Genomic DNA, 57671 nt, shown 5'->3' on the forward strand with positions numbered 1-57671 from the left:
CCCAATCGGAAATTACGTCAGACCAATCACCTTCATCATAAAGAAAGAGCAGAGACTATGAAAGCCTCTACTCATATATTAAGAATCGGAATTTGTAAGGAGGAACTTTTCAATGAAAATGGTACATGTAACAATTTATACAGGATGTTTAGAAGATTCTATTAAGTTTTACAAAGATGTTGTAGGATTAAATGTTCAAAATGATTTTCGTGAGTTCGGCGGAAACATAGTATTTCTGGCAAAAGATAAGGGAGACACGCAGGTTGAACTAATTGATGATCCTCAAAAGGCATATAAGGGTAGTGGTATATCAATGGGATTTCATGTAGATGATGTTGAAGCGAAGCGTGAAGAACTTATTGCAAAAGGATTACATGTAACACCGATTATTGCACCGAATCCACATGCGAAATTCTTTTTTGTTGAAGACCCAAATGGAGTGACAGTGCAGTTTATTTAGAATTCGATAAATCCCAGTTTGTCGAGAAGTTAAGCCGGAGCAAATCCCTTTAGGAACTAAAGGGCGCACTTCTATACTCTCCTGGCGGAAGTATCGTGCGTCCTGCGGAGCTTCATTCCCGGTCAGCAGAAAAAACTGCCCGACCGAGATGTTTCGTCACTTCGTTCCGTCAAGGTGGCTACCCCCCTTGCACCGCTAAAGCGGTTATCCCCTGTGGACTTGCCGTCCGCAGACGGTTTTGAGAACCGTCCGCCGCCAGCAAGTTGCAAAAAAAGTATGATGGAGGTACTCAATTTGAAAAGAGCTGCAAAAATAGTTTTGATAGGAGTCTGCTTCGGCTTGATTTTGTTATTCCTTAAAATTATTTTTAGGATTGATGATGCAGCTTTTATGCATGGTTATTGGATTGCAGCGGTTGCCATTGTATTAGGCGCTGTGTTAATCAATGTATGTTACAATCTAATTTATTTTAACAAAGTCAAGAAAATTGCAAAGTTGCTGAGTGAAGAAAAGCCACAGGAATACATTGACGGTATAGAAAATTTGCTAAAAACCGCAAAAGGGAAAACATTAAGAAATATCTTAGAATTAAATTTGGCTGCTGGATACATCGAGGTAAAACAATTTGATATAGCAATTCCTATGCTGGAAAAATTGTCCCATGAGCGGCTGAGCGGTTCTTCTGTTAATGTAGTTCATAAAATCAACCTTTGCTTGAGCTATTTTGAAACTACCCAGTATGAAAAAGCAATTACAGTATACAACGAAAACCAAGGCCTTTTTCAACAATATAGACATCACAAAATCTACGGCGGAAACATAGCCATACTTGATATAATAGCAGCAATTATAAATGAGCAATATAATCAGGCAGAAGAATTGCTGGATACGGCAAAGAAAATGTATGATGATCTTCGATTGCAAAAATCGTTTCGAGAAATTCTTGATATATTAAATAAAGAAAAGGCGGAAAATCCCTAACATCTTTAACTCAATACGGAAAATTAGAAGTCAAGTCCAAATTTGTGTGTAAAGTGATTTTCTCTTGGGTGCCTGTAACACCGGGGGATGCCTTGCATCCCCTGGCTGTCCACAAGCTCTCTCCGGAGCAACTCGCGGAACGCCTGATCATGATCTTTTGAAAGAAGCTGTAGAATTTCCTCCTGATTCAATGTACTATTGAGTTGAGCCATTTGTTCATCCTCCTCGGTATTATGTTGATTGTGGAGATTTTCATGATACCTAAGAGATGAGCTCTTGGCTCTTTTATTTTTTCAATTTACACCATGATAAGGGCATTACCCTCTTTTCTTTCCCCTTCCAAGCATTTTTCACATTAGAGTATCCTGCTGAATGTCTATCCAGTTCTCACCTTGGTAATTCTCGATCTTGTCGATGGTTTTCTTCAAGAACTCATCGAGCAGCTTGTTTTCTCTTCTGCCATCAGCAAACCAGACATTTGACTGTCCAAAGCCATAAGACGCCCCCGTCTGCCGCCTTGGAACATTCCACTTTGTAATACGCCGTTCATTCTTCGGAAGCAGGACGCAATCTTCCTTTAGCGCTTTCGCATTGTAATACTGATAATCATACGTTCCATCTGACAGTGGCACTTCTGCAATCTGGTATTTGCGGTAGACAATTGCATGTTTATACCAGCCTACAACAGAAGTAAAACCCTGGTGCGGCCTCGCGGCACAATAGATAACCGTTACATCTTCTACGAACTCTTCCTTAGTACAGTGCTCGCATCCCTCTATTTTTTCGATATGAAGATCCTGTATTTTCCCGCTTTTTGAGGTCTTTGTCTCAGTAAATCCATAACAGATGTCCTGCTCTCGTCCGTCGTCCCATTTTGTATGGATCGGCCAAAAGTTACATGCTTCACCAGCAACATTGTTTTCAACGACGTAGGAACCGCCTCCGACGGGCACATCTTTGCCTTGAAGAATTCCTTTATACTGCATAGACCCGATTTTATCTAGACCGTACCGATCTCCCATAGTGGAACCTCCTCCCACAATCGTTATAACTCATTATATTCCCTGGAGGCGCCGTGGAAAATACCAGTAATCGGAGGTCTTCTGGGTAATGCTCTTATCATGGTGTAAATTGAAAAAATAAAAGAGCCAAGAGGGGGTGTGGAGAAAAGGCATCAAATTCGACTACCCCCTCATCGTGGCCGCAGGCTCTGCCGGAGAGATGTGCTGGCACGGCGGTCTCTCCGCCTCCATCGGCCTAACCATTGCCCAGCCCAGTCACTTTCTAGAGGCGGAGATGGGTGTCATTCCCTTCCCAAAGTACTTAATCAATCCCTTGAACGTCACTATGTTGATTGCCTTCGCTATTATTCCGCCCATTATCTGCTACTTCCTTCATCCCAAGCCTGAAAAGTGTGCGGAATTACGGCCTGAGACCATCGCCATCATGCTTTTGAGCGGTCCAATATTCATACTTGCTGTCACGTTCTTGCCGGTATAAAATAAGTACAAAAAATATTCGGCACATTTCTCCCGTAGCGATCTTAGAAAGGTAGGCGAGTTCCCTATGAAAAATCTGTTTGACCTGACCGGCAAAGTTGCGATCGTCGTAGGCGGCAGCCGTGGGCTGGGTCGTGGCATGGCAGTGGGTTTGGCCAATGCCGGCGCCTCTGTCGTCATTGCCAGCCGCGGGCTGGAGACCCTGGAGGTGGCTGCCAAAGAGATCAGCGAGGAGACCGGCGGAATTTGTATCCCTATGCAGCTGGATGTGACCTCGCTTTCCGCCATCCATGAGTTTGTGGCACAGGTTGACCAGAAATTTGGCCACATCGACATTCTGATCAACAGCGCCGGTATCAATATCCGCAAGTCCGCCTTGGACTTCCAGGAGGAAGACTGGGACCGGGTGACTAACGTCCAGTTGAAGTACGTCTTTTTCATGAACCAGGCAGTGGGTAATTACATGATAAAACATAGCATTAAGGGCCGCATCATTAACATCGGTTCCTTGTCCAGCATGATCGGGCTAAAAAATATGGTTGCCTACTGTGCCTCCAAAGGCGGTATCGTACAGATGACCAAGGCCTTAGCTAACGAGTGGGCTTCCTATGGTATCTGCGTCAACGCCATAGGCCCCGGTTACTACTTCACCGAGATGACCAAACCCCTGTTGTCCGATCCGGAGGTTATGCGCAAATATCAGGAGAAAATTCCAATGGGACGGCTGGGACGGCCTGAGGACCTTGCCTCTACTGCAGTATATCTGTCCTGCGACGCCTCCGCCTATGTGACAGGACAAATTGTCTATGTAGACGGCGGCTGGTTAATTAATTGAATCTGTATTACTTACCGGATCAGCCCTGGCAGGTGCGCTTGAATACGCACCCGCCAGGGCTGATTCATTCCAAATAGAAAGGGAAATTTTAATGGAACTGATCCAACGGTCACGCCTTCTACGGCCCCTTCCGGTCGGCGGCGGGCTCTGCCACAGGGAATTTCCTTTTCGTGAGCGCATCCATCATTTTCCAGTTCCGGCGAGCGTATGGTTGAACTTTTTTAGCAGCAGCGGAACCTCGGCAATAAGCATTGCGACCCATCCGGCCAGATACGCCCACGGGAAGGCCTCAATCTCCATGCCAAATTGGTAAACGAGGATAAAGCCGGCTGCCACACGTACCGCCATGTTGACGGTGCTTGAGATGAGCGTCACCTTCATGTCGCCGATACCCCGGAAAAATCCCTGTACGCCGTTCGTCATGGCAGGAAGAAGATACATAAACGCGATGAGCCCAAGATATCGCACACCCGTGCGGATGACGGCATCATCATCGATGAACAGCCTCATCAGAGGATCGGCGAAAAAGAAGCAGGCCAGCGCGATGGCGATGCTGTAGACGGCCTCGATCCGCATTCCCGCGAGGAATCCCTTTCTTACGCGCTCCTCTTTGCCGGCGCCCTTATTCTGTGCCATAAAGCTTGACATCGCATGGCCGATATTTTGCTGCGGCGTATAGGCAAAATCGTCGATCCGGTTGACCGCGGCAAATGTCGCCATGACCGTGACGCTCATTGTGTTGGCTAGCGCCTGCATGGCAATCTTCCCGAGCTGGACCGTAGCCTGCTGCATCGCGCTGGTGAGACCGAAGGCCACCGTTTTTCCGAACAGTTTCCGGTCAAAAACCAGCCATTCCCTCCCCAGCTCCAGAATCGGTATCCGTTTTGAGACATAGACGACGCAGAACAGGGCTGACAATGCCTCCGAGACAACGGTTGCGATGGCGCAGCCGACGCTTCCGAGATGAACTACAATGACAAAGAGGAGATCACCCGCAACGTTAAGTGATGACGAGATCACCAGAAAAAGTAGCGGCGTATTTGCATCGCCCAGAGCCCGCATTGTATTGGCGAAGAAATTGTAGACAAACGTGAAGATAAGCCCGACGAGGACAATCCGCAGATACACAACTGCCTCATCGATAACCGACTCCTGTGTGCGGATCAGACGAAGAAGCTGCGGCGCGAAGAGGATACATAACGCCGCAAAGCAGAAGGAAAATACGAGCCCTCCGATCATCGACGAGGAAATCTGGCGTTTCAGAGTGGCGATATCCTTGCGCCCATAGTACATCCCCATCAGAATGCCCGCGCCGATGCACATTCCCGTGATGAACAGAATAGCCAGCGTCATGATCGGATTGCTGGTTCCCACTGCCGCCAGAGCTTCCTCACCGACAAATTTGCCAACGATCATGCTGTCTGTCGCGTTGTAAAGGAGCTGAAGCACATTGCCCAGTACCAGCGGGATCGTAAACCGGATCAGCATCGGCGTGATCCGCCCTTCCGTCATATCGTGCACCATAATGATCCCCTCCCTATCCGGCTGTGTATACACATCTTACAGCCATCGCGGTGCATTGACAAGATGAACGATAAGCAAGACACGGTGTAAAACATTTCATCTTACGATTTGCCCCAAAATGTGGTATGATGAGCCGGTTGCTGTGTCCGGGTGGAACTTTCCGCGTCATCTGCTATGGGCGGATCGGATACAGGATAATTGCATAACACGGTAGAATTGGAAACGCACACCTCCCTCGGTGATAACGAACAACACGTCATTGATGAAGGGAGTATTTTATGCCGGAAACAAAATTTGAGAGTGTGATTTTTACGGTCATTATGACTTTTCTCATGGTATATGCCATGATCTGCTACAATATAGCCCTCAGCATTGGGGGAATGGAGGATTCGGTGTTTCTTATGGCCTTCGGAGAACTTCGGATCATGTGGCCGGCAGCGATTATCCTGGAAATGCTTGTTGTGGAGCGCCCGGTTATGGCGCTTACCCGCCGCGTTGTCACGAGGGAAATGCCGTTCCTGTTCATTTTGCTTATCCGGAGTGCTCTGACCGTCTGCTTGATGTGCCCGACAATGAGTTTTATTGCGGCACTCCTGTTTAAGGAATATCACGGAGCGGGTCTGGTCAGCACCTGGCTGCAGACGGTGGCACTCAATTTCCTTATGGCAATGTCCTGGCAGATTTTCTTTGCCGGACCGTCTGGAAGATGGGCGTTCAGAACGATATTCAGAAAGAAAAATTTCAATTGATCAGTTTTGACCCTCTGATGGTAAGTCAGAGGGTCTTTTCCGGTGAAGACCTTTTCCACTAACGTGCTTGGTGCTTTTGTGATCGGCCTTGTTGCGGTTGCCGCAGCTTATGCGATGCTCAGCATTATCGCCGGGGTTCTCGCCGTATTCGCGGCGGATGTTCTGGTCCGCCCAGGCCGCGCCGCGGTTATAATCCGGCGCTCATCTCGTCCAGCAGCTCGCCGAGCGCTTTCTTCGCGCCAAGCTCGTATACGCCATTTCCGGAGTCGTCGCGGATATAACCGAGCCATGCGCCGGCATGAGAGATCATCATCGTTTTTTTCAGCGGGGAGCAGTCCTTGAGACGGCGTCCGATCTGGTTGAAGATTTCTCCGTTGGTAATGATGATTGCGGCATCGCCGATTCTCATGAGTCCGATGCGGATGGTCACGGGGCGTTCCGGGCCTGGCATATCAATCTCTGTGCTCTTGATAGAAAAAGTTCTGACGCCTGCCCAGAGACGTGCCGTGGCATTTTTTGCCTCAAGCTTTCTGTTCAGTGTAACTACATCCCGGGCCAGGCGGTTGCTCATAAATTCCAGGATGGTATTGCCCGCCGCGCCGAGATCTTTGGTTGTGATCGAGCCATCCGGTTCAACAATGTTCACCCGGGACATCATGATGGGGTTCAGGTCCCCGGCACATCCGCTTGTGAACATGCAGACAACTTTTTCTCCATAGGATTTTTCGATAATCCGGCAGGCGCCGCCGACGAAGTCACCGGAGATCTCTGTGCCGAGGCCTTCAGGATTGTTGTGAATCATCATACAGGCGTGCACGGCAAAGTTATACATCATGGCGATCGGATTGCCCTCTTCGTCATCGAAGCGGATCAGATAGAGGTCGCGGTCAGTGGGACCGCCGACACGAAAACCATAGGTTCCGGCCTTGGGGCCCAGTTCCTTTTCATTGCGGTTGACGTTCAGGTAGCATTCGCCGCGCTCGATGCCAACCTTTGCAGGCTTCATGGACGCCTCCGCCTCTTTTACCAGAACCGGCAGGATCTGCCGGAGGTAAGCCCGGTACCGGTGCACCTTTGATGCAAAAGGTTCGCCATACCATTTTTCAAAAATCGGGTTGTCAGCGTAGATCATGCTGTGGTTGTGGGTGCAGGTATAGAAGACCTGGGATTCCGGGACATTTGCCGTATCCGCGATCAGCCGGCGGACTTCATCCGCCTCCGGCACGCCGGGCATATCCAGAACAACCCACACCAGGCGTGTCTCACCGCTCTGCAGAATGATGCAGCGGGCATATACGTCCTCGTGGATCTTCCCGCTGAAGATCGACGGTTTTCCGGTCATGTGATTCTTGAAGTGCTCAATCGGAAAGTATTCCGGGCCAGGGGTGATGCATGTCTTTGCCGCGCCGGCAAATAATCTGTTTTCCATGTGAAATTCCTCCGAAGTACCGCCCGTCTCCCTGCAGCGCTGGCTGCGAGGGGAGACGGGATGTATTATTTATGCAGTTGTTTGATTTCTTCCTCCATTTTTGATTCGAGGAAATCTCTCGCAAAGATGTTCAGCTTTTTTGCGGCCGTCTCGTCTGGCAGGCATCTGGTTTCGGCGTCGATATACAGGACACATCGGTTGTCCGGGGTATAGGGCGTCCAGGCAGGAAGGCCATCACCGTTGGGATTGCCAGTCCGGATGAAATTGCACCAGTACTCCTGGAGCAGGTTTGCGATGGCATCGTCAGTCTCGTCGGTGCCTTTCAGTGTAGTGCGCTGATGCCCGAAGAGATACTGGGTTTCGAGGCTGTGGGTCGCAGCTCCCGTCGAGGGATTTTTGCGGCAGAAATCAAAGAGATATACGGGCTGCCGGTGATGCGCCGCACTTACCGCGGCAAATGCCTTTGCTCCGGCAAGCGCGAGATGTGTCTCCCCGGCAATGCGTTTGACAGAAGCCTTGTCGGTAACGGGAGCCAGGGCGAAGTATTGTGCGGATTTATCGCCGAATACGGCTTCCGAACTTCGAATGAAATATTCAGGATCAAAAAACATCATGTGCCCGTGACCCTCATCATTTGCATTTCCTGCCAGACGCGGAATATCTGCTGTCTGCAGGGTCTCGTTTGCAAGGGAATGGAGAACCGGGATAAGATAGCCGTCCTCATTTGTCCCCATGGTTGTTCCGTAATGATACTTTTTTCGGAAAGAGGATTCAGGAAGGGCTGCCAGCTTTTCGTAGGGCATCGCCCGCATTTCGCTGATATTTTTGCAACCGGCAAGCTTCATGAATTCAGTCCCCCTCTGTTCCATTTCCCGAAGGGTGTGAAGGATATCCCTTTCCGGATATTTTGCAGACGCAAGGCTGAGGCCACATTCGTTGATGATTCTGCGGATCATGCCCTTTGCCAACGGAGAGGCTGCCAGTACCTGGGTGCTGCCGGAACCTGCCGAGCAGCCGCCAACGGTGATGTTGTCAGGGTCTCCGCCGAATGCGGAGATATTGTCACGCACCCATCGGAGCAGGGCAAATTGATCATAGTGGCCGTAATTGCCGGATACATGATGCTCATTTTCCTCGGAAAGCTCAGGATGGGCAAAGAAACCGAGGATTCCGACGCGGTAGTTAAAGCTCACGTAAACGATATCCCGACGGAGAAATGTTGTCGGGTCGCCGGCTTTTCCCGCACCGGAGCCGCAGCAGTATGCGCCGCCGTGAATCCAGATGAATACCGGGCGCTTTTTGCTGTCACAGCCGGGAGTCCAGACATTGGCGTAGAGACAGTCTTCACTCTGATTGCTCAAGGTTCCTCGATCCGCGGGATCACCGCCGGGGATACATTGATTTGCGGCCTGCAGGCAGCAGGGGCCGAAGGCCAGGCAGTCGCGGATTCCCGTCCACGGCACGGGCGGCTGGGGGAGCTTCCAGCGGAGTTCACCTACCGGGGGAGCTGCGTAGGGAATTCCCAGGAAGGCATATCCATTCTCGATGGCTTTGCCGCGAATTTTACCGGCGGAAGTTTTTACTATGCACATAAGAGGCTCCTTTCAGAAAGTATACAATATTCCAGCTGTCACAGAAACTGTGCCAGCAGAAATGTCACGGTGACAGCACCGGCCATGATGAAGGGGAGAATGATCGCCTGGTAGAACAGGTTATTTCTGGCTTCTTCCCCGCGGCATCCGACCAGGACCATGGATCCTGTCGTGGACAGGGGGGAGATGCCGGTCATCGTTGCGCCGACGAAGATCGCGCTGTACATCAGCGGGGCAGAAAGCCCGGTATCCGCGGCAATCCCGGGAACCAGAGGATACAGGGTGGGAAGAACAACACTGATGGCGCTGGAAAATATGCTCATCAGCCCGCCGGCAAGTCCCAGGGCCGGGATGACGGCATATCTGGGGAGTGCCCCGGCAATCAGGGGAGACAGCATCTCCGCGAGGCCGGCTTCCCGCCCGACGGCGATCAGCAGGGAGACCCCGCCCAGCATGAGGATCGTCCCCCAGGGAATGCGTTTCCGGATGACGGTTTTTTCGTCAGCGAGGTTGAACAGCGAGGCGAGGGCCGCGCCGGTCAGCATGACCAGGCTGGCATCCATCTGCCTGGCGGCAGCCCTGAGCAGGGACGAGGGAAAGAGTTCTGACGCTATCTTGGGCACGATGACCACGAGGGCGACGGCCAGGATCAGCCCCAGGGTAAGTTTCTGCCTGACGTTTAAGCGCTCGGGCAATTCCCGCATTTGAACGGTGCACCGCCAGGATTTGGTCGCAAGATAGACAGCCAGGAAGAACAGTGTGCAGAGGAGGCTCGAGAGGCGGAAGGAGAGCACAGAGATCCGGAATGCCTGATCCGCGTATTCCGCCGTCCCCTCAATCATCCCGAGGATGACGATGCCTCCAGAGGAGAACATGAAGTTCGATCCGGCGACCGTCCCACACGCAACTGCGGTGTAAGCCAGCAGCGGCGAAAGTGAGAGCTGCGCCGCAAGGGAGAAGGCGATGGGGGCAAGGAATGCGGAAGCGGCAATCCCGGCGCCCGAGAGGGCTACCAGATAGCAGATCAGAAACAGCGCGATTGCCATCAGGTGTGGATGCTTCCTCATGGAGTAGAGAAACCAGTGGGTGATGGCCGTCATGGTGCCATTTTCGATGGCGAAGCCAAAGAAAAATGTCACGGCGAGGATATTGACCATCACCTGCATGGGGAGGGCATCGATAAGTTCCCGGGGATTCATCCCGAGAATTCCGCAGCCAATCAGAAAGGCAAATGACGCTGCTGCCGGACCGATATTTTTTTGTGTTTTGTAACCGTATACGATCGGTAAATTGCAATAACAAGTTGGACACCCTCCGCTAGGCAGTAGCCTGGTAGATTCGGTCGATTTCCTCCTCGAAGATTTCATCCGGGGTTCTGTAACCCAGGATCTTCCGTGGGAGGCAGTTACACCAGGTCTCCACATCGGAGATCTGCTGACCGGTAAAGTCATCAATCCGCTTACCCTTTGGTATGAACCTTCTGATCAGGCCGTTATGCCGCTCTACGGTTCCCTTATCGCAGGATGTGTAGGGATGGGCATAGTAGACAAGCGTATCAGCCATCTTCTCAAGTTCTGAAAGGTCGGCGAATTCCGAACCGTTATCGGTCGTAATCGTTTTGAACACTTCACCGAAGTGTTCGCTGTAAGTCTCCTGAAGCTGTTTAATTGCCTTCATGACACACGCTGATGTCTTGTTTGCAATAGGAAGCATCAGGAACTCACGGCTTTTGCGTTCAGCAAGAGTGAGCAGGACCTGATCATCCCGGGTTTTGGCACCCAATACGAGGTCACATTCCCAGTGCCCGAATTCCTCACGGGACTCGATCTCTCTGGGACGTTCCTCAATGCTGCGACCCAGCTTTTTCTTGTTGATCCGAACTCTATGTTTCTTGGACTTACGCTTCAGCTTTTCAGGAAGGTTATGGTTCCTGATGCCAAAGAGGCCAAGATCAACATAGCGGTAAAGCGTTTTTGTGCAGACGATCTGCTCTCTGGTAAATTCACCATCGAGAACAGCGCGTCCAGTGCAGGCGTCCAATGACCAGCCATCTTCTGTAAAGTGTTTCAGCACATACTCCAGAAACGCTGATCTGCTCAGGAAGTCATAATGCCGGCAACTGTGCTTTCGGTTGTCCTCATAGGCTTTCTGACCGGCAGACGCCTTATAACGGGTCACATGGCCGTTATACAAGGCAACGGAGCCACGTGCTATTTCGTTCGAGACAGTGTTCGGTGAGCAGCCGATCTCACGGGCAATTGCCCGGATGGAGTAGTGGTCTTTAAGACGAATCTGAATAAGAACCCGTTCCTCATACGAAAGATGTTTGCCTTTTATATGGGAAGATATGGTAGAATGAGAGTAGTCCATGGTGGCGATTCTCCTGTAGAAAGTTTGTTGTGGTGACTTACATTCTACCAAAGATCCTGCCATGGATCTTTATTTTATTCAGATGTCCAACTTCATTTTACAATCGGCGAACCGTATACGATCGAGAGAATCACCGTCAAAACGACCAGGCTGGCTGCCATCTGCGTGAATGTCCTTTCCCAGATTGCTACGCCGCTCCCGGCAAAGCCTGCGGGGGGAAAATGCCCGCACAGGGAGATTGCCGGGAGCTGGCTGTGTACAGGTTAATCTTTCTTTGCTGCTTTTGCGGCGGCAAGCTCAGCCTCCCTGGCTTCCATTTTCCCGAAGGTGGACTTGTAGGTTGCCAGAAGGATGATGAGTCCCGCAAGCGGGAACATAGCGATCACGATATACATTCCGGTGTAGCCGAACCGCGCATAGCAGAATGCGGCGAGGTATCCGGCAAATACACCGGCGAGATCCATGATGAAGTAATTGGTGGAAATCGCGGCACCGCGCTTTTCCGGGGGAGCAAGCAGAGCGCAGGCCTTGGTGATGACCGGGGCGGATCCCTTCTGGCCGAGGCAGTACAGGACGGCGGCAATGATGATGAGCGGCAGGTTTGTGGTCACTCCGATCAGCAGGGATGCGATGATACTGAATATACAGCTGACCACCAGAACCTTTTTCACGCCCAGGGTATCAGAGCCGATGCCGCCGGCGAAGGAGGCAATGAACTTGATTGCGGCCTGGATGGAGAAGAAGAGCTCAGCGCCCACGATCCCTCTCTCCGTTGCCATCAGCAGCAGATAGGTATCATTGACCGTCAGCAGCAGGGCAAGGAAGAAGGTCAGAAGGCAGACGGGGACAACCGGCGCATAGAAGACATCGGAGAGACGGAATTTCTTCTGCAGCGGATTTCTTGCCCCGCTGACGGTCCGCTTGAAATCGAGAAACTGAATCAGGGCGATGGCGGCGGCGATCAGGGCAGTGCCGATAATGAATACTGGCCGGGCGCCCATCGTATTGTAGATGAACATGGAGATGCTCGGCATGATCATGGTCACCAGGGACGGAAAGGCGGAGTAAACCGCGATGCCGGTGCCCATTGCCTTTTTATCAATGAGCGTCGTGGTTACCGCGAGGAAGCAGGTCGTGCACAGGCAGAAGGATACGGCGTCAATATAGCGGGCCGCGGTGAACATGCCCGGGGTTCCGGCGAATGCAAACAGCATATAGGACAGAACTCTGACCAGAAGGCAGAAGGACAGGACGGCTTTTTTATTGAATTTATCAATCAGCGGCCCTGTGGTCGGCCGGAAAATCAGGCAGATCAGGTAGTAGGTGCCGGTGATCGCCCCGAGAACCGGTGGTGTCATGCCGAGGCTCTTGCCGAACAGGTTGGTCGGGGTCTTGACAAATACCTGCCCTCCGGTGTTTAACGCGGAAATCAGCATCATCAGGATGAAGTTCTTGTTTTTAAATAGGTTGAGGATGGCCTGTCCTAAAGTCTCTTTTTTCTCAGCAGCCTCCATAGAAAATTTCTCCTTTCTTTTTCGGAAGAATGTGTGTTTTCGGGGCTTCATAAATCAAATCCGTGCGCCTTTATGGATCAAATCCGTGAGCAATGCGCCGGGGCTTTTCATGGCTCAAATCAGTGTGCACTGCCTCGCGTCTTCAAGAATCTTGTCGGCATCCCGCTGAACCAGGATGCGCTCAGCCACGCAGCGCTCACAGCTGGCTTTGACTTTGGCGACATAGTCCGCGTGATCCTTGTAGAGCGAATGCAGGATCTCTTCCTCCAGAGGCTCGGAAGTGGCGTCTGTATACAGATGGTAGGCCGGAACCTCCAGGTAGGGGAGCCTCAGGCCGCCGAGGACGTTCTGATGCTCATCCTTGGCCAGGACGGCATCCGGATATACGCCCTTGATCTCAAAGGGTTTCGTGCTCGGCGGATTGATGCCGTCGCGCGCCCATTTGATCAGATTGTCATAGGCGGCATCCAGGACGTATCTGGTGGGAAATTCAAATCGCTCCAGATCTTCCTTGGTCCAGGCTTTTCCTGTACGGCCGTTCTTGATGGACAGGCCCATTTTTTCCACATCCTCGTGCCGTGGCTCGGAGTAATACGTATATTTTAACATCAGCCCCGTGCCCGCGACCTCATAGCTCCGATAATAGCAGCCTTTTTCATCGGAATCTGTGCGTCGCTGCATCAGCGCCCAGTCGGGATGCCATCCCTCGCCGGTCATATCGCCGCAGGTATAGACGCGCATCAGCGGGACTTTCCCATAGAATTTGCAGCGGGGATCCATCCAGTGCAGCTTCTGCTCATAGTTATTGACGTTGCCCGGCGCGCCGGTCATGAAGATCAGGAAGCCGTCATAGATGGGGGCGCCGTCCGGCTGGCAGGAAATGGGATCGATCGCCGCGCAGTAGGTTGCGAGATCTCCCGCGGTGGCACCGGTGGCGATGATGGTTTTTACCGGATAGCCGGCCATGGGCATGCCCGGAGCCTGGTCGCGGAGCGCGATCCCGACCTGGCTGAAATAATCCCAGAGGAGCCCGTTCTCGCTGTCCGGATCGGTGCTGGTGCTGTGATAGGTATTGGACTGCGGGCGGTCGAGGCGGTGTTCCCTGGGGATCGGATTTTCCAGGGACAGCCCTTCATACCGTACCGGATCGAAGGTTTTCAGGTTGGCCAGAACATCGGCGCGGAAGGTGCAGCCTACCCAGGCGTCCCCGCGCTCGACAATGTATTTCCAGCAGTTCCCCCACAGCGCGATCGGGCGGTCATAGCCTCTTGCCCAGTTGCACATTTCCACAATGACATTGCCGGAAAATTTCGCGGGGTCGGCGGGCTTGCGGACAAGGATCCGGTTGCCGTAAGGCGCGTTTTCGATCTCCGGTGACGCGAAGGGTTCATTTTCCTTCCAGGTATATACTTTTGCCCTGCCCTCGATCAGATATTCTTCCTCCACATAGCCAAACTGTGCCGGATCCTTGGGCTTGACCTGCCATTTCCATCCGCCAAAGGGATGGCTGGTTTCCGTCACAGGAAGCAGCCTGACGGCATCTGCCGGCTGCACAGGAATCGGTCTGTTCTTGCCGCTCATTTGCGTCCTCCTCTGTTTATTTTGTGATTTCTGGTGATTGGGTTTTCTTTACCAGAATTAAAAAGCAAATGCCGTTCCAATCTGTTGACATTTCCACAAAACTTTCTGGAAACTGTGCAAAAAGCCTGTTTTTCAGCCGCAATTGCGCGGATAATCATGATTTGTCTGGAGAAAATCCTTCGCGGGGAAAAGAAATTTGCGAAATATCAAGGGATATTATGTAAGGTTTATTTCGCAAAGAATTACATTTTTGCGCAATGACATGTAATATGTAATACTTTGTGATAAAATGAAACTGTTTGGCACATGCCGGTGGGAAGCACCGCAGCCGGCCGCTTGCAGACAGCTTGCGAGGTCTTCCAACCCGGCATGTGCTAAGGCGCCGCAGGCGCATTTCATCGACGAAGGTGGGAAAAAATGCAGGAAAATATCAATATTCTCTACCTCGGCACAGCGGATCTGGTCGACCGCTATGAGGATGTTTTTGAGGCCAATGGGCTGCATGTCGTGCAGCTTGACCGGTCCGGAATGGAATCTGAAGGGCTGGTCCGCCTGATCCGGCACTATATCGCGGAGAAGGATATCCGCGCGGTGATTGGTTTCGGGCGGATGCTGACAGAGCTGCGCCCCGGGCTGAATATCCCTATTGTGGAATTAAAGCATACTTACTACAGTTATGTTTCTGCCTATCGCAGCGCTCTGGCGATGGACAGCCGGATTGGCATGATTCTCTGGAAGTCCACGGAGGAGATCGGCCTCAGCCAGTTTCTCAAGGACTACCGGGATAAGCTGGAGATCATTGAGGAGGACGATTATATCAAGAACGATATTCACGTCCGCAATGCCCTCTGGGAAAATGGCTTGGGCCGCCTCAAGGCCATGGGCTACCGGATCTGCCTTGGCAGCGCGATGATGGCTGAATTTGCCAAAAAATTCGGCATTATCGTCGTCCCCATCGGCCTCGATATGGAGAGCGTGCTATACGCGATCTCCGACCTGAAAGCACAGATCCACCTGTATTATGACCAGCGCGTGGGCTACGAACAGATGCACACCATGCTGGACCGGATCAACGAGGGCGTGATTGCGGTCAACCTCCGCGGCGATATTCTGGACATCAATGAAAAAGCCCGCAAGATCTGCGGGCTTAAGGCAGCCGAGCCGGGGGATGCTGGCGGCATGAAACAGGGAGACGCCCTGGGGAATCTGGAAAGCCTGATGCCTGATCCCCAGATCCGGCGGCTGCTGCAGGATAAGATCAAGCTGGAAAATTATATCCTGATGCTGAATCACACCAATGTCATTGTCAACTCGATCGCCACATATTATAAAGAAACCGGGGAAAATGGCTATATCCTGACGTTCCAGGAGATCAGTAACCTTCACAACCTGGTTCACGACATTCAGAGCAAAATTTTGAAGAAGAACCTTTACGCCAAGCATACCTTTGCCGATATTTTGGGCGGCAGCGCCGCGGTGACCCAGGCGCTCCGGCAGGCAAAGCGGTTTGCCGCAGCAAGCAGCACGGTTTTGATCGAGGGGGATTCCGGTACCGGGAAGGAGCTTTTCGCCCAGAGTATCCATAACGCCAGTCCCAGGAAGGATATGCCTTTTGTCGCCATCAACTGTGCCGCCCTTCCGGAAAACTTGCTGGAAAGTGAGCTTTTTGGCTACGTCAGGGGAGCGTTTACCGGTGCCCGGGCTGACGGCAAGCCGGGGCTGTTTGAGATGGCCAATCATGGGACAATTTTTCTTGATGAGATCGGGGAGATCAGCCCACAGGTCCAGTCGAGACTTCTTCGCGTCCTCCAGGAGCGGGAGGTCTCCCGGCTCGGCGATGATAAGGTTATCCGCGTTGATGTCCGGGTTCTCGCGGCAACCAACCGGAATCTTTATCAGGAAATGCAGGCCGGGCGATTTCGAGAAGATTTATACTACCGCCTTTGTGTCCTTGAGCTCTGGCTCCCCGCCCTGCGGGATCGAAAGGGTGATATCCCGATCCTGCTTGAGCATTTCCTTGCCGCACATGGGCGCCCCGGAATCCGTTTTACGCCGGGTGCCACCGATGCACTTTTTCGGTATGACTGGCCAGGCAATATCCGGGAGCTGTTGAATTTTACCGACCGGCTCTGTGTCATGGCCGATGAGGATCTGATCGGCCGCGATATGGTCCGCCAGCTGCTGGCGCGGCGCGGCAATTTCCCGGAATGTCAGGGCTGGGATACGTCCAGGGGCGGAGCGGCTCCGGAATCCGGGAAATATCCGGTGGAGCAGACGGGAAAGCCGACGGAAGGCTATGTGGAGAACCCCGCAGGGGAGCTGGCGGAAGGGCAGGCGGAAACGCCCGTAGGGAAGTCGGCGGAAGGTCACGCGGGAAATCTGGCGGAAAAGCACATGGCCGGGAGATGCGGGCGGTATTCGGAGGCGGAGATACAGGAGTGCCTTTTGCGCCACCGCGGAAGCCGCCGGGATACCGCAGCTGAACTCGGTGTGAGCACGGTCACGTTATGGAGATGGATGAAAGCTTTTCGGGAGGATTTGAAATAGACCTTCCGGTCAATCACAGAAGCCTGCTCTCCGGAAACGGCGGCTTTTGAGGATTTGTTCTTTCACCGGAGACTTGACTCTACAACGGCTATAGACTTTATGATCCGAGTGAGCAATAATCATCATTAAGTGAACGCAAAGGAGACCGGTGCCATGGAGAAGAATCTGACCACAGGGAGCGTATTTCACAACATTGTGATCTTCTCACTCCCGTACTTCCTGTCCTATTTTCTGCAGACTCTGTACGGGATGGCGGATCTCTACATCATCGGGCAGTTTGAGGGGGTCGCGAGCACGACCGCCGTCTCCATCGGATCCCAGGTCATGCACATGATCACCGTGATGATTGTCGGCCTCGCGATGGGGACGACCGTATTTGTCGGCCAGTCGGTCGGGGCGGGCAGCCGGAAGAAGGCGGCGCAGGGGATCGGCAATACGGTGGCGCTTTTTCTTGCGGTCTCCGTCATCCTGACGGTTTTCCTTGTGCTTTTGATCAAACCGGTGATCGCTGTTCTGTCAACGCCTGAGGAGGCGGTTCCGGGAACCGCTGCGTATCTCACGATCTGCTTTCTCGGGATTCCCTTTATCACCGCGTATAATGTCATCAGCGCCATTTTCCGGGGGCTCGGGGATTCCAAGAGCCCGATGTGCTTTATCGCCGTCGCGTGCGTGGCAAATATTGGCCTGGATTATCTCTTTATGGGCGCGCTCCATATGGGACCCGCGGGTGCGGCGCTCGGCACCACGCTGTCCCAGGCGGTCAGCGTGGCGGTCTCCCTGGCCGTGATCCGGAAGCAGGAGACCGGCATCCGCCTGACCAAGGAGGATCTTCATCCCGAACATACAGTTATGGGAAAAATTCTCTTCATCGGCATTCCCGTCGCTTTGCAGGACGGGCTGATCCAGGTGGCTTTTATCATCATCACGGTGATCGCCAATCACCGTGGGCTGAATGATGCGGCCGCTGTCGGTATCGTGGAAAAGATCATGTCCTTTATTTTCCTGATTCCCTCTGCCATGCTGTCGACTGTCTCAGCGCTGGGAGCACAGAATATCGGTGCGGGCAAACCGGAACGGGCAGCCGCGACCCTGCGTGACTCAGCCATGATCGGGGTTGGCTTCGGCCTCGCGGTGGCTCTGGGGATGCAGGTTCTCGCGGAGCCCGTCGTTTCGCTGTTTACCGACGCATCTTCTGCTTCCGGCGCGGAGGTGGTTCGCCTCGGCGGCCAGTATCTGCGTGGCTATGTCTGGGACTGCGTGTTCGCGGGGATTTCCTTCAGCTTCAGCGGGTACTTCTGCGCGATCGGGCGGTCGGGCATCTCGTTTCTGCAGAATCTTGCTTCGATCCTGTTCGTCCGGGTGCCGGGGGCTTACCTGGCATCGAAGCTGTTTCCGGATACGCTCCTGCCGATGGGGCTTGCCACGGCATGCGGTTCGCTGTTTTCTGCGGTGATCTGTTCCCTGGTCTTTCTGTATCTTGCGCGCTGCGCGGGAAGGAGGGATGGTTCATGAATCCGGGGGGATTATTGGGCATCGGGGATGTCGCGAGGATGTATCATATCAGCATCAGCAGCCTGCGGTATTATGAAAAGATCGGTATTCTCAAGCCCGAGAGGATCGATCCGGACAGCGGATACCGGTATTATGGCAGCAGGCAGTTTGAAGTGTTGAATTCCATCCGGTATCTCCGCACGCTGGATATGCCCTTGTCGGAGATTGCGGACTTTCTGCGCAACCGGGATATTGACAATATGGTGGAGAAGCTCCGCGAGCAGAAGAAAATTGTCCTTGCCAAGGAGGCGGAGCTCAGGCGGGTCGAGCGGAAGATTGACAACCGGCTGAAAATGATTGAGGATGCCAGGCATTCGATTCTGGATACGATTACCGTGTGCCGGAAACCGCCCTGCCTTATGATCTGGATTCAGAATTCGCTGAGAATTAAGAATTATCTGGATATGGAAAAACCGCTCCGCCAGCTGGATCAGCAGGCGGAGGCGGTGATTTTTCTGGGAAAAGTCGGCGTCAGCATTTCGTCAGAGCATCTGGGGGAAGGGGTTTTTGACCGGTATGACGGGATCTTTCTTCTCCTTGACGAGGTTGACCGCTATGATGGGGAGGTGACCGGGCTTCCCGAAATGCTGTGTGTTTCTGTCCGTTTTCAGGGAACCCACCCGCAGGCTCCGGAGCAGTACAGAAGGTTGATGGCGTATACTAGGGAGCACGGGATGGCGGTCGATGGATTTTCCCGGGAGATCACCATGATCGATTACGGGCTCACCGGGAATACCGACCAGTTTGTGACGGAAATCAGCATCCCGGTCAGGTGCTGAACAGGGATGCAGCGGCTTGAGGAATGCGGGGAAAAATGAAATCTGAGCCTTACGCCTGTTTCATCTGTTTAGCCACCCAGTCCCGCAGGATAACCGCATGATTGCAGGTGCGGCTTTTGGCGGCATAGAGCAGCAGCACGTCCTGCTCCTTGAGCATGGACGCCACGTCGCGGACAAATTCCTGCGCGGCGCTCGAGCAGTCCAGTTCAGCGCGGTAGAGGGAGGAAAATTCCTCGAACCGCTCCTCTGTGTGGCCGAACCATTTGCGGAGCTCCGGGCTGGGGGTGATTTCCTTTGCCCAACGGTCAGGCCGCAGGGTTTCCTTCCGGACGCCTCTCGGCCAGAGCCGGTCCACCAGGATTCGGTAACCCGCTGTTTCTGGGGTGAGGTCATAGACCCGCATTACTCGAAGTTCATGTGTCATGACGGCATGCTCCTTTCCGATCTTTTCTTCCCTGCCCTGTTCAATGCAGGCTGGCGTCATTTTCCTTCCGGGGAGCTTTCTCACCCGGCAGAATTTCCACATATACGCTGTCCGTCTCCGCCTTGATCCCGACGGGGATGTCTGTTGGGGTGATATAGATGTCCCCCGCGCGGAAGGGCAGGCGGCTGTCCGCGAGGATGGTCATTTCCCCCTGGAGCGCCATCCACAGCTTGTGCGCCGGGTACTGCTCACGGCTGATATCTGTCCCTGCGCTGAGGGAAAAGACAAAGGCATTCCGCATAACCTCGCCGGAGACCGTGCAGCCCGGGATCGGGGTGTTCTCCGCGGCAAGGGAAAAGGTTTCGTTCTTCATGGCATCCTCCGTTGATGGAACCGATGGGCCCTGGAACCGATGGGGTTCCGGACCGCTGCGGTGATTTCTGCTTTCCGGCCGCATCATAGCAGATCCGGCGGGCTTTGTCTGTTGGCCTGACAACGCCCGTCGGGAATTTACAGATGAAGCAGCTGCGCGGCCAGCACGGCGACACAGCAGGCGATCGATGTCGGGAAGAGGCCGGCGTTTTTCCAGCAGAAGAGGATCCCGACGGCGAAGGCCAGGAATCCCGCGGTGACAGATCCGGAAGCGTGCAGGATCGCCGGGAAGGTCATGACCGCGAGGGTGACGTAGGGGACATAGTACAAAAAGGATTTCAGGAACCGGTTGGTCACCGGCCGCCGGATCAGGGTGAGCGGGAGGACACGGACAGCGTAGGTGACTGCCGCCATGACCAGGATATAACGCCAGGCATTCATGTCAGGAATCCTCCTTTACCGGGAATTTCCAGGCCGCGAACGCGGAGATCGCGACCGTGAGAAGGATGGTGCGCGTGCCCTCGGAGAGCAACTTGAGAACCGGCAGGACACTGAACAGAAAGCTTGCCGCGAAGCTCACGCATACCAGGACGCCGAGAAGCCGGTTTTTCCGGCAGGGCGGGATGATGATCGCGAGGAACATGCCATACAGGGCGACGCTCAGCGCGGCGACGATGGTGGCAGGCAGTGCCGTCCCCGCGGCGACGCCGCACAGGGAGCCGAGCGCCCAGCCGGGCAGCGCCAGCGCCATGGCGCCATAATAATAGGAAGGATTCAGATTTCCCGGCCGGGAAATGGCGATGCCGAATAATTCGTCGGTGACGTCAAATCCGATCAGCATCCGGTCCCGCGTGGGGACAGACGGGCTGAGCTTCTGGCTCAGGGAGCAGCTCATCAGGAGATAGCGGGCATTCGCGATCAGGGTCATCAGCGCTGTCTCCCACAGCGGCGCGCCGGCGGCGACCAGGGTGACACCGGCATATTCCCCGGCGGATGCGTTGTTCAGAAGGCTCATCATCATGCCCTCAAATGGCGTGAGGCCGGCATTTTTCATCGCGATGCCCAGGGCAAAGGATACCGCGAAATATCCGGTCATGATCGGGATGCCGTCCCGTGCGCCCGCGAGCGCCTCCATGCGGGATGCGCTGCCCATGGCTGCTGTTCCTGCTTCCATGAAGATCCTCCTCTTGTGCTCGAATTTCTTACCTTCGTATTATCCTTCAGCTCTAGGAATTATTAAAATGAATGTTTATAATATATTCATAAGGAGGACTTATGGATAGCCGGTATCAGATTTTTTTGCAGGCGGTGCGCGCGCGGTCATTCACGCGGGCGGCGGAGAAGCTGGGGTATACGCAGTCCGCGGTCAGCCAGGCGGTGCGCTCCCTGGAAAATGAGCTCGGCACGGTGCTGATTACCCGGTCACACGACGGGATCGCCCTGACGAGGGACGGTGAGGCCTATCTGCCCTATATCGAGGCCATTGTGGCGGGGGAAAATGCCCTCCGCGCGAAGACGAGGGAGATGCAGGGGTTGACCAAGAGCCTGGTCAGGATCGGGACATTTACCAGTATCAGCCGGAACCTGCTCCCGGCGCTGATCCAGTCGTTTCTTGCGGAGTACCCGGATGTCCGCTTTGAGCTACGCCAGGGGGAATATACGTCCATCAACGCGGATATCCTGAGCGGGCGCCTGGATTTCGGTTTTGTGAGCCCGGAGTTTGTCAGCGGCCTGGAGACGGAGGTGGTCTATACCGATACGATGATGGCGGTGCTCCCGCCCGCCTCGCCGCTCGCCGCGCAGGGGACGGTGTCGCTCCGGCAGCTCGCCGGATTTCCGTATATCCTGCTGGACGAGGGGGAGTACAGCGTCGCGCTGGAGGCATTTTCCAGGATCGGCCTTACGCCGGATGTGCGGTTCAAGGTGACGGATGATTATTCGATTCTGGCGATGGTGCGCCAGAATATGGGATATTCCCTGGTGTACCGCCTCACGCTCGCGGGATTTTCGGAAGGGGTGGCGGTGATCCCGGTCAGGGAGCCGGTTCAGCGCACGATCGCCATGGGATGGCGCAATTATGAGACGCTGCCGCTCGCCGCCAAGCGGTTTATCGGGCACATCCGGGCACATGCGCCGGAGCTTTTGGCGCATCTGGAGACGTGAGCGGTTTTTGGCCTGGAAACTATGCTTCGGAAGAGAAGGGCTGGCTCCCGGTAAGCGGTTTCGTCGAAGATTCCCGCGAAGAGTTGAAGAGATAGGAAAAGAGATTTGCATAGCCCGTATGAAACTTGTGCTTCATCCGAAGGCGTGCGCTCGTTAAGTGCCCTGCGTAAAAGAACAGGCTCCTGCTTCCCATGAAAAATGGAAGCAGGAGCCTGTTTTGCAGGGGTTCCTTTATGCCTTCACCGCCCCGAAGAGCAGCGGGAGCATTTTTCTGGTATAGCTGCCGAGTGCCATATGGCCGTCGCAGATGCAGTAATCGTAAACGATGGCGCGCTCACACATGGAGTACAGGTGGACGATGTCGTGGGTGGGCAGGTCGCCACGGATTTCCCCGCGGCGCTGGCCCTCGTCGACAAGCCTGGTGACCATGTGATAGTAGTAGCGGTTCTGGTCCAGGAGGCCGCGGTCACCGTGGGTAACCACTTGGGAAGAGTAGAGGTTCGCCAGCAGGTTCATCGGGATCTCGCGTTCAATGCGGTCATGAATCTGGATGCTCAGGTCCAGCAGCTTGTCGTAGGCGTTCATCTCTGGGTCGAAGGTGTCTTCCAGCTCCTTGTAGTAGCTGTCGAACATCTCCGGAAGGGTGCCGAGAAGGGAATCCTTTCCGGTGAAATAGTGGTAAAAGCTTCCCCGTGAGGTGTTGGCGGCCTGGATGATGTCATCAATCCGCGTCTCCTCATAGCCCTTTTCGTGAAACAGCTTCCAGGCTGCGTGCGTGATCTTTTCTTTTGTGGCTGACGACCTTGTCATAATGTGTTCTCCCCCTCCGGCCGGACTTGTTCCGCGGGCTGGCCCACGGGATGTTCCTGTTTCCCGCGGCGGAGATGATCCGGCCGGATGAAACAGGAAACAGGGTGTATCGAAATCTCGATACACCCTGTATTTTACCACGGCAGGCTATTGTACTTCAAGTTCAGGTGTACTTTGCCTGAACTGCAATACAAGAGATCAGCCGAAGGACTGTTCGGTTCTCTCGATAATCTCGTTCTGCAGTGCGTTGTCAAGGTTGCGGAAGTAGTCACTGTAGCCGGCAACACGGACGATCAGGTCGCGGTACTCATCCGGATGCTTCTGCGCGTCCTTCAGGGTCTCACGGTCGATGACGTTGAACTGCATGTGGTGCCCGCCCATCGCGAAGTAGGAGCGGATCAGCGCGGCGAGATTGTCGATGCCCTTCTCGCCGGCAAGTGCAGCCGGAGTGAACTTCTGGTTGAGCAGGGTGCCGCCGGTCTTGCAGTGTCCCATCTTGGAGCAGGACTTTACAACAGCAGTCGGGCCGTTGATATCGGCTCCCTTTGCCGGGGAAATACCGTCGGCAAGCGGCTTATGGGCAAGACGGCCGCTTGGTGCCGCGATCATGACATCGCCGAAGTATACATGGCAGGTGGTCGGCAGCATGTCGACATGATAGTCGCCGCCGCGGATATTCTTTCTGCCGGTGATATAATCTCTGTACTCATTGAATACGGTGAGCATGATGTCATCGGCGTAATCGTCATCGTTGCCGTACTTCGGTGTCTTGTGGGCAACCAGGTTGAAGATCTCCTCGTGTCCCTCGAAGTTGTCGTTCAGGGCATCGATCAGCTCCTTCATCGTGAACTTCTTCTTGTCGAAGACGTTGTACTTGATGGCGGAAAGGCTGTCGGAGATATCTGCGATTCCTACGCCCTGGATATAGCTGGTGTTGTATCTTGCGCCACCGGCGTTGTAATCCTTGCCTTTCTTGATGCAGTCGTTGGTGCAGATGGACAGGAACGGAGCCGGCATCATGGTGGCGAAGATCTTTTCGATCACGAGGTTGCCGCGCATCTTGACGTCAATGATGTATTCCAGCTGGGTCTTGAATGCCTTCCAGACATCGTCGTAGGACTTGAAGTCCTCAGCTTTTCCGGTGTGCGGGCCGATCTGCTTCTTGAACATCGGGTCATAGCCGTCGTAGAGCGCGAGCTCAAGGCACTTCGGGATGTTGAGATAGCCGGTAAGGATATAGGCTTCATTTCCCCATGCTCCGGTCTCCACGCAGCCGGAGCAGCCTGCCTGGCGGGCATCCACGAGGGACTTGCCCTGGTTCAGGAGCTCCTGGATCAGCTCGTCGGTATTGTAGAATGCCGGCTGGCCCCAGCCCTGGCGGGCAATCTCACAGGCTCTCTTGAGGAACTTCTGGGGAGTAACCTTGCTGATCTGAACATTGGAGTTCGGCTGGTTCTGGCGCATATCTTCCATGCAGTCGAGGATCAGGTAGGAAACGCGGCTTACACCGTCCGTGCCGTCTTCCTTGACACCGCCGGAGTTGATGTTGGCGAAGTCAACATAGGTTCCGGATTCCTTCAGCGTTACGCCGACCTTAACCGGTGCGGGCGAGTTGAAGAGCTTAACCCACAGGCACTCCAGAAGCTCAAGAGCCTGCGTATCGTTGAGGATGCCTTCCTTGGTGTCTTTCTCATAGAACGGGGTCAGATGCTGGTCAAGACGTCCCGGGGTAAATGCATCCCACGGATTCAGCTCCAGGGTAACACCGAGGTGGGTGAACCAGTACATCTGGATCGCCTGCCAGTAGGTCTCCGGCTTATGGGCGGGAACAACCTCGCAGTTGTGCGCGATCATTTCCAGCTCTTTCTTTCTCTGCGGATCCTTGCACTCTGCTGCCTTCTCCAGGGCGAGGTCGTGATAGCGCTTGCCGAGGATGCAGATGGCATCGCAGTCGATCGACATGGCCTCGAGCTCCTGCTGCTTCTCCAGAGCCTCAGGATCGTTGTAGAAGTCGAGGTTCGCGATTGCGTCCGCGATTTCCTTCTTGTAATCCAGATAGCCTTTAATATAGAAGTTCTTGCCGCCGGCGGTGTGACCCGGGCCTCTCTGCTCCATGAACTCGGTGAACATGCCGACCTCGTAGCAGTCTCTCCATTCCTGGGTCATGTTGGCCAGGATGTGGTCGCGGGTTGCACGGCCCTTCCAGTACGGGATGATGACGTCCTCCTGGGTCTTCAGGTCGTCCTCAGTGACGGTGAAGTTCACCAGCTTGCGGTCATTCATGATGTGCATGTCTTCGATGGTGTGGCAGCAGATCTCCGGGAAGGTCGGGGAGCACTGCGGGTCACGGCCCTTTTCACCGACGATCAGCTCATCCTCACCCAGATACAGGGTCTTTTTGCTGAAGTATTCCTTCAGGACCAGGGCACGAAGAACAGGGGTGGAAACCTTGCCCTCATACTTCTTGTAGACCTCGGTCTCGATGACCGCACGCTCAAGATCAATGTGCGGCTGTGTGCTGTGAGAGATTCTTCTCAGTCTCTTGATCCGGTCAGTGCATCCGCGCTCATTGTCCTTTGCGAGTGCATCCGGTGTGGTGATGTTAAATGATGTATCAACCTTTTCCGCCATACGATCAACCTCCTATTTCTGTATTGGCATAGCCATGTTCTTTGAACATGTTTTTAAAATGTTCCATCTGTTCCTTTGGGGGGACGCTCATCTCGTCCTCCATGTAGGGCCTTCCGAGGTTCTGGTATTTGCTCTTCCCGAAATCGTGATAGGGGAGGAGGCTGACCTCTCTCGGTGAGATCTTTTTCTCCTGGAGAAAACGGATCACATCTTCCATGAACCTGTCATCTGCATTGACCTTCCCGATGACCGGAATCCGGATGAAGAGCCCTGCGCCGTCGCGGGACAGCTTTTCCAGATTTTCTAGGATCAGCCGGTTGTCGACGCCCATGTACTTCCGGTGAACCTCAGGATCCATCGCCTTGATGTCGTAGAGAAAGATATCGACATAGGGGAGTATCCGCTGGAAGTTCTCGTAAGGGGCGTACCCGGACGTATCGATGAAGACCGGGATGCCTTCCTCATGAAGCCGCCTGCAGAGTTCTTCGACAAAATCCATGTTCTGCACCATGACCTCGCCGCCGGAGAGGGTCACCCCGCCGCCGGACTGTTCATAGAAGATTTTGTCTTTCTTTGCCTCGCGGACCAGTTCATCCACGGTGTATTTCTTCCCCGCCAGCTCCCGGGCTTCATTCAGGCAGCTGTCAGTGCAGGCGCCGCAGGTTGTGCATTTTGAACGGTCAAAGATGAGATGGCCATTCTCGATCCGGTTTGCCTTCTGGGGACAGGCGCCCACGCAGCGGCCGCAGGCCGTACATTTGCTCTCGTACCATACCAGCTCCGGTTCCATATGCTGGCTCTCCGGATTGTGGCACCAGAGACAGCGCAGCGGGCATCCCTTGAAGAAAATGGTTGTCCGGATTCCCGGCCCATCGTGAGTCGAGAATTTCTGAATATTAAATATTGTCGGTTCCGTCAACCGTCCTTCCTCCTGTTCTGCCCGGAAACCGCCTCTCGGCGTTGTCCTGCGGGCGTTTTTGCGAACTAGACTACGTTCTAGTTACAAGTCTATATTACGATCATCCGCTGGAAAATGCAAGATGCAAATTAACAAAATTCGTATTCTTATAATAAACAGACTAAAAATTTGTGGAATCTGCACATTTAAATTTGGCTAGTATTGACAAAGATCATTGTCGTATCGTGTATGAGTTCAGAAACCCTGTCGAATAAAACAAAATAATGGCACAATTCATGCTATTCAGATGCACGGGTTTCCTTCCCTTTGCCATTCCGGCGCAGCACAAGGACGGCGATCAGGATGCCCAGCACGCCGTCGAGGAGCTTGTTGGCCATATATGCCGGAATCCATGCCTCCGGGATCAGGGAGGAGACGAAGGCGAACTGACCGCCGATCACATAGGCTGCGGCGACCGAGAAGGCGGCGTTGATGATCTGGCCACGCCGATCCATCCGGGAGTAGAGGGGAAGCATGGCAAGGCTCTGGGTGAGGGTGAGAATCAGGCCGACGACCGCCTCGTTATTGACGCCGAGCAGATTTGCCGCTTTTGAGACAAGGTGCTTTCCCCGGGTCAGCGCAAGGTGGGAGAGGACGAGTCCTCCGGATGCGATGCACATCATGCGGAGAACCATGACCAGGATTTCCCGCACCAGGGCCTGGTCAAGAGGGATGAGCTCCGGGAGAAAAACACTCGCCATGGCGAGGCCGGAGAAGAGGTAGCTGAAAATCCGGATGATGGTTCCCAGGATGATCATTACCCGCTGGGTAGCCCGGGGAGCCGCGAAGAAAGCGAGGATCAGCACCGCGCAGACGATGATGACAGGCAGCATGTTCACCAGGATGGCAGGAAGCGGCATGCCGATCATCATGCCGCCGGCGAGGAGGCCGGCAGGCAGCGGAAGGATGCCGAAGATAAAGCCGAGCATCAAATCCGGAATCTCCTCTTTTTTTACGGAGGCGAGGAAGACCGGGAGCTGGAAGCCGACGGTGGCACCAAGCCCTCCGGCGATCATCGCGCCGGAAAATGCGGCTGTCCGCTCTCCGGAGGCGATTTCCAGAGAGATCGGCAGGGCGCCCATATCGGGGGCGAGCAGGCAGCTGACGAGGACGGACGGATCGAAGGGCATATGTTCCGCCGCGGCGGCTATGGCCGCTGCGTGGCTCTGGATGAAGGAGACGCCGATGACGTAGAGACCGACGGTGCTCATCGTGAGGCTGCCCATCGTGGCTACTCCCTTTTCAAAATCCCCGGCGAGATCAAGCTTTCCACCAAGGATTTCATCCAGGAGGCCGAGGGCGGCGAAGCTGAGCATAACAGCGATAAAGATATTCAAGAGTGCACCTCCGCAATTCCGGAAAGAACTGTGCAAATAGCAGGAATCCCGGGGAGGTGGAAACTTCCCCGGGATGAATTTTCGGATTTCGTATACGGATGTTTTTCGGAAAGAAGGCCGGTTATTTCGCGAGCTTCTTGGCGTTGATTTCCTTCCACAGGTCGTTGTCAACACCCTTGAAGGTCAGCACATCCGGGTTGTAAACCGGATCCACATGAGCGGCCATCTGCTTCTCGTAATCCTGATACATCTTGATTACCCGGCCGGACAGGCAGAGGACAACAAGCATGTTGAACCAGGTGATGGAACCGAGGGCAAGGTCGGCCAGATCCCAGGCGAGACTTGCTTTGACAATGCCGTAGAAGAAGATCAGGATCGGCATAGCGATCTTCAGGAACATGGTTGCTGCCTTGCGGGCTCCAGCTTTCTCAGCGCCCTGGAACAGATAGGTTGCTGCGGACTCAGCCTCATAATAGTAGCTGATCAGGCAGGTGAAGGAGAACAGAGCCAGCATGATGGCGATGAAGGTCGGGGCAATTGCGCCCATGACATGGGTCACGGCGAGCTGTACGAAGATGACGCCGTTGGTGCCGGTTGCGGCAAGCGTTGCCAGAGACGGATCACCGGATCCTACATAACCGGAAGCGGTATGGAAGCAGTCCGTCAGAAGGATCATGAGGCCGGTGCAGTTGCAGACAATAACGGTATCCAGCCATACGCCGGCGGCGTTGGACATACCCTGCTTTACCGGGTGGGTCGTCTCAGCAGCGGCAGCGGTCGGAGTGGATTCGCCCATGCCGGAAGCCGAGGAGAAGGTACCACGCCTTACACCCTGTGTGATGGCGAGGCCGAGGCCGCCGCCGATGACTGCGTTCTTGCCGAAGGCGCAGGTAACAACCTCAACGATGACGGCAGGAATCCGGGTGAAGTTCATCACCAGGACGATGATCGTGCAGGCAATGTAGATGACGGTCATGAACGGAACAACCGCGGAAGCAACCTGGCTGATTCTCTTGATGCCGCCCCAGATAACGACGATCATGATCAGGGCGATCACCAGGGCGGAAACCCACATCGGGATGCCCAGGGCGTTGCGGAAACCGTCGCAGATGGTGTTGGTCGCCGCTGCCGGCATGAACAGGCCGATGCCGATCATGGAGATGGCCGCGAGGAATGTGCCGTAACCTTTCCAGCCAAGGCCGTTCTGTGCGCAGTAATAACCGCCGCCGCGGTATTCGCCGTCGACGCGTCTCTTGAACAGGGAACCCTCAACGCACTCGGTGAAGCAGACTGCGGAGTTGGTCATACCGGCGAGAGTCATCCAGAACATGGCGCCGGGTCCGCCGGTATAGATGGCGACTGCGACACCGGCTACGTTGCCGGTACCGATACGCATGGCCATCGTTGTACAGAAGGATGCGAACGCCGAGATACCGGAATCGGAATCCTGGCGGTCAATAATTCTCTTCCACATGTCCTTGAAGTGGACAAACTGGAAGAAGCCGAGGCGGATGGTCATATAGAGGCCGCCGCCCACGATGATGATGAGCATTCCAATGCCCCAGAACAGGCTGTTGCCCGCAGAAATGAGACTTTCCAATGCTGCCATTAAGTTACCTCCTCTTCTTGTTGAAAACTATTGTTTCTCCTTAGCCAAGCCCTTATTTCGGTGTACTGCTTCCCTTCCGTCCCCCTGAGTTTTTGCCGGCGGGAATGCAAAACCGAATCAAGTTTGTACTATAGTCTAGTATAAATATTGTCGGTTTAATTGTCAATATCGCATGTGTTATTGGCACTATTAACAAGAAATATTTATTTTGGCGAATATTGCTGAAATTATTTGTAGCAAATTGGAGTATTTTCCCTTGACAGGGGAGGCGCGAGATGGAAATTTTGGTGAAAGGGAAAAAATGGTAAATTTTCGGCATTATAATATTCTTGTTATGGTAAGAATAGCAAAAACTTGCGGGAACCCGCCTGTTTTGTGCTGCTTTTGTGATTTTTGCAACAATTTTGCCGGCAGGATGGATTCTCGAGGTTGGTGACGGGCTGATGGTTTGGACAGGGATAGGCGATGCTGGACATTTGTTCCTGTCATCCGCCAATGGAAAATGATGAGGAAAACGCTTGCCATAAACCTATAAAACAGATAAGATTATAGCAAATAAAAACAAGATAGTTTCCGGAACGGGCAATTTCAAAACTGGTGTTGTCAATTATAGAAAGCGGAGGATTTTTAAGATGGATATACGCAGAGAGGCAGAAGAGGGGACGTCGGAGCTGATCCGGCTCAGAAGATATTTCCACCAGCATCCGGAGCGGAGCTGGCATGAGGTTGACACGCAGAAAAAGATTGAGGAATTTCTTGCCGGGGAAGGGATTCCCTTTCATGAGGCCTGCAGGACCGGCGTGATTGCGGATATCGCGGGAAAATCCTCCGGCGATAAGATTCTCGGCATCCGGGCGGATATCGACGCCCTGCCGGTTACGGAAGAGACGGGGCTTCCCTTTGCCTCGGAAAATTCCGGCACCATGCACGCCTGCGGTCATGATGTCCATATTGCGGTTCTCCTGGAGACGGCGAAATTGCTGAACCGGCACCGGGATGAGCTGAAGGTCAGGGTGCGCCTCCTGTTCCAGCCCGCGGAGGAATTTATCGAGGACAGCGGAGCCGCGCACATGCGGGAACTGCCGGAGGTCCGGGAGATCAGCCGACTGATCGGCCTGCACATCGGGAGCGCTATCCCATGCGGGCAGGCGTATCTCGGCGAAGGCCCGATCATGGCGAGCGCAGATACCTTTGACATTGATATTCAGGGGAAAGGCGGCCATGGCGCGCACCCGGAGGAGTGCATTGACCCGATTCCGGCGGGCGTCCGCATCTGCGAGGGGGTGAATCGCTTCCTCGCCCGGGTGAAGAGCCCGATTTCCCCGGCAGTGATCAGCATTACGTCTTTTCAGGCAGGCAATACCTCCAACGTGATCCCGGACAGCGCGCACCTTTCCGGTACCACGAGATCGGGGGATCCGGCGCTGCGGGATCAATTTGAGGATGTCCTGAAAACCATCGGCGCCGCTGCCGCGTTGGAGACAGGAACCACGGTGAGGGTGGATTACCACTATGGCTGCCCGGTGACCATCAACGATCCGGCAGCGGTTGCCACGGGGCGCCGGGCTGCGGAGGAGGTCTTCGGGAAGGAAAATGTTATTAAAATTCCCTTCCTGACGATCGGCGAGGATTTCTCGAAATATCCGAATGAGAAGGCATTTCTCTGGCTCGGTGGCGGATACCGGGATAAGGATAAGGTCTTCCCCCAGCACAGCCCGCACTATCTGGCAGACGAGGCGGCACTGCCGCTGGGCGTCCGGTATTTCCTCACCTATGTCCGGGAATACCAGGATGAGGTGGAAAAGCAGGAATAAGACAAAAATGAAAGATCCGCCCGATTTCTTTTTAAGAAACCGGGCGGACCCGTTTTTATCCGGAGCTCTCCGCTTTGACCTTGTGGCGGACAAGAATCGCCGCCGCCAGGGAGATCGCGGCGAGAACGCAGGCGACCAGGTAGGCTCTCGAGTAGTCGCCGCCATTTTTCATGGAGACGGCGAGGCGGGGGCCGATCAGCCCGGCAATGCCGAACATCAGGTACATGACGCCGTAGTTTTCGGTGATGTATTTCGCACCGAAGAGGTCGGCAGTGATCGGCGTGATGGTACCGCCGAAGCCGCCGTAACTCAGAATGGTCAGCGACATGCAGACGATGGCGGCAGTCATTCCCGGCCTTGTGGCGAGGATTCCCATCGTGACCACGGGGATCGCGCAGATGATGCACAGGGTGACGTATTTATCGGTCTTGTCGGTTACCGTGCCCCAGAGGATTCTGCCCAGCATGCTCATCAGCGACATGAGGGAGGCATACCCCGCGGCAGCGGCGACAGTGACGCCGTAGGACGCCTGCATCATTGGGGAAACCTGGCTGAGGACCATCATCCCCGAGGTAAGCCCGAAGGCAAATGCCACGGCGGCGACATAGAACATGCCGGTTCGCACCATCTCACCGCGGTTTTTGTCCGGAACATGCCGAACCGGCCGTGCCTTCTGCGCGGAAGCCGAAGCGGAGGATTTCCCGGCAATCTGGGATTTTTTAAAGTCCACATAGCCCTCCGGCACCGGGCGGAGGATGAGGCCGCAGGCGATCAGCACAACCAGGCAGATCATGCCGGTCAGGTTAAAGGCAAATGTATAATTCTTCTCCAGAAGGCCGGCGAGAACCGGATTCCAGATCATTGCGGAGCCGCCGTAGATGCCGGCCATGAGGCCTGAGGCAAGTCCCGGGCGCTCCGGCAGGACGGAAGCTGCGTAGCCCATCATCGTTGGGTAGCAGAGCCCGGTTCCGATACCGGTTCCCAGCGCATAGAACAGGAAGAGCATCGGGAGATTCGTGATGAAGCTGCAGCCGATGTAACCGCAGCCGAACAGGATGCCGCCCAGGATGATCATCTGACGTACCGAGAGCTTCCGGGTAAAATGCCCGAGCAGTGTCGGGGACATGGTCGAGCAGAGGACAGTCACGGTATAGCAGAGCGCGACCGTCGCGACCTTATCCTCCGCGTGCAGGCGGGTGATAAAGGGCGTCTGCACCACGGACCAGGTATAGCCCAGGCCGACGATGAAGCAGACCGCCAGGGCAGCAAGGTAATATTTGATTTTGTTTTTCTCGAAAGAGGTAAAAGACTGCTCCATAATAACCCCCTTGGCAGAACAGTTTGACCGGGATCGGCGGGCGCGGAGCACCCGCGGTCCCCGGTCTTTCGACTCAGCTTGCCGGATATTTTTTCATAAAATAGTTCATTCCCCAGCCGCAGATCGCGCAGAGGAGATAGCCGAAGAAGAAGGTGGCAGCCAGCGCGGGGAGATTTCCCCCGTTCTGGGAAAAGGTCAGGCACACGCCTCCGAAGATAGCAGGCATATACTTGAGCGGCGTCCCGGAGAGCGGCCCCAAGTGGATGCACATGGTCACCGTCGTTCCGGCAACGACAGAGAGGAAAGTGGCCGCGACAGCGCCGAGCCCCGCTTTCATGAGCAGGGAGATGATCCAGAAGTCCACCAGCGCCCACAGGATCCCACACCATGAGGAGAGGAGGAGACCCGGGGTTTCCTTTGGCTCAAGCCCCATGCCGAAATAGATGGCAAGGCATACGAACATGATCCAGCCGATTCCGAAGGGCAGAAAGTTGTAGATGATATACAGGAGAGCGGAGAAAAAACTCGTCCAGACGGAAAACCAGAGAATCGCTTTACTGCTCATCCCCACCTCTCAATCTCCGAACAGGTGCTTCGGGTTGTCCAGGAAGAAGCGGTCGATCTGCTCCTCGGGGATGCCCTGCTTCCGCATTTCCGGGATCACCTGCTTGCCGATCTTGCTCCAGTCCGCATCCTTCAGTGTCTCCGCGAGAATACCGGTCATGATATTCGGGCGGCCGAGCTGGTAATCGACGAGGTCGTGGCCGAGGTTGATCTTGCCGCCGTAGCCGGCCTCACAGAGCTTCTTGATCAGGGTGACGCACTTGTCGTTGGTCGGCGTGTGGAACAGTTCTCCCTCGAGGCCGAGGCGGTCGATATTGTCATAGGCGCCCTGGTCGAGCACCCGCTTGTGATAATCGAAATCCAGATTGCCGCTCATGTGGCCGATCGCGATCTTTTTCGGATCCGCGCCGTTCTTGATCAGGAGTTCAGCCTGCTCGGGACCCATGGTTCCCAGCTGGGTATGGGTGATGATCACGCAGCCGGTTTTCTTCTGGGCGCGGGCAGCAGCCTTGAAGAAGCACTGCTCCAGATCGGTGATCTGATTGGCGCTTGAGGCGAGCTTGATCACGCCCGCGCGGATGCCGGTTCCGGCGATACCCTCCGTGAGTTCGGTCACGTACATTTCTTCGATCTCACTGACGATATCCGCGGATGCGGAGCGGAACTTCCAGTAACCGTAGGCGCTCTCCGGCTCAAAATAGTATCCGGTCGAGCAGATGATGTGGAGGCCTGTTTTCTCCGACATTTTCTTCAGGAATAAGGGGTCGCGGCCGCATTCATTGGTGGTTGCGTCGACAATCGTGCGGATGCCGTATGCCTTTGCCATGTCCGCGTTCCGGATGCAGGCTTCCTCCGCGGCAGCTTCGTCGAACGGTCCGAGCGTGGTATCGCCCTGGTATCCGCAGAAGCCGTACAGAAAATGCTCGTGAATCAGTGTCCTTCCCAGCTCTTCAGCGGGAACGGGGCCAAGAACCGTGTTAACTGTTTTCATACCTGAACCTCCTTGAAAAATAGCCTGGGAAACTGTCGGGACAGGCTCAGCAGTTTCTCAGGCGTGATGGGGATTGCCGTTGGAATCCGTTTATGCCTGGGTGCGGTGGCGGTGTGTCATCAGCGCCATCGCCTGAGCCAGGATTTCCTCTGTAATCCCGTTATCAATTTCCACCTTCTTCACCTGGGGAAAAGCCGCACAGATTTCTTTCTGGATCAGATTGGCGGCAGTTTCGTCTGCGCAGATGCAGCCGGCGCATTCGCCCTGCAGGGAGATCCAGAGCGTCCCGGTATCATCAAGGTTCACGATCTCCACATTTCCCCGGTGAGCCCTGAGCGACGGGCGTACTCTTTTCTCCAGCACTTCATCCATTTCATCCAAAAGCTTCTCGTCCATGAGGGTTCTCCCTTCCGTGTGCATAGTCTGAGGTTATTTCTTTGCGGCACCGCCCTGCGTCTTGTCAAAGCGGGCGAGCATCGCGCGCGGTGTCGCCGTGTGGGCGCTGCGCTCATAGCGCGGGCAGGTCTCATAGCCGGGCAGGCCGGCAAGGTATTTGGCGATCTTTTTGAGCTCCTCGAGATCGTAGCGGCTCATCATCGTGATGGTCTCCATGAGCGGGGATCCGCCGCCGTGAACGCCGGCAACGGCCTGTGCGGCCTCGAAGGAGTCGCAGAGCTTATTTTCCATCATGCGCATGACGCGGTGGGTGTCCTCGGCGCTGTAAGCCGGATTCCGGCGGATATACTTGTTGCAGAGGTCTGCCGTCTCGGGATCGAAGAAGCTCTCCTCGGTCGGAAGCGAGGCGCAGACGCCGCCGGTGAGATCCGCCAGGGTCTCATACTCGTGGTAAATGTTGTGGCCCGCGAGGCGGCGGCCGGCGTTGGTCAGAACCTCATCCGGAACCCACTGGCCGGACGGGAACTGGATTCCGTGCCACGCGCTGGCTTCGCCCGCCGCGAAGACGAGCTCGGCGGTCTGGATAATGTCGCAGAGCTTCTCCCTTACATGCGGCTGCTTGGCGATATCATTGACATCAGCGACGAGGGCAGCCTGGGAGGCGATGATTTCCGAAATCGCGGCCTTGCAGCCTGTGTAAGAATGCCTGTGGTAGTTGGCGAACATCAGCGCCAGGTAGCCGGCGTACTTCGGCACACCCTCGTTGTCTCGGCCGCACATGAATACGCGGTCGTAGGGGATGAAGGCGTCGTCGAAGATGGTCATGGACTCGACATCACCAACATGGGCATAGGGCGCGTCGAGATGGGTGCGCTTGTGGTGAAGGCCGGGCAGGACCATCAGCTTCACGCCGTCCCAGTCGCCGGGGATGGCGAAGGACACCGCGTAATCCGCGTCCTCCTGTGCCATGAATTTCGTCGGGGTGACGATAATCTCATCGACGTAGGGGGCGTTGGAATTGCAGATCTTGGCGCCGCGGACGATGATGCCCTTGCAGGGCTTCCCGTCGATGCCGATGCCGTCAACGTCCGTGTCCACAACATGGACAAAGGAGTCTGGATCCGGCTGCATGTAGGCTCTCTTGTATTTCGGGTTCCGGGAACCCTTGACGTCGGTCTGGGCGCAGTTGATGACGAGGTCATATTTCTGGGCGTACTTGATATATTCCAGAAGACGCTCGTGGTAGTGTGTCCCGCAGGCCTGGTCGCAGTCATAGGTGGAGGAGAAGAGGGCGTTCATCGCGTCCGTTCCCATGCAGCGCTGCATGCAGCCGCCCACCCGGTGGCAGATCAGCTTGGTCATGTTCTGCTTGGTGAGAAGATCCTGCTGGGACATGTTGATGTGCGTGCAGCGGTTGATCGGCTCCCCGGTGATGTGGGACTTGGTGACACAGAGATCCGCGTATTCCGGGTCGTTGGCGACGTCATAGCACTGCTTCATGACATAGCAGCCGCCGCGGAGCCAGTCGGCGAGATCCCGCTCGGCGCCCTGTTTCCCGTTGGAGCGGTCAAGCTTCTTTCCGTTCAGATAGACATTTGGCTTCATTTTGAGGAGCCGCTGTTTGTATTGTTCATAAGTACCTACTGCCATTGTGCAAAACCTCCATTTTTTATCGCCGGTATTTGGCGGGCAACGGCTTGATCCGGTTTACTTCTTTGCTTCCTGGGCTTGTGCCTTCGTGGCATCGAAGCGGGCGAGCATCGCCCTCGGGGTCGCGGTGTGCTTGCTGCGCTCATAGCGCGGGCACTTGTCATAGCCCGGAAGGCCGGCGAGATATTTGGCGATCTTCTTGAGTTCCTCGAGGTCGTATCGGCTCATCAGGGTGATGGTCTCCATCAGCGGGGAACCGCCGCCGTGAACGCCGGCAACCGCCTGCGCGGCTTCATAGGAGTCGCAGAGCTTGTTTTCCATCATGCGCATAACCCGGTGCGTCTCCTCGGCCGTGTAAGCCGGATTGCGGCGGATATACTTATTGCAGAGTTCCGCGGTCTCCGGATCGTAGAAGCTCTCCTCGGTCGGAAGCGAAGCGCAGACGCCGCCCGTGAGGTCTGCCAGGGTCTCGTACTCGTGGTACATATTGTGCCCGGCAAGACGTCTTCCGGCATTGGTCAGGACTTCATCCGGAACCCACTGGCCGGACGGGAACTCTACCGCGTGGTGCGCCGCGGCCTCGCCGGCGGCGAAGACGAGCTCGGCGGTCTGGATAATGTCGCAGATCTTCTCTCTCACATGCGGCTGCTTCGCGATGTCGTTGACATCGGCGACGAGGGCTGCCTGGGAAGCGATCACTTCCGATACGGCGGTCTTGCAGCCGGTGTAGGAGTGGCGGTGATAGTGGGCGAACATCAGGGCAAGGTAGCCGGCGTAGCGGGCAACGCCCTCGTTGTCGCGTCCGCACATGAAGACACGGTCATAGGGAACAAAGGTGTCATCGAAGATGGTCAGGGATTCTACGTCGCCGATGTGCGCGTAGGGTGCGTCGATGTGGGAGCGTTTCGGATGCGTGCCCGGAAGAGCCATCAGCTTGATGCCGTCCCAGTCGGCCGGAAGGGCGAAAGCAACCGCGTAGTCGGAGTCTTCCTGGCTCATGAACTTGGTCGGGTTGACGATGATCTCATCCACATAGGGGGCGCAGGAGTTGCAGATCTTGGCGCCGCGGACGATGATGCCCTTGCAGGGCTTGCCGTCCACGCCGATACCGTCGACATCGGTTTCCACAACGTGGACAAAGGAATCCGGATCCGGCTGCATGTGCGCTCTCTTGTACTTCGGGTTGCGGGAGCCCTTGACATCGGTCTGCGCGCAGTTGCAGATCAGGTCATATTTCTGGCAGTAGAGCAGATACTTGTTCAGGCGCTCGTGATAGTTCGTGCCGCATGCCTGGTCGCAGTCGTAGGTGACGGAGAACAGGGCGTTCAGGGCATCGGAGCCCATGCACCGCTGCATACAGCCGCCGACGTGCTGGCAGATCAGCCTGGTCATCAGCTGTTTCTTCAGCAGGTCGTCGATGCTGTGGTGGATGTGGGTAGCGCGGTTGATGGTCTCCCCGTTGATGTGGGATTTGGTCACACAGACATCCGCGTATTCGGGGTCATTGGCCACATCGTAGCACTGCTTCATGACATACACGCCGCCGCGGAGCCAGTCGGCGAAATCTCTTTCCGCGCCCTGCTTGCCGTTAGAGCGATCCACTTTTTTACCGTTGAGATAGATGTTGGGCTTCATCTTAAGAAGCCGTTCTTTATACTGCTCATAGGTTCCAACTGCCATTATTTGTCTTCCTCCTCAAATTTGTTCATGACTTTATACATGGTCAGGATGCGGGAATTTCTCTTCGCCACATAGGCGTCAAAATCTCCGGTGTACTTCTTCAGTACGCCTTCCCCTGCGCGCACGCCGGTATGGCCTGTGCGGAAAATCTCGTCCGCCAGAGGGAATTTATCCGTGGCGTTGCAGAGCGTCGGGATGACATCGCCGGCAACCGCGAGGGTGATCTCGTGGCCGACAAAATCCCAGAGCTCAATCGGGCCCTCAAAGCTCCAGCGGAGACCGTCGGTATATTTCAGCGCGTTTTCCGCGTCCTGGGCGCTCACCCAGCCCTGCTCGATCATGTAGTAGAGCTCGCGGCAGATCGCGGTTGCCAGGCGGTTGACGATAAAGCCGGGGATGTATTTGCGCAGCACGGACGGCTTCTTCCCACAACTCTCCAGAACCTCGCGCATTTTGTCACCGACGGCGTCGGCGGTCTTCGGCCCCTGCACCACCTCGATGATCTTCATGAGATAGGGCGGGTTGAACCAGTGCGTGATCACGAGCCGTGACGGGTTCTTCAGAAAACTGTCGGTGAGCGAGAAGACATCCATGCCGGAGGTGTTGGAGGCGAAGATGCAGTCCTCGCGGCAGCTCTCCGAGAGCATTTCGTAGGTGCTGCGCTTGATGTGCTTGTTCTCCGGGACGACCTCGATGACCAGGTCAAATTCTTTTCCTCTTGCCGGGATCTCCCCGTTCAGGATGCCGGTCAGGTTGGCCTTGACGGCGTTTTCATAGTCATCGCTGGAGAGAAGGTCATTTTCTTTCATCCAGGCGATACTCTTGTCCACCTGGGTAAATGCCCGGTCGATAAATTCCTGCTTGATGTCGGCCATCACCGTCTTGTAGCCGTTTGCCGCGAAGACCATGGCGATGGAGCTGCCCATGGTTCCGGCGCCGACGACGAGAACGTTCTTGATATCAGTCACGAAATTTCCCTCCTTTTGTCTTTATCAGTACAATTTTTCCAATAATTTATGATCATTGAGCTCACGCGGCGGCTCGATGGCGCTGCGGTTGACCTTCCCGCTCCTGAGCCGCTGGAACTCCGCGAGCTGAATCATGCATGTCGGCACCATATAATAGGGAACCAGGGTGCGCATCTTCTTTTTCAGAAGCTTGACGTCCAGCGGTTTGTCCGCGGTGAAATAGGCGCACAGGATATTGGTTCCTCCGTGGTCCGTGAAGATTTTAACCACCGTCTCTCGAACCAGGCCAAGGCTGAGAAGGGCATTTTCGACGGCGGCCGCCTCTACGCGGAATCCGCGGATTTTGTACATGGTATCTTTTCTGCCGACATAATAAAGGTTTCCGTCCGGGAGCCTCTGCACCAGATCCCTGGTCTTGAACAGCCGGTCGTACGGGGGATTTTCCCCAAATGGATTCCGGATGTACTGCCGCGCGGTGAGTTCCGGGTTCTGGAAATACCCGCGGCTGACCTGCGGCCCGGCAAGCCACAGTTCTCCGATTTCTCCGTCAGGGACGGGGGTTCCCTGATCGTCGACGACGTAACTGCGCAGAGTCGGATTCACCCTGCCGATGGGATAATCCCCGGCAGCTCCGCTGATTTCATAGACAGAAATCAGGGCAGCGAGTTCAGTGGACGCATAGAGATTCAGGATCCGGTAAGGCTTTTTCTCAAGATTCCGGACGCGCTCGCTGCCGACAAGCAGCGCACGCAGCGGAATCCGGGAATCCTCGACCTTCATTAGTTTCATCGCCATGTGCGGCGGGAGGAAGCTGACGGTGATCTTCTCCCGGTTCCAGTAGTCCACGATGCTTTCAATCTTTCTCCGGCTCTTTTCGGGGATGATGCAAAGCCGGGCTCCGGACGCTAATCCTGAACAGATGTCGAAAAGGGCAGCAACAAAGCTGAAGGAGGCAAATACGCAGATCCGGTCATCTGAGGTAAGACCTAGCCGGTCAAAGTTGCTGATCGATGCGTTGATATTGTGCTGCTCCAGCATGACCCCTTTCGGCTCCGTAGTGGATCCTGAGGTAAATATAATGACGGCGAGCCCATCCGCGGAGGAGCGGTCGATAAACTCCTCATTTGGGGCAAAGTGGTGGGCCGCGAAGAAATCCCGTCTGATCGCCAGCCGGCAGTGGCATCGCTCTCTTAAGCGGCTGGACTCAGATTCCGGGTAGCAGGTATCAATGTAAAAACATGCTGCGCCGGCTTTCCAGAGAGAAAGCATAGCCAGGATCGAGTAGATACTCCTGCCGGATTCGATGGAGACAATCTCGCCATGTTTCACGCCGTGCCGGATCAGGCAGGCGGCCAGGTCATTGCTGTATTCATCCAGTTCCCGGTAGGTAAGGGAGTACTCAGCGTCCATGACCGCGATCCTGTCAGGATACCTGAGGGCAGTCTCATGGAAGATCCGGCAGAATGTCTGGCGGAAAAAAATCGTCTTGTCTCTGGAAAGCTGCTCAGAGCGGAGAATTCCATCAGTCATTGTCTTAGTCGATAACGCCCTTTCCTTTCAGCGCATCTACCTCCTCTTTCGTATAATCAAGGAGTTTGATCATGATCTTCTCGGTATCCTCGCCGAGGCTCGGGGCGCCTCGCCATACCTCGCCGGGTGTTGCCGACAGCTTCGGGGTGAAGCCATAGACGGTGACGTCATCCTGGAGGGTCTCATCCTTGTAGGTGAGCCAGTCTCCGCGCTCCTGCCAGTGCGGATCCTCCATAACATCCTTGCAGTCCTTGATGACCGCGGCGCCGAGGCCATTTTCCAGGAGGACGTCGATCGCCTCCTTCGCGGTGTGGCTCATGAAGTAGTCGTTGAACTTCTGGTCAAGCTCCTTGCCGGTCTCACTCTGCAGGGCTTCGGCGCTTCCGCCGGCCTTCTCGTAGGAATATTTGTCGAGATCGAAGCCGAAGGCCTTGATGACTTTCTCATAGGGCCCCTTGCCATAGGTGCCGAGGTTGATGAATTTTCCATCCTTGGTCGGGAAAATGCCTGCCGGCTGGTAGGTGGACTGCTTTACGCCCTGGCGCTGCTTCTGGATGCCCATCTTGCTCCAGATGGCGTAGTTGTCGTCCATGACGCGCATGTAAGCTTCGCAGAGGGTCGAATCGATGATCTGACCCTTGCCGCTCCGCTCTACTTCACGGAGTGCCATCAGGCAGCCGGAGAAGGCGAACAGGCCGGAGAGATAATCACCGATATACTGCTGTGCATAGTACGGCGGCTTATCCGGGAAGCCCTGGAGCAGGCACCATCCGGATTCTGCCTGGGCTAACGGGTCGTAGCAGGCTCTCGCGAGGTACTGCGGGGTGCCGCCGAACTTCGGGGTGCCAAATCCGCTGACATGGCAGATCACGAGCTTGGGATTGACCTCGAGCAGCATCTCGTCGGTGATGCCCAGCTTCTCGATCCAGACCATGTTCTCGATCCAGACATCGCACTCCTTGATCAGCGAGAGGAAGATTTCCTTCGCTTCCGGAACCTTCTTCAGATTGGTCTCCAGCGTGAAGGACAGCTTATTGCGGGCGTTTTGTGCCCAGGAGCCGCTGATGTGGCGGTCGCCGGAAACCAGCTGAGGTTTCTGGTGTCTTGCGGAATCGCCCTTAACCTTCGGGCGTTCCAGGGCGATCACCTCGGCGCCGAAATCGCTGAACATGGTCGCGGCAAACGGGGCGGCGACAACGCTGCCGTTCAGCAGCACGCGGATCCCGCTGAGCGGGCCGAAATCTTTGCTGAGAAGTGGAGCCGGCTTTTTGACTAAGTTTTCCCAACGATTCATAGGATTTCCTCCTCACAAGATACATTCTATGGACATTCATCGGGCAGCGGAGAACGGGTCCCCGCCGCCGCGATGGTTAAGCTTTTTTCGGTTTAAGCCTCAGAGGGCTCGTTCATGATCATGCGGCCGACAGTTCCGCCGGTCACCTCGATCACCGCGCCGTTGACGTAGGAGGAGAGGTCGGTGGCGAGGAATTCCACCACGTTCGCGCAGTCCTCCGGTGTGCCGAAGCGCTTCATGGCCACATTGCGGAGGAAGGTTCCCTCGCCGGCCTTCTTGTAATTCTCTACCAGGCGCCCGGTCGCGATAAATCCCGGCGCGATGCAGTTGCAGGTCACGTTATAGCGGCCGCATTCCTGCGCGAGGGACATCGTGTACTGGCGGATCGCTGCCTTGGCGGAGCCGTAGTGCGCGTAGGAGCCGTCCGAATTGGCAATCAGGCCGCCGACGGAGATCACGTTGATTACCTTGCCGTATCCGCGCTTCTTCATTCCCGGAACAACGGCGTTGCAGGTGTAGACTGTGCCGTAGTAGTTGCGCTCGGTAACGCCGTAGAACTGCTCCCAGTTGAGCTCGGCGGCTTTGTTCCCGTCCGGTGCGCCCATGCCGCCGCCGGCGTTGCAGACGAGGATATCGATCGGGCCGAGTTCCTTCTCGATCTTCTCCACCGCGGCGTAAACCTCTTCCCGCTTCGTGATATCGGCTTCCGCGCCGCAGGATTTTCTTCCCAGATTGCGGATTTCGTCCATCGTGGTTCCCGCGGTCATCAGTTTTTTCTCGCCCTCGAAAGCCTCATAGGATTTGAGGTCGATGTCGATCACGCCGACGTCCGCGCCGAGCTGCGCCAGGCGGAGGGCATAAGCACGTCCGAGCCCTCTTGCTGCTCCGGTTACTAAAGCGACTTTTCCATCTAATCTTGCTGGCATAGTGTATTCTCCTTTCCCATTGGAAATCATATTTTCAGGGATGATCGTCCCCTTATTTCTGAATCAGGCTGCGGCCGATGACCATGCGCTGGATCTGGTTGGTTCCCTCGAAGATCTGCTGCAGCTTGGCGTCGCGCATCAGCTTTTCTACCGGGTACTCGCGGCTGTAGCCATATCCGCCGAGAACCTGGACGGCATCTTCGGTGACCTTCATGGCGTTGTCAGAGATAAAGGTCTTCGTGATGGCGCCGAGGCGGGCGTCGTAAATACCCTTATCGCACATCCGCGCGCAGTGGTAGAGAAGATTTCTGGAGGTGGTCACCGCGATCTGCATGTCGGCGAGCAGGAACTGCACTGCCTGGTGCTTGATGATCGGCTTGCCGAAGGTCACACGCTGGTTCGCGTATTTCACCGCCTCGTCGAAGGCGCGCTGCATGATGCCCATCGCGCCGTAGGAGTTGACGCCGCGGCTCCTGTCGAGGCAGGTCATGGCAATCTTGAAGCCCTGGCCCTCCTCTCCGACAAGATGGTCGGCGGGAATCCGGACATCCTGGAAGACGAGCTCGGCGGTGTTGGAGAGAACCATGCCCATCTTGTCCTCCGCCTTTCCGACGGATACGCCCGGGCGGTCCTTCTCGATGATGAAGCAGGAGATTCCCTTGGTGCCGAGGCTCTTATCCACGGTCGCGAATACGGTGAATACGTCGGCGAGGCCGCCGCTGGTGATGAAACATTTGCTGCCGTTGATGATATAGTCATTGCCGTCGCGGACAGCCGTCGTCCTCGTGGCACTTGCGTCGGATCCGGCATTTGCCTCGGTCAGGCAGAAGGCGCCGAGCTTTCCGGAGAGGATGAAATCCGCATAGAGCTGTTTCTGCATGTCATTGCCGAACAGGAGGATGGGTTCCATGCCGAACTCGCCGGTGGTGGCGCTGCAGATGAAGCCGGCGTCAACCGTGGCAAATTCCTCGTTGACGAGCATGACATCCATCGTGCTCAGGCCCTGGCCGCCCAGGCTCTCCGGAAGGAACATGGAGTTAAAGCCGGCATCGCAGAACTTTTTGAAGACGTCCATCGGAAATTCACCGTGATTGTGGTCGATGTCCTTGGAGCGCTCAAGCAGCTCATTTTCGGCAAATTCTTTCGCGAATGCCTTGAGGTCAAGCTGTTCCTCCGTCAAGCCAAATTCATTTTTCATGGTGTGGTTCTCCTTTCCTTGGTTAGGTTTTGCGTTAAGGCAGCTCATTCTTCGTCTGTGTGAGCGCCATATAAACATCACATACAGCGTCGGCGATTCTCGCGGGACGGACCGCGTCGCCGATCAGCTCCACCCTGCCGGGAAATGCCTTCTGGCAGGGATAATAGAGATCCCGGCTGGGCATCCATCCGCCGGCAAGGACGACCAGGTCCGCCGGAATGGAATGTTTTTCCCCGCCGCGGAAAAATTCCACCTGCTGTTTCCCGATCCGGATATCCTCCGCGGACATTTCCAACCGGATGTCCGCGTGCGCGAGAGCCTCGGGAACCATCCAGCGGATGCTCTTCCCAAAGCCGCCGCCCGGCTTCTTTTCCGCGGCGATCATTGTGATCCTCCGCGGTTTGCCGTCAAAAAGCTTTTCCGCGTCCGGAAGCTGGTCCGGAGCCCACTCCTCAAGGAAGCGGAGGGCGTCCGCGTGCGGAGTATCCAGCGACCGGAGATAGAGCGCGGCCTGCACGGCCCGGAATCCCGCGCCGAGAACGGCGATGTTCCGGAACGGCAGGGCGTCCGCCGCCAGGCAGTCGTTCGCGGTGATGACCGCGGCGGACCGGGAGTGGGGATAGGCGATTCCACGGATTGAGCTTCCCGCCGCGATGACAAGCCGGTCAAATTCATGATTTCGAAGGAGCCGGCAGAGCTGGCTTGCGGTTGCGGTCTTTCCAAACCGGAAGTTCACCTGGCTGCGCAGGCAGGTCTTCCAGAGGTAGTCCAGATATTGCCGGACATCGCCCTGCCCGGGAACCTTCGCCAGCAGGCGGCCGGAGCCGCCGTAGGTTTCGGATTTCTCCCAGACCGTCACCTGATTCTCCGTGGCGGCCTTCCCGGCATAGGAGAGGCCGGAGATTCCCGCGCCGATCACGAGGATGTTCTCCCCGCGGACGGTGAGCTCCGGCGAGCGGTGATCGCGGCCGAGCTCCGGATTGATGGCACAGCGGAGCTCCGAGGCGGAGAATATCCGGTCCATGCATTCCTGGTTGCAGGAGATGCATGGGCGGACGGTGTCTGCGTGATCCTTCTCATACTTCAGCACCAGCTCCGGGTCGGCGATCAGCCCCCGGCAGATGCCGGCGAGATCACAGAGGCCGTCGGCGAGGGCGGCTTCCGCACTCCGGAGATCCAGACGGTTGCAGCCGATCACCGGCTTATCCACGGCTTTTTTTACCGCTCCGGCAAGGTAGAGGTAAGCGCCGTGCGGGACGTTCGGTGTGATCTGCGGTACCTGGGTTTCGTGCCAACCTCCGGTGATGTTGAAGACATCCGTCAGGGGGCTGGCCAGCCGGGCGATCTCCACCGTGTCCGCGGCAGTGTTCCCGCCGGGGATGAAATCCGCGCCGGCAAGCCGGACGCTGACCGGAAAATCTGTTCCGGCTCTCCGCCGCACCTCCTGAAGGATTTCCAGGAGAAATTCAGCCCGGTTCCGGAGAGAGCCTCCGTAGCGGTCTGTCCGGACATTGGCTGCGGGAGAGAGAAACTCGGCGATCAGATAGCCGGCGCCGGCGAGAATCTCAATGCCGTCAAAACCGGCTTTTTTCGCCCGGACAGCGGCATCTCCATACCATCCGACGATCTCCTGGATTTCCGGGATTGTCAGTTCCCGGGCTTCCTCGCCGGTAAAGCGGCTGATCCGGGCGGATGGCGCTACAGCCATCTCGCCTCCGTATTCCCGGCGGCGCGCATAGGCGCCGGGGTGCATCAGCTGGACAAAAATCTTTGTGTTTTCCTGGTGAACCGCATCGGTCAGCCTGTGCAGTCCGGGAAGAAATTTGTCATCATAGATTTCCATCATCGAGGCCCGGTTGATCCGGACCGGGTCAATTCCGGCCGCGCCAGCGATGGTAAGTCCGACGTGTCCCCGGGCCCGATCTTGATGGAAGGAAATAAATTTATCTGTAACAAATCCGTCGGTACACCAGGACAGATTCGCCGCAGTCATGACAAAGCGATTTCTCAGTGAACAGGTTCCGATTTCCAGGGGAGTAAGCAGTAATCTCATCAAAGGTGTCTTTAACCTCCCACCCTGAATAGAGCAAGAGGCGTGCCAAAAACGAAAATATTGCAACAGTTCAGAAATCGTGGGAACAAGCCGGAAACAGTGAGGCGGAATACGGAGATTTTTGCAGAAATGGACGAAATGTCTGAAAATAGAACAAAACAGGTGTCCGGAAAACGGACACCTGTCAGGAAGTTTGGATAAAAGAAAGGGATAAGTTCAGTGGATATAATCCGTCAGATTGATCTGATAGAGCTTGATTTTATCATAGAAGGAACTCCGGGAGATGCCCAGCTCGCGGATGGCCGCCGTGCGGGTTTTGTTATTCCGGAGCGCCCGGATAATCATTTCCCGTTCGAGGCTGGTGGACATTTTCCGGAGATTCTGCTCGGGGGAAGATTCCCCGGCGGGCGCAGGCTCGGGATTCGCCCCAGCACCGGGCGAGGTTTTCAAAGCGATCTCCCGCATGTGCTGGGGGAGCGCGCCAAGCTCGATGATGCCCTCATGGCACATGATGCAGGCGTGCTCGAGGACATTCTGGAGTTCCCGGACATTGCCCGGCCAGTCGTAGGAGAGGAAGAGATCCATGACCGGCCTGGTGACAATCAGGTCCTGTCCGGAAAGCTTCTTGATCAGGTAATGCACCAGGATCGGGATGTCCTCCTTCCGCTTCCGGAGCGGGGTGATCGGGATCTCGATGACGTTCAGGCGGTAGTAGAGATCCTGCCGGAATTTGTTCTGCTGGATAAGCTCCTCCAGATTCTGGTTCGTCGCAGCGAGGATGCGCACATTCAGCGGGATCGATTTTCTTCCGCCGATGCGCTCCACCTCTTTTTCCTGGATGACACGGAGCAGCTTGGCCTGCATGTTGAAATCCATGTCGCCGATCTCGTCGAGGAAAATGGTCCCGCCGTTGGCGAGCTCGAATTTTCCCGGATTGCCCTCGCGCTTCGCGCCGGTGAAGGCACCGCCGGCATAGCCGAAGAGCTCGCTCTCGAGGAGGGTGTCCGGGATGGCAGCGCAGTTCACCTTGATGAACGGCCCGTTTTTCCGCGGGCTGTTCTGGTGGATGACCTTTGCCATGATCTCCTTGCCGGTGCCGCTCTCCCCGCGGATGAGGACGGTGGATTCGGTCTGCGCGACCTTGACCGCGAGGCCGAGCAGGGTCTTCATCTCCGGATTGATGGTGACAAAGTTGCTTGCCCGCTTGACGATCGCCGGATCGGAGAGCTGGTCGCGCAGATACTGGTCCATCTCCGTGGTCTGATGAAGCTTGTTGGCGAGCTTCAGATATTTCGTCAGGTTGTTGAAAATGGAGACGCTCCCGACGATTTCTCCCTGGTAACGGAGGGGAAAGGAGATGCCGACGGAGTCCACATTGACGGATTTCAGGTATTCCACCTCGTGATAGGCGGGTTTTCCCGTGTGGATGACCTTGATGGCGGTGGTGCTTACGCTCTCGATTGAGCTGAGTTTCCGGCCAATGACCCAGGAAGGCTTCCGGTGATAGCTGCGCTCATAGGCGGAGTTGACGTAGACGACGGTGGTATCCCGGTCGATGATCATGACGATATCATCGAGGGCGTCCATCAGCTGCTGAAACAGATGATTCTGGAAAATATCGGTGTATTCTTTCGGAAATGTCGGATCGGACAAAGCAATACCTCACAGTCCAGGCAGCAGATTTTGGCACAAGAGACAAAAAGTGAACGATTTCTGAGACCTGTTTTTATATTATACCTTGAGTCGTTCAAAATTTCCATGAACAATTCCCTTACGTCATCGGCATTGCATGGAAAACAGGAATGATTCTCGGAAAAAGGCAGCGGTTTTAACCCTGCATGGGATGAGGATTCACACAAATTGGAAAAACAGCGGAAAATCCCCGCAGTGAAAATTTCCGCTGCGGGGATTTCCAAAAGTGAGTGAAGGGATGAATAAGAAGTGGACGTTATACGTTTCCGCCGAGAGTTGCGCCCATGTCCGCCACGATAAATTCGCCGTCGATCATGTCACAGAGATCGGAGGCGAGGAAGAGGGTCAGGTTGGCAATCTCGTTCACGGTACCGAATCTGCGGAGCGGGATCCCTTTCAGGGTCTTCTCCTTGAATTTCGGATTTTCCAGGACATCCCGGTTCAGGGCGGTTTCCACATAGCCCGGGCAGATCGCGTTGACCTGGATGCCGTAGCGGCCGAGCTCCCAGGCCATGGTTTTGGTGAGGTTGATGGAAGCGGCCTTGGAGGCGCCGTAGGTGGAGAGCTGGTTATTGCCCTTGATTCCGCCGATGGAGCACATGTTAATAATCTTGCCTCCGCCGCCCTGGGCGATCATCTGCTTTGCCGCCGCCTGGGAGCCGAAATAGACACTCTTGAAGTTGGAATTGATGACCCGGTTGTACTCCTCCTCGGTCATCTCGGTAAAGCGCTTGGTCACCGCGACGCCGGCATTGTTGACCATAATGTCCAGCTTCCCGTAGGCGTCAACCGTCTTCTGGATCAGGGCATTCAGCTCATCGACATTCTGCACATCGGTCTTGAAGCCGGTAGCTTCGCCGCCAAGCTCCCTGACTTCCGCAGCGACAGCGTCGATATCATCCTGGTGGCGGCTGGTGATGACCACCTTTGCACCCGCGCCGGCGAGCTTCATGACGATCCCGTAGCCGAGCCCCTTGGTTCCGCCGGTGACGATCGCGACCTTTCCGGACAGGTCGATTTTAGGCTGTGAAAATTCTTCTTTTCCCATGAATAAGTTCCTCCTTTTTGATCGCAGGAAAATGAACGGTGTTTTCTGATTTTCCTTCCGAAATTATTCTGCTTTAGTAGAGAGCATAACCTGTGCCAAAATCCTCCCCGCCTGTGGCAGGGTGCCGCGGGCGTCCGGAACGGGGCAGGGAGGAAAGCGGAGCTTTGCGCGCCGCGGAGTTCCGGGCGGTAGATCATCCTGCAGATCACGCCGGGATATTCGAAGCGGCGGACAAAAACAGCGGAAAATGTCCGAATGACGGACACGGCAAAGACAGAAGCTGTCCGAATATCGGACAGCCCATGGGAATCCGGGCGGTTCCGGCGCGCATTTCCCTCTCCGGGAGGGCTCAGATGCATTGGCACGCCATTTGCTATATAAAGGGTTGAACCGCAGAAGAAGTGCTGCTAGGAACAGTTTTCCGAGAATGAACGTCAAAACTTATGATTAAGGAGGACATAAAACACATGAAAATCCTGGTATGCGTAAAACAGGTCCCTGATACGACGGAAATCAAGATTGATCCGGTCAAACACACGCTGATCCGCGATGGTGTCCCGTCAATTTTGAACCCCTTCGACGGCTACGCCCTGGAGGCGGCAGCCCGTATCAAAGACAAGGCTCCGGATACCGAAATCGTCGCGGTCACCATGGGACCGCCGCAGGCTGTGGCTGTGCTTAAGGAATGCCTTTCGATCGCGGCAGACCGGGCATATCTGGTTTCCGGAAGGAAATTCGGAGGATCGGACACGCTGGCGACGAGCTATATTCTCAGCGAGACGGTGAAGAAGCTTGAGCAGGAGGAAGGAAAGTTTGACATGATCTTCTGCGGCAAGCAGGCGATCGACGGGGATACCGCCCAGGTTGGCCCGGAGATGGCGGAACATCTCGGCCTGCCCCAGGTGACCTACGGGCTGGAGGCCTTTGTCGAGGGAGATGAACTCCAGGTGCATAAGGAAGTGGACGGCGGCGTTGAGGTGATCGGGATCCCGTTCCCCTGCCTCGTCACCTTCACCAAGCCATCCTTTGACCCGCGCTATCCGACGATCAAGAGAAAGCTTGCGGCAAACCGCGCGAAGATCCCGACGATCACCGACGAAGATTTCCCGGAGATGGATTTCACAAAATGCGGCCTTAACGGCTCTCCGACCCATGTGGCGAGAAGCTTTGTCCCGGAAAAGAAGTCAGGCGGCATGAAGATCAAGGAAGAGAGCGACGAGGATTCCGCGAAGAAGCTGTTTGCCGTCCTGAATGGCGCACATATTGTCTGAGGAGGTTCGGAGAGCGATGGAAGCAAAGACAAAAGACTTATGGGTATTTGTTGAGACAAATGAAGACGGAAGCGCCAAGAATGTCGGCCTGGAATTACTGACCCCGGGCAGGATGATCGCGGACAAGCAGGGCGGAAAGCTGGTCGCTGTCGTGATCGGTTCCGCGTGCGACGCGGCGGTCAAGGCTGCCTCCGCCCACGGCGCGGACCAGGTGATCGTGGTGGACGAGCCGGAGTTTAAGCATTACACGACGGATGCTTACCAGATCGCCCTGGTCCAGCTGGTGGAGAAATACGGGCCGACCTCCATGATGATCGGTGCGACCAACAACGGACGCGACCTTGGCCCCAGGGTTTCCTCCCGACTGAAAACCGGACTTACGGCAGACTGCACCGGCCTGGATGTCAATGAGGACGGCCTGGTAGCCTGGACCCGTCCGGCCTTCGGCGGCAACCTGATGGCGACCATTCTCTGCCCAGACCATCGTCCGCAGATCGGCACGGTCCGCCCCGGCGTGTTCAAGAAGGGTGAGCCCGGGGAGGAGAAGGCGGAGATCATCCGCGAGGATATCCACGTAGACCCGAAGGATATCCGCACCCGTGTCATCAAGATGATCATGGATATGGATGCCGACAGCGTGGATCTCGAGGGGGCGGACATCATCGTCTCCGGCGGGCGCGGCTGCGGCGGTCCGGATCCTTACCTCAAGGGCGGCGTGATCTACAATCTCGCTGAGGCGCTCGGCGCAACCATCGGCGCTTCCCGCGCGGCGGTGGATTCCGGGTGGATCAGCCATGCGCACCAGGTAGGCCAGACCGGCAAGACGGTAGCCCCGAAGGTGTATATCGCCTGCGGCATTTCCGGCGCGATCCAGCACCTCGCCGGCATGAGCGGGGCAGACTGCATTGTCGCCATTAACAAGGATCCTGACGCCCCGATCTTCGATGTGGCGGATTACGGGGTTGTGGGCGACCTGTTCCAGGTGCTCCCGGTGCTGACCGAGGAGATCAAAAAGTCGAGAGCCTGAATCCCAGGTAGGCAGGAGGAGTTTGCATGAATTTTCATTATAATGAAGAAGAGCAGGAAATTCTTGATATGCTCAAGGACTTCTGCGAGAAGGAAGTAGGGCCGGTTGCGGCAGAGCTCGATGAAAAGGAAGAATTTCCGGCGGAGAATGTCCGGAAGCTCGCGGAGATGGGCATGATGGGCGTCCCGTTCCCGGAGGAGTACGGCGGCGCGGGGCTCTCCTACGTCACCTACATCGGGGTCTGCGAGATGCTGGCGAAATACTGCGCCTCGACCTCGGTGACCGTGTCGGCGCACACCTCCCTCTGCTCCTGGCCGATCTTTGCCTTCGGCACGGAAGAACAGAAGCAGAAATATCTGGTTCCCTTAGCTTCCGGCGAGAAGATCGGCGGGTTCGGCCTGACTGAGCCGGGCGCGGGGACAGACGCGGCGATGCAGAAGACGACGGCGGAGGACAAGGGCGATTACTGGCTGATCAACGGCAGCAAGTGCTTCATCACCAACGGCGGCGTTGCGGATATTTTCGTCATTTTCGCGATGACAGATAAAACAAAGGGAAATCACGGGATCTCTGCGTTTATCATTGAGAATACCTTTCCGGGATTCTCCGTCGGCACGCACGAGAAGAAGATGGGCATCCGGGCCTCCTCGACCACGGAGCTGATCTTCGACAATATGAAGGTTCCGAAGGAGAACCTCCTCGGCGAGGTCGGCAAGGGCTTCAAGATCGCCATGATGACCCTGGACGGCGGGCGGATCGGCATCGGCGCGCAGGCACTCGGCATCGCGCAGACGGCGATCGACCACACGGTGGAGTACACAAAGCAGAGGATCCAGTTCGGAAAGACGATCTCCAGCTTCCAGAATACGCAGTTTGAGCTCGCGGATATGCAGACCCGCGTTGACGCGGCAAGGCTTCTGGTTTACCGGGCAGCCCAGGCAAAGCAGGATCATGAGCCGTACTCTGCCCTGGCGGCGATGGGGAAGCTCTACGCCTCGGAGGCTGCCAGCGATGTGACCAGGCGGTGCCTGCAGCTGATCGGCGGATACGGCTACACGAGGGAGTATCCGTACGAGAGATTTATGCGGGATGCCAAGATCACCGAGATCTATGAAGGCACCTCGGAGGTTCAGAAGATGGTTATCTCCGGCAAGATGCTGAAAGGGTAAGCCCTTCATCGCGGTTTTATGGAGCTGCGTTCCCGCAGTCCACAGAGCTGCAGTTCTTTGTGAAAAACAGGGCAGGCACGCCATGACGGCGCGCCTGCCCTTTCGTCGGCTATTTCCGGTTCGGCCGCGGCTTTTTTCCGGTTCGGCCGCATGTTGTTCCGGCGCAGCCGCCGATTTTCCGGTTCAGCCGCCGATGCACTCCATGAGGATCGCATAGATTTCGTCACGGCCAAGCTTACGCGCGCAGCCGGGGCGGATGATGCAGGTGTCGGCGACCTGGCGGAGAATGCCAGGATCCGCGGGGTCAGGATTCCCCGCCGGCATGCCGGCCTTCAGCTCGGTCAGCGTTGCCGGAAGGCCGATCTCCCGGATGAAGTCCGCGAGCGCATTGATGCCCGCAAGGGCAAATTCGAGGTCAGTCCGCCCGTCGGGGGCGAGGTGCCACACCTCGCGGGCAAAGCGGACGAATTTTTCGGTGTTGTCCCCGGCGAGATGGCGGTAAACCGCCGGATGAATCACCGCGAGGCCCTGGCCGTGGCTGCAGTCGGTCAGGGCGCCGAGCTGGTGCTCGATCATGTGATTCTGGAAGTCCGTCTCCTTGCCGAGCTTCAGGATGCCGGTCTCGGCGACCGTGGAATCCCACATGAGCTCAGAGCGGACCGAGACATCCCCCGGATTGCGGATCATCTCGCGGATATGGCAGATAATGTTCCGCATGACCGCCTCGTTCAGCTCGTCGGAGAGGTTGGTTTCCGCCGGCTTCCCGAAATAGATCTCCATGCAGTGGGACAGGCTGTCGAATGCCCCGGAGACGGCCTGCGTCATGGGGACGGACAGTGTGTACGCAGGGTTGAGGACGGCGAAGGCGGGCAGGGCGCCGACCATATCGTCCTTGATCTTCAGATCCTCGTTGGTGATGACCGCATCGTCATTGACCTCGGAGCCGGTGCCGGAGGCGGTAAGGACAGCGGCCATGGGGATAAATTCCGTGGGGAGGAGATGCTTGGTAAACTCTGCCTCCCAGATATCCCCCTCCATCTTCGCCTGGGCGGAAATCATCTTCGCGCAGTCGAGGACCGAGCCGCCGCCGGCAGCGAGGATAAAGTCAATCGCATTTTCCCGGGCAAACCGGGCGCCTTCCTGAACCTTCCGGTAGGTCGGGTTGGGCATAATGCCGCCGAAGGGGAAGACCGTCTTCCCGGCGCCTTCCAGAAGCCTTTTGATCTCGTCATAGATGCCGTTTTTCCGGAGGGAACCGCCGCCGTAGGCGAGCATCACGCGGGGGCCGGTTTTCGGCAGCTCCGCGGAGAACGCTTCGGCGAGGGCATTCTCCCCAAAGTAGATTTTTGGCATACCGTTGTACTGAAATGCTTTCATCGATTTACCTCCGATATCAGGCTGGTGCAGTGGCCTGCACGGTGCCATGTCACTATCTCCATGGTATTCGATTCGGAAGAAAATGTACAGGAGAGATTTGGTGATCCGCATGTTACCTGTTCAGCCCCCACATCTCGCGAAGCTGTGCTTCGCTCGATGCAGGGGGTCCGAGCGCCTACGGCGCCTGACCACCCGCGGAGGTAGGGCCCGCAAAGCCGTCCGCAAGCGGCCGGTTTGCGGGCTCTCCCTCCGCGGGTGCTGAACAGGTACCTTATGTGCTGAACAGGTACAAAATATGCCGGAATAGCTGTTGACATCGCGCCGCCGTTTATGCCATACTGTCAGAAGTATTCGAAATAGGATATCAGCTCGCTCCCTTCGGGGAGAAAGCCTCTCGGACGGGCAGGGCGAAAGCCGGGCGGCGTTCAGCCGCATGTTGATTGAGTTAAAAGCTCAAATTTTATAAGTTGATTTCAAGAAACAAAGGAAATTTGTTGTCATCTTGTAAAACGGTCAATAGAAACGGCTGAGTGCAGTGTCCCTGTTCCCGACGGCGGCTGAGCAAAGAGATTGATTGTAAGCGGATGGCAGATGCTGTCCGCTTTTTTTATGCAGAGCACTTAACAAGCGCGAGCCCAGCGGGCGAAGCGCGAGTTTAGTGCGAGCTATGCAAAATTGCTTAGTGAGAACAAGCGTGAGCGCAGTTCGAACTTAGCAAATTTGCTTATGCAGAGCACTTAACAATAACCAGCCACTTAATGAGGACAAGCGAAAGCGCAGTCCGAGTTTAGTGGAGTGGCTATCCGCGAAGCGGAGCGCGAGCCCAGCGGGCGAAGCGCGAGTTTAGTGCGAGCTATGCGAAATTGCTTGTGCGGATCTGCGCAGAATGGCCGGATATGCGCGGATGAAAGGCAAAATTGCCGGCAGCAGGTGAATTGGCCTGGCGCGTCGAGAGGGTCGCACGCGGACCGGCCGGAATGCATGAACAGAAAAGATTCAGGAGGTATCCCGCCATGGGTGAGCTTGACCAGCACCGTGCCCCGATCGTGGAGGCACTTCAGGAATTTAAACGGCACAGGGTTGTCCCCTTCGATGTCCCCGGACACAAGCGGGGCAGGGGAAATCCGGCCCTTGTCAGCCTTCTCGGGCAGCAGTGCGTCAGCCTTGACGTCAATTCCATGAAGCCCCTGGACAACCTGTGCAACCCGGTGTCCGTCATCGCCGAGGCGGAGGAGCTCTGCGCGGAGGCATTTGGCGCGGACCATGCCTTCTTCATCGTCAACGGCACGACGATGGCGGTGCAGACCATGGTACTCTCGGTCTGCCATGCCGGGGATAAGATCATCCTGCCGAGAAATGTCCACAAGAGCGTAATCAATGCCCTGATTCTCTGCGGCGCGGTTCCGGTGTACATCAATCCCAGGATCCACCCGGTGATCGGGGTGGCGCTCGACATGGAGACCGCGGAGCTTGAGCGCTGCATTGAGGAGAATCCGGACGCGGTGGCTGTCCTTGTCAACAATCCGACCTACTACGGCATCTGCTCGGATCTCCGGTCGATCGTGAGGATCGCGCACGCCCACGGCATGAAGGTGCTCTGTGACGAGGCGCACGGCACGCATCTCTACTTCGGGGAGAATCTTCCGGTCTGCGGCATGACGGCAGGCGTGGATATGGCGGCGGTTTCGATGCACAAGTCCGGCGGAAGCCTGACCCAGAGCTCGATCCTGCTGACTGGGAAATCCATGGATTACCGCTACGTCCGGCAGATCATCAACCTGACGCAGACGACCTCGGCGAGCTATCTGCTGCTCGCGAGCCTTGACCTCAGCCGCCGGAATCTTGCCCTCCACGGGAAGGACAGCTTCGCCCGGGTGGTGGACATGGCGGAGTACGCCAGGGGGGAGATCAACCGGATCGGCGGCTATTATGCCTACGGGCGGGAGCTGATCGGGCCGGACGTGTTCGACTATGATGTGACGAAACTGTGCATTTACACGAAATCCATGGGCCTTACCGGGATCGAGGTCTACGATATCCTGCGGGACGAGTACGATATCCAGGCGGAGTTCGGCGACATCGGGAACCTCATGGCGTATCTTTCCATCGGCGACCGGATCCAGGACATCGAGCGCCTGGTCGGCGCCCTGGAGGACATCAAGCGGCGCTATCCGGGTGACGCCGGCTCCACGCCCTATGTGGACGCGGTGGAGGCCACGGTGGCGGAAAGCCCGCAGTTCGCCTTCTACACGGAGAAGGAGAGCATCCCCATCCGGGAGGCGGCAGGCCGGGTTTCCGGCGAGTTTGTCATGTGCTATCCGCCGGGAATCCCGATTCTCGCCCCGGGGGAGCTGGTCACGAAGGACATTATTGACCACATCCTGTACGCGCGGGAGAAGGGGTGCAGCCTGCAGGGCTCGGCGGATCCCACGGTGGAGAATCTCCGGGTGCTGACAAGAACCTCGGCGGGAAAAGGAAAGGAGCACAGGGAAAATGAGTGATTACCCCGATATCTGGTTTAATGACAGGCAGACCAAGGATGTCCAGGTCGGCGTCCGGGTGGACCGGCAGCTCTGCAGCAGGCAGAGCGATTACCAGCGGATCGATGTCTTTGAATCCCCGGCGTACGGCAAATTCCTGACGCTGGACGGCGACATCCTGTTCTCCGAGGCGGACGAGTTCATCTACAACGAGATGGTGGTCCATGTGCCGATGGCCGTCCATCCCCATGTGTCCCGGGTGCTTGTCATCGGCGGCGGAGACGGCGGCGTGGCCAGGGAGCTCACCAACTATCCGGAGATCGAGCAGGTGGATGTCGTGGAGCCGGACGAGCTGTTCGTCGAGATCTGCCAGGAGTATTTTCCGGAGGCGGCAAAGGGGTTCGAGGATCCCAGGGTCCAGATCAGCTATCAGGATGGCCTGCGCTTTATTCGGGGAAGGACAGCGGAGTACGACCTGATCATCAACGATGCCACCGATCCCTTCGGCCATACGGAAGGGCTGTTCACCCGCGAATTTTACGGGAACTGCTACCAGGCGCTCAAGGACGACGGCATCATGGTCTATCAGCACGGCAGCCCGTTCTATGACGAGGACGAGAGCTCGTTCCGCGCTATGCATCGGAAGGCGTACCGGAGCTTTCCGATCAGCCGCGTCTACGGCGCGCACATTCCGACCTGCAGCAGCGGCTACTGGATGTTCGGCTTCGCGAGCAAGAAATACCACCCGCTGAACGATTTTGACCCGGCGCGGTGGAACGCGCGGGGGATCCGGACGGAGTATTACACGACAAACCTGCACCGGGGCGCGTTTATGCTTCCCCGCTATGTGGAGGATATTCTGGAACAGGAAGAAAAGAGAGAGCGTTGAAGGAGGCATACGATGGCCAGACTGTTGATTATCGGCTGCGGCGGCGTGGCGAGGGTTGCAATCGCAAAATGCTGCCAGAACAAGGACATTTTCCAGGAGATCATGATCGCGAGCCGCACGAAGGAAAAGTGCGATGCCCTGGCGGAGGAGCTCCGCCCGACGACATCGACGGTGATCACGACGGCACAGATTGACGCCATGAATGTGGAGGCGCTGACCGCCCTCATCCGGAACTACCGGCCGGACGCGGTGCTGAATGTGGCGCTGCCCTATCAGGATCTTGCGATCATGGACGCCTGTCTCGCCGCGGGGGTGCACTATATTGATACCGCGAACTACGAGCCGGAGGACACGGACGACCCGGCGTGGCGGAAAATTTATGAGGAGCGCTGCCGCCGGGAAGGATTCTCCGCCTATTTTGATTATTCCTGGCAGTGGGCTTATCAGGAAAAATACCGGGCGGCGGGCCTGACGGCGCTCTGCGGCACCGGCTTTGATCCGGGTGTAACCTCGGTTTTTGCCGCATACGCGAAGAAGCACTATTTCGACCGGATTGACACGATCGATATCCTGGACTGCAACGGCGGCGACCACGGCTACCCGTTCGCCACGAACTTCAAT

At 56.0% G+C, this 57671-nt stretch carries 50 protein-coding genes (1 of these 50 running past the window's edge); 16 read left to right on the forward strand and 34 right to left on the reverse strand.

Features of this window, described 5'->3' with window-relative positions:
* Window positions 1-112: 112 nt before the first annotated feature.
* Both ISF27_RS08495 and ISF27_RS08500 read left to right on the forward strand, forming a co-directional pair.
* Window positions 113-460, forward strand: coding sequence for a VOC family protein (locus tag ISF27_RS08495; protein WP_194611086.1), 348 nt, complete (start codon window positions 113-115; stop codon window positions 458-460).
* Window positions 461-754: 294 nt separating this feature from the next.
* Window positions 755-1441, forward strand: coding sequence for a hypothetical protein (locus ISF27_RS08500; protein WP_194611087.1), 687 nt, complete (start codon window positions 755-757; stop codon window positions 1439-1441).
* A 23-nt stretch (window positions 1442-1464) separates the two neighbouring features.
* On the opposite strand, the gene ISF27_RS08505 is transcribed toward ISF27_RS08500, so the two are convergent.
* Both ISF27_RS08505 and ISF27_RS08510 read right to left on the reverse strand, forming a co-directional pair.
* Window positions 1465-1653, reverse strand: a complete 189-nt coding sequence (locus tag ISF27_RS08505) for a hypothetical protein (RefSeq protein WP_194611333.1) — start codon at window positions 1651-1653, stop codon at window positions 1465-1467.
* Between the two features lie 138 nt (window positions 1654-1791).
* Complete coding sequence (locus tag ISF27_RS08510; RefSeq protein WP_235986175.1) at window positions 1792-2463, reverse strand: hypothetical protein; 672 nt, start codon at window positions 2461-2463, stop codon at window positions 1792-1794.
* A gap of 136 nt (window positions 2464-2599) precedes the next feature.
* Between ISF27_RS08510 and ISF27_RS08515 the strand changes: the two genes are divergently transcribed.
* Both ISF27_RS08515 and ISF27_RS08520 read left to right on the forward strand, forming a co-directional pair.
* Window positions 2600-2941, forward strand: a complete 342-nt coding sequence (locus tag ISF27_RS08515; RefSeq protein ID WP_194611088.1) for a TIGR00366 family protein — start codon at window positions 2600-2602, stop codon at window positions 2939-2941.
* Window positions 2942-3007: 66 nt separating this feature from the next.
* On the forward strand, window positions 3008-3775 hold the full coding sequence (locus ISF27_RS08520; RefSeq protein ID WP_194611089.1) for an SDR family NAD(P)-dependent oxidoreductase: 768 nt from the start codon (window positions 3008-3010) through the stop codon (window positions 3773-3775).
* 183 nt (window positions 3776-3958) lie between these two features.
* Here ISF27_RS08520 and ISF27_RS08525 read toward each other — a convergent pair whose 3' ends face one another.
* Entirely contained in the window at window positions 3959-5299 is a 1341-nt protein-coding gene (locus ISF27_RS08525) for an MATE family efflux transporter (protein ID WP_194611090.1), read from the reverse strand.
* A 278-nt stretch (window positions 5300-5577) separates the two neighbouring features.
* Between ISF27_RS08525 and ISF27_RS08530 the strand changes: the two genes are divergently transcribed.
* Window positions 5578-6048: a DUF2798 domain-containing protein gene (locus ISF27_RS08530; protein WP_194611091.1), complete on the forward strand. Its 471-nt coding sequence runs from the start codon at window positions 5578-5580 to the stop codon at window positions 6046-6048.
* A 187-nt stretch (window positions 6049-6235) separates the two neighbouring features.
* Here the strand turns inward: ISF27_RS08530 and ISF27_RS08535 are convergent, their stop codons facing one another.
* The 7 genes from ISF27_RS08535 to ISF27_RS08565 all read right to left on the reverse strand — a co-directional run bounded on the left by ISF27_RS08535 (window position 6236) and on the right by ISF27_RS08565 (window position 14692).
* Entirely contained in the window at window positions 6236-7477 is a 1242-nt protein-coding gene (locus ISF27_RS08535) for a neutral/alkaline non-lysosomal ceramidase N-terminal domain-containing protein (protein ID WP_194611092.1), read from the reverse strand.
* 65 nt (window positions 7478-7542) lie between these two features.
* The gene (locus ISF27_RS08540; protein WP_194611093.1) at window positions 7543-9069 is read right to left on the reverse strand and encodes a carboxylesterase/lipase family protein; all 1527 of its coding nucleotides are present in this window, start codon (window positions 9067-9069) and stop codon (window positions 7543-7545) included.
* Window positions 9070-9107: 38 nt separating this feature from the next.
* Entirely contained in the window at window positions 9108-10493 is a 1386-nt protein-coding gene (locus ISF27_RS08545) for an SLC13 family permease (protein WP_328701569.1), read from the reverse strand.
* On the reverse strand, window positions 10387-11439 hold the full coding sequence (locus ISF27_RS08550; RefSeq protein WP_194609583.1) for an IS30 family transposase: 1053 nt from the start codon (window positions 11437-11439) through the stop codon (window positions 10387-10389). The genes ISF27_RS08545 and ISF27_RS08550 overlap by 107 nt, the downstream gene beginning before the upstream one ends.
* A 263-nt stretch (window positions 11440-11702) precedes the next feature.
* A complete protein-coding gene (locus tag ISF27_RS08555) occupies window positions 11703-12953 on the reverse strand; it encodes an MFS transporter (RefSeq protein ID WP_194611095.1) in 1251 nt (416 codons plus the stop codon).
* A 114-nt stretch (window positions 12954-13067) separates the two neighbouring features.
* Window positions 13068-14534, reverse strand: coding sequence for an alpha/beta hydrolase domain-containing protein (locus tag ISF27_RS08560; RefSeq protein WP_194611096.1), 1467 nt, complete (start codon window positions 14532-14534; stop codon window positions 13068-13070).
* Entirely contained in the window at window positions 14531-14692 is a 162-nt protein-coding gene (locus ISF27_RS08565; RefSeq protein ID WP_194611097.1) for a hypothetical protein, read from the reverse strand. The genes ISF27_RS08560 and ISF27_RS08565 overlap by 4 nt, the downstream gene beginning before the upstream one ends.
* A gap of 259 nt (window positions 14693-14951) precedes the next feature.
* Here ISF27_RS08565 and ISF27_RS08570 point away from each other — a divergent pair, with 259 nt between their 5' ends.
* The 3 genes from ISF27_RS08570 to ISF27_RS08580 all read left to right on the forward strand — a co-directional run bounded on the left by ISF27_RS08570 (window position 14952) and on the right by ISF27_RS08580 (window position 19411).
* Window positions 14952-17081, forward strand: a complete 2130-nt coding sequence (locus tag ISF27_RS08570; protein ID WP_194611098.1) for a sigma 54-interacting transcriptional regulator — start codon at window positions 14952-14954, stop codon at window positions 17079-17081.
* A gap of 153 nt (window positions 17082-17234) precedes the next feature.
* Complete coding sequence (locus tag ISF27_RS08575) at window positions 17235-18593, forward strand: MATE family efflux transporter (protein WP_194611099.1); 1359 nt, start codon at window positions 17235-17237, stop codon at window positions 18591-18593.
* Window positions 18590-19411 carry a MerR family transcriptional regulator gene (locus tag ISF27_RS08580; RefSeq protein WP_194611100.1) on the forward strand — a complete coding sequence of 274 codons (822 nt, stop codon included), beginning with the start codon at window positions 18590-18592 and terminating at the stop codon, window positions 19409-19411. Before ISF27_RS08575 ends, ISF27_RS08580 begins: the two co-directional genes overlap by 4 nt.
* A 49-nt stretch (window positions 19412-19460) precedes the next feature.
* On the opposite strand, the gene ISF27_RS08585 is transcribed toward ISF27_RS08580, so the two are convergent.
* The 4 genes from ISF27_RS08585 to ISF27_RS08600 all read right to left on the reverse strand — a co-directional run bounded on the left by ISF27_RS08585 (window position 19461) and on the right by ISF27_RS08600 (window position 21381).
* Window positions 19461-19835 (reverse strand): DUF488 domain-containing protein, encoded by a 375-nt coding sequence (locus ISF27_RS08585; protein WP_194611101.1) that lies wholly within the window; start codon window positions 19833-19835, stop codon window positions 19461-19463.
* A 40-nt stretch (window positions 19836-19875) separates the two neighbouring features.
* The gene (locus ISF27_RS08590; RefSeq protein WP_194611102.1) at window positions 19876-20208 is read right to left on the reverse strand and encodes a cupin domain-containing protein; all 333 of its coding nucleotides are present in this window, start codon (window positions 20206-20208) and stop codon (window positions 19876-19878) included.
* Window positions 20209-20345: 137 nt separating this feature from the next.
* Window positions 20346-20648 carry an AzlD domain-containing protein gene (locus ISF27_RS08595; RefSeq protein ID WP_194611103.1) on the reverse strand — a complete coding sequence of 101 codons (303 nt, stop codon included), beginning with the start codon at window positions 20646-20648 and terminating at the stop codon, window positions 20346-20348.
* 1 nt (window position 20649) lies between these two features.
* Complete coding sequence (locus ISF27_RS08600) at window positions 20650-21381, reverse strand: AzlC family ABC transporter permease (protein WP_194611104.1); 732 nt, start codon at window positions 21379-21381, stop codon at window positions 20650-20652.
* Between the two features lie 101 nt (window positions 21382-21482).
* On the opposite strand from ISF27_RS08600, the gene ISF27_RS08605 reads away from it, so the two are divergent.
* Window positions 21483-22370 carry a LysR family transcriptional regulator gene (locus ISF27_RS08605; protein ID WP_194611105.1) on the forward strand — a complete coding sequence of 296 codons (888 nt, stop codon included), beginning with the start codon at window positions 21483-21485 and terminating at the stop codon, window positions 22368-22370.
* A gap of 231 nt (window positions 22371-22601) precedes the next feature.
* Here ISF27_RS08605 and ISF27_RS08610 read toward each other — a convergent pair whose 3' ends face one another.
* The 5 genes from ISF27_RS08610 to ISF27_RS08630 form a co-directional block, all read right to left on the reverse strand.
* On the reverse strand, window positions 22602-23180 hold the full coding sequence (locus ISF27_RS08610) for a TetR/AcrR family transcriptional regulator (RefSeq protein WP_194611106.1): 579 nt from the start codon (window positions 23178-23180) through the stop codon (window positions 22602-22604).
* A gap of 198 nt (window positions 23181-23378) precedes the next feature.
* A complete protein-coding gene (gene hypD, locus ISF27_RS08615) occupies window positions 23379-25811 on the reverse strand; it encodes a trans-4-hydroxy-L-proline dehydratase (RefSeq protein WP_194611107.1) in 2433 nt (810 codons plus the stop codon).
* Window positions 25812-25815: 4 nt separating this feature from the next.
* Window positions 25816-26730: a trans-4-hydroxy-L-proline dehydratase activase gene (locus ISF27_RS08620; protein ID WP_194611108.1), complete on the reverse strand. Its 915-nt coding sequence runs from the start codon at window positions 26728-26730 to the stop codon at window positions 25816-25818.
* Window positions 26731-27008: 278 nt separating this feature from the next.
* Window positions 27009-28106: an ethanolamine utilization protein EutH gene (gene eutH / locus ISF27_RS08625; protein ID WP_194611109.1), complete on the reverse strand. Its 1098-nt coding sequence runs from the start codon at window positions 28104-28106 to the stop codon at window positions 27009-27011.
* A 121-nt stretch (window positions 28107-28227) separates the two neighbouring features.
* Complete coding sequence (locus ISF27_RS08630; protein WP_194611110.1) at window positions 28228-29715, reverse strand: alanine/glycine:cation symporter family protein; 1488 nt, start codon at window positions 29713-29715, stop codon at window positions 28228-28230.
* A gap of 632 nt (window positions 29716-30347) precedes the next feature.
* Here ISF27_RS08630 and ISF27_RS08635 point away from each other — a divergent pair.
* A complete protein-coding gene (locus tag ISF27_RS08635; RefSeq protein ID WP_194611111.1) occupies window positions 30348-31529 on the forward strand; it encodes a M20 metallopeptidase family protein in 1182 nt (393 codons plus the stop codon).
* A 55-nt stretch (window positions 31530-31584) separates the two neighbouring features.
* Here the strand turns inward: ISF27_RS08635 and ISF27_RS08640 are convergent, their stop codons facing one another.
* The 14 genes from ISF27_RS08640 to ISF27_RS08705 all read right to left on the reverse strand — a co-directional run bounded on the left by ISF27_RS08640 (window position 31585) and on the right by ISF27_RS08705 (window position 48837).
* Window positions 31585-32847, reverse strand: coding sequence for an MFS transporter (locus ISF27_RS08640; RefSeq protein WP_194611112.1), 1263 nt, complete (start codon window positions 32845-32847; stop codon window positions 31585-31587).
* Between the two features lie 73 nt (window positions 32848-32920).
* Window positions 32921-33412, reverse strand: a complete 492-nt coding sequence (locus tag ISF27_RS08645; protein WP_194611113.1) for a DUF1097 domain-containing protein — start codon at window positions 33410-33412, stop codon at window positions 32921-32923.
* Window positions 33413-33421: 9 nt separating this feature from the next.
* Window positions 33422-34402, reverse strand: a complete 981-nt coding sequence (locus ISF27_RS08650) for a phosphotriesterase family protein (protein WP_194611114.1) — start codon at window positions 34400-34402, stop codon at window positions 33422-33424.
* 90 nt (window positions 34403-34492) lie between these two features.
* Window positions 34493-34798, reverse strand: coding sequence for a NifU family protein (locus ISF27_RS08655; RefSeq protein WP_194611115.1), 306 nt, complete (start codon window positions 34796-34798; stop codon window positions 34493-34495).
* Between the two features lie 33 nt (window positions 34799-34831).
* Window positions 34832-36448 carry a 4-hydroxyphenylacetate 3-hydroxylase N-terminal domain-containing protein gene (locus ISF27_RS08660; protein ID WP_194611116.1) on the reverse strand — a complete coding sequence of 539 codons (1617 nt, stop codon included), beginning with the start codon at window positions 36446-36448 and terminating at the stop codon, window positions 34832-34834.
* A 57-nt stretch (window positions 36449-36505) separates the two neighbouring features.
* Window positions 36506-38128 (reverse strand): 4-hydroxyphenylacetate 3-hydroxylase N-terminal domain-containing protein, encoded by a 1623-nt coding sequence (locus ISF27_RS08665; RefSeq protein ID WP_194611117.1) that lies wholly within the window; start codon window positions 38126-38128, stop codon window positions 36506-36508.
* Complete coding sequence (locus ISF27_RS13525) at window positions 38128-39096, reverse strand: 3-hydroxyacyl-CoA dehydrogenase family protein (protein ID WP_328701571.1); 969 nt, start codon at window positions 39094-39096, stop codon at window positions 38128-38130. Before ISF27_RS13525 ends, ISF27_RS08665 begins: the two co-directional genes overlap by 1 nt.
* Before the next feature lie 24 nt (window positions 39097-39120).
* Window positions 39121-40626: an amino acid adenylation domain-containing protein gene (locus ISF27_RS08675; protein WP_194611118.1), complete on the reverse strand. Its 1506-nt coding sequence runs from the start codon at window positions 40624-40626 to the stop codon at window positions 39121-39123.
* 4 nt (window positions 40627-40630) lie between these two features.
* Window positions 40631-41920, reverse strand: coding sequence for a CoA transferase (locus ISF27_RS08680; RefSeq protein WP_194611119.1), 1290 nt, complete (start codon window positions 41918-41920; stop codon window positions 40631-40633).
* Window positions 41921-42012: 92 nt separating this feature from the next.
* The gene (locus ISF27_RS08685; RefSeq protein ID WP_194611120.1) at window positions 42013-42846 is read right to left on the reverse strand and encodes an SDR family NAD(P)-dependent oxidoreductase; all 834 of its coding nucleotides are present in this window, start codon (window positions 42844-42846) and stop codon (window positions 42013-42015) included.
* Window positions 42847-42898: 52 nt separating this feature from the next.
* The gene (locus ISF27_RS08690) at window positions 42899-44044 is read right to left on the reverse strand and encodes an acyl-CoA dehydrogenase family protein (RefSeq protein ID WP_194611121.1); all 1146 of its coding nucleotides are present in this window, start codon (window positions 44042-44044) and stop codon (window positions 42899-42901) included.
* Window positions 44045-44078: 34 nt separating this feature from the next.
* Complete coding sequence (locus ISF27_RS08695) at window positions 44079-46097, reverse strand: oxidoreductase (protein WP_235986234.1); 2019 nt, start codon at window positions 46095-46097, stop codon at window positions 44079-44081.
* Between the two features lie 216 nt (window positions 46098-46313).
* The gene (locus ISF27_RS08700) at window positions 46314-47750 is read right to left on the reverse strand and encodes a sigma-54 interaction domain-containing protein (protein ID WP_235986185.1); all 1437 of its coding nucleotides are present in this window, start codon (window positions 47748-47750) and stop codon (window positions 46314-46316) included.
* A 295-nt stretch (window positions 47751-48045) separates the two neighbouring features.
* The gene (locus tag ISF27_RS08705) at window positions 48046-48837 is read right to left on the reverse strand and encodes an SDR family NAD(P)-dependent oxidoreductase (RefSeq protein WP_194611123.1); all 792 of its coding nucleotides are present in this window, start codon (window positions 48835-48837) and stop codon (window positions 48046-48048) included.
* A gap of 467 nt (window positions 48838-49304) precedes the next feature.
* Between ISF27_RS08705 and ISF27_RS08710 the strand changes: the two genes are divergently transcribed.
* Genes ISF27_RS08710 through ISF27_RS08720 form a run of 3 tightly spaced genes read left to right on the forward strand, consistent with a single transcriptional unit; the run spans window position 49305 to window position 52304 of the window.
* On the forward strand, window positions 49305-50108 hold the full coding sequence (locus ISF27_RS08710) for an electron transfer flavoprotein subunit beta/FixA family protein (protein WP_194611124.1): 804 nt from the start codon (window positions 49305-49307) through the stop codon (window positions 50106-50108).
* A 16-nt stretch (window positions 50109-50124) separates the two neighbouring features.
* On the forward strand, window positions 50125-51135 hold the full coding sequence (locus ISF27_RS08715; protein ID WP_194611125.1) for an electron transfer flavoprotein subunit alpha/FixB family protein: 1011 nt from the start codon (window positions 50125-50127) through the stop codon (window positions 51133-51135).
* A gap of 26 nt (window positions 51136-51161) precedes the next feature.
* Window positions 51162-52304, forward strand: coding sequence for an acyl-CoA dehydrogenase (locus tag ISF27_RS08720; protein WP_194611126.1), 1143 nt, complete (start codon window positions 51162-51164; stop codon window positions 52302-52304).
* 183 nt (window positions 52305-52487) lie between these two features.
* On the opposite strand, the gene ISF27_RS08725 is transcribed toward ISF27_RS08720, so the two are convergent.
* Window positions 52488-53681 carry an iron-containing alcohol dehydrogenase gene (locus ISF27_RS08725; protein ID WP_194611127.1) on the reverse strand — a complete coding sequence of 398 codons (1194 nt, stop codon included), beginning with the start codon at window positions 53679-53681 and terminating at the stop codon, window positions 52488-52490.
* A gap of 1013 nt (window positions 53682-54694) precedes the next feature.
* Between ISF27_RS08725 and ISF27_RS08730 the strand changes: the two genes are divergently transcribed.
* The 3 genes in view from ISF27_RS08730 to ISF27_RS08740 are tightly spaced (at most 12 nt apart) and all read left to right on the forward strand, a layout consistent with a single transcriptional unit that may run on beyond the window.
* Window positions 54695-56182: an aminotransferase class I/II-fold pyridoxal phosphate-dependent enzyme gene (locus tag ISF27_RS08730; RefSeq protein ID WP_194611128.1), complete on the forward strand. Its 1488-nt coding sequence runs from the start codon at window positions 54695-54697 to the stop codon at window positions 56180-56182.
* Entirely contained in the window at window positions 56175-57050 is an 876-nt protein-coding gene (gene speE / locus ISF27_RS08735) for a polyamine aminopropyltransferase (RefSeq protein WP_194611129.1), read from the forward strand. The genes ISF27_RS08730 and speE overlap by 8 nt, the downstream gene beginning before the upstream one ends.
* Window positions 57051-57062: 12 nt before the next feature.
* Window positions 57063-57671, forward strand: partial view of a saccharopine dehydrogenase family protein gene (locus ISF27_RS08740; protein ID WP_194611130.1) — the 5' end (the start) only. Its footprint extends 651 nt past the window's final position; 609 of the gene's 1260 nt are visible here — the first part of the coding sequence; it begins with the start codon at window positions 57063-57065; its stop codon lies off the right edge, out of view.

It is taken from the genome of Clostridium vitabionis, assembly GCF_015351765.1.
GTDB lineage: Bacteria > Bacillota > Clostridia > Lachnospirales > Lachnospiraceae > Clostridium_R > Clostridium_R vitabionis.

Coding starts and splice junctions, on each gene's coding strand:
- ISF27_RS08495 (WP_194611086.1), top strand. CDS start 113: ATGAAAATGGTACATGTAACAATTTATACAGGATGTTTAGAAGATTCT.
- ISF27_RS08505 (WP_194611333.1), bottom strand. CDS start 1,653: ATGGCTCAACTCAATAGTACATTGAATCAGGAGGAAATTCTACAGCTT.
- ISF27_RS08510 (WP_235986175.1), bottom strand. CDS start 2,463: ATGGGAGATCGGTACGGTCTAGATAAAATCGGGTCTATGCAGTATAAA.
- ISF27_RS08520 (WP_194611089.1), top strand. CDS start 3,008: ATGAAAAATCTGTTTGACCTGACCGGCAAAGTTGCGATCGTCGTAGGC.
- ISF27_RS08525 (WP_194611090.1), bottom strand. CDS start 5,299: ATGGTGCACGATATGACGGAAGGGCGGATCACGCCGATGCTGATCCGG.
- ISF27_RS08530 (WP_194611091.1), top strand. CDS start 5,578: ATGCCGGAAACAAAATTTGAGAGTGTGATTTTTACGGTCATTATGACT.
- ISF27_RS08535 (WP_194611092.1), bottom strand. CDS start 7,477: ATGGAAAACAGATTATTTGCCGGCGCGGCAAAGACATGCATCACCCCT.
- ISF27_RS08540 (WP_194611093.1), bottom strand. CDS start 9,069: ATGTGCATAGTAAAAACTTCCGCCGGTAAAATTCGCGGCAAAGCCATC.
- ISF27_RS08545 (WP_328701569.1), bottom strand. CDS start 10,493: ATGTGGAGACCTGGTGTAACTGCCTCCCACGGAAGATCCTGGGTTACA.
- ISF27_RS08550 (WP_194609583.1), bottom strand. CDS start 11,439: ATGGACTACTCTCATTCTACCATATCTTCCCATATAAAAGGCAAACAT.
- ISF27_RS08555 (WP_194611095.1), bottom strand. CDS start 12,953: ATGGAGGCTGCTGAGAAAAAAGAGACTTTAGGACAGGCCATCCTCAAC.
- ISF27_RS08560 (WP_194611096.1), bottom strand. CDS start 14,534: ATGAGCGGCAAGAACAGACCGATTCCTGTGCAGCCGGCAGATGCCGTC.
- ISF27_RS08565 (WP_194611097.1), bottom strand. CDS start 14,692: ATGATTATCCGCGCAATTGCGGCTGAAAAACAGGCTTTTTGCACAGTT.
- ISF27_RS08570 (WP_194611098.1), top strand. CDS start 14,952: ATGCAGGAAAATATCAATATTCTCTACCTCGGCACAGCGGATCTGGTC.
- ISF27_RS08575 (WP_194611099.1), top strand. CDS start 17,235: ATGGAGAAGAATCTGACCACAGGGAGCGTATTTCACAACATTGTGATC.
- ISF27_RS08580 (WP_194611100.1), top strand. CDS start 18,590: ATGAATCCGGGGGGATTATTGGGCATCGGGGATGTCGCGAGGATGTAT.
- ISF27_RS08585 (WP_194611101.1), bottom strand. CDS start 19,835: ATGACACATGAACTTCGAGTAATGCGGGTCTATGACCTCACCCCAGAA.
- ISF27_RS08590 (WP_194611102.1), bottom strand. CDS start 20,208: ATGAAGAACGAAACCTTTTCCCTTGCCGCGGAGAACACCCCGATCCCG.
- ISF27_RS08595 (WP_194611103.1), bottom strand. CDS start 20,648: ATGAATGCCTGGCGTTATATCCTGGTCATGGCGGCAGTCACCTACGCT.
- ISF27_RS08600 (WP_194611104.1), bottom strand. CDS start 21,381: ATGGAAGCAGGAACAGCAGCCATGGGCAGCGCATCCCGCATGGAGGCG.
- ISF27_RS08605 (WP_194611105.1), top strand. CDS start 21,483: ATGGATAGCCGGTATCAGATTTTTTTGCAGGCGGTGCGCGCGCGGTCA.
- ISF27_RS08610 (WP_194611106.1), bottom strand. CDS start 23,180: ATGACAAGGTCGTCAGCCACAAAAGAAAAGATCACGCACGCAGCCTGG.
- hypD (WP_194611107.1), bottom strand. CDS start 25,811: ATGGCGGAAAAGGTTGATACATCATTTAACATCACCACACCGGATGCA.
- ISF27_RS08630 (WP_194611110.1), bottom strand. CDS start 29,715: ATGGCAGCATTGGAAAGTCTCATTTCTGCGGGCAACAGCCTGTTCTGG.
- ISF27_RS08635 (WP_194611111.1), top strand. CDS start 30,348: ATGGATATACGCAGAGAGGCAGAAGAGGGGACGTCGGAGCTGATCCGG.
- ISF27_RS08640 (WP_194611112.1), bottom strand. CDS start 32,847: ATGGAGCAGTCTTTTACCTCTTTCGAGAAAAACAAAATCAAATATTAC.
- ISF27_RS08645 (WP_194611113.1), bottom strand. CDS start 33,412: ATGAGCAGTAAAGCGATTCTCTGGTTTTCCGTCTGGACGAGTTTTTTC.
- ISF27_RS08650 (WP_194611114.1), bottom strand. CDS start 34,402: ATGAAAACAGTTAACACGGTTCTTGGCCCCGTTCCCGCTGAAGAGCTG.
- ISF27_RS08655 (WP_194611115.1), bottom strand. CDS start 34,798: ATGGACGAGAAGCTTTTGGATGAAATGGATGAAGTGCTGGAGAAAAGA.
- ISF27_RS08660 (WP_194611116.1), bottom strand. CDS start 36,448: ATGGCAGTAGGTACTTATGAACAATACAAACAGCGGCTCCTCAAAATG.
- ISF27_RS08665 (WP_194611117.1), bottom strand. CDS start 38,128: ATGGCAGTTGGAACCTATGAGCAGTATAAAGAACGGCTTCTTAAGATG.
- ISF27_RS08675 (WP_194611118.1), bottom strand. CDS start 40,626: ATGACTGATGGAATTCTCCGCTCTGAGCAGCTTTCCAGAGACAAGACG.
- ISF27_RS08680 (WP_194611119.1), bottom strand. CDS start 41,920: ATGAATCGTTGGGAAAACTTAGTCAAAAAGCCGGCTCCACTTCTCAGC.
- ISF27_RS08685 (WP_194611120.1), bottom strand. CDS start 42,846: ATGCCAGCAAGATTAGATGGAAAAGTCGCTTTAGTAACCGGAGCAGCA.
- ISF27_RS08690 (WP_194611121.1), bottom strand. CDS start 44,044: ATGAAAAATGAATTTGGCTTGACGGAGGAACAGCTTGACCTCAAGGCA.
- ISF27_RS08695 (WP_235986234.1), bottom strand. CDS start 46,097: ATGAGATTACTGCTTACTCCCCTGGAAATCGGAACCTGTTCACTGAGA.
- ISF27_RS08705 (WP_194611123.1), bottom strand. CDS start 48,837: ATGGGAAAAGAAGAATTTTCACAGCCTAAAATCGACCTGTCCGGAAAG.
- ISF27_RS08710 (WP_194611124.1), top strand. CDS start 49,305: ATGAAAATCCTGGTATGCGTAAAACAGGTCCCTGATACGACGGAAATC.
- ISF27_RS08715 (WP_194611125.1), top strand. CDS start 50,125: ATGGAAGCAAAGACAAAAGACTTATGGGTATTTGTTGAGACAAATGAA.
- ISF27_RS08720 (WP_194611126.1), top strand. CDS start 51,162: ATGAATTTTCATTATAATGAAGAAGAGCAGGAAATTCTTGATATGCTC.
- ISF27_RS08725 (WP_194611127.1), bottom strand. CDS start 53,681: ATGAAAGCATTTCAGTACAACGGTATGCCAAAAATCTACTTTGGGGAG.
- ISF27_RS08730 (WP_194611128.1), top strand. CDS start 54,695: ATGGGTGAGCTTGACCAGCACCGTGCCCCGATCGTGGAGGCACTTCAG.
- speE (WP_194611129.1), top strand. CDS start 56,175: ATGAGTGATTACCCCGATATCTGGTTTAATGACAGGCAGACCAAGGAT.